We start from the raw sequence: 48,968 nt of genomic DNA on the forward strand, positions 1-48,968 counted from the left end.
CGTCCCTCACCCTGCTCGACGTCCGCGAGGACTGGGAGCGGCGCCTGCGCCGGGTCGAGGCCCCCGCGGCGGTGGCCGATCGGCACGTCCCGCTCGAGGCCGTCCTCGCGGAGCCGGCGGCCCTCGCGCCCGGGCAGGACCGCGTCCTGGTGGTCTACTGCGCCGCCGGAGCCCGGTCGGCCCGGGCGCGGGACGCCGTCGTCGGGGCCGACCCGGGCGCCGGCGGGCGCGTCCTGTCCCTCGCCGGCGGCCTCGCCGCCTGGCCCGCCTGACCCCCACCCCGACGAACCCTGCGAGATGGCCCCCACCGCGGGCCGGAGGGGGCCATCTCGCAGGGTTCGTTCGCACGCGCACGGGCGCGGCGGCCCTTCCGTAGACTTGCGCGGGTGAAGCCCGAAGACCTCTCCGCCCTGCTGTCCGCTGTCCTCACCGACGCCGTCGATGCCGGTGATCTCCCCGCCGCGCTGCGGGAGGAGATCACCCCCGCGCGCGTGAAGGTGGAGCGACCCCGCAGCCGCGAGCACGGCGACTGGGCCACCAACGTCGCCCTCCAGCTGGGCAAGAAGGCCGGGATGGCCCCGCGCGACCTCGCCGGGCTCGTGGCCGAGCGCCTGACCGACAAGCCGGGCATCGCCGCCGTCGACGTCGCCGGCCCCGGCTTCCTCAACGTCACCCTGGACGCGGCCTCGGCCGGTGCCCTGGCCCGCGAGATCGTCGAGGCCGGCCCGGAGTACGGCCGCAACGACGCCCTGGCCGGGCACACCGTGAACATGGAGTTCGTCTCCGCCAACCCCACCGGCCCGCTGCACATCGGCCACACCCGCTGGGCCGCGCTGGGCGACGCGATCGCCCGCCTGCTGCGCGCCTCGGGCGCGGACGTCACCGCCGAGTACTACGTCAACGACGCCGGCAACCAGATGAACGTGTTCGCCGACTCGGTCCTCGCCCGCCTGCACGGCCGTGACGTCCCCGCGGGCGGCTACCCGGGCGCGTACGTGCAGGAGCTGGCCGACGCCGTCGCCCTCGAGCACCCGGACGTGCGCGAGCTGACGGACGAGGCCGCCCGCCCGGTGGTCCGCGAGGCCGCGTACCGGCTCCAGATGCAGGACATCAAGGACACGCTCGCCGCCTTCGACGTGCACTTCGACGTGTTCACCTCGGAGCAGACGCTCCACGACTCCGGCGCGATCGACCAGGCCGTGCAGCGGCTGCGCGAGCAGGGCCACATCGAGGACCGCGAGGGCGCCGTGTGGCTCAAGACCACCGACTTCGGCGACGACAAGGACCGCGTGCTCATCCGCGCCAACGGCGAGCCCACCTACTTCGCCGCCGACGCCGCCTACTACCTCCACAAGCGCGACCGCGGCTTCGAGGAGAAGGTGTACCTGCTCGGCGCCGACCACCACGGCTACGTGAACCGCCTCAAGGCGATCGCCGCCGCCGCCGGCGACGACCCGGCGACGAACATCGAGATTCTCATCGGCCAGCTCATCTCGGTCAACGGCGCGAAGCTCTCCAAGCGCGCCGGCAACATCATCGAGCTCAAGGACCTCGTGGAGTGGCTCGGCCGCGACGCCCTGCGCTACGACCTGGCCCGCTACCCCGCGGACTCGCCCCTGACGATCGACCCCGATCTGCTGCGCTCCGCCACGAACGACAACCCCGTCTACTACGTGCAGTACGCCCACGCCCGCGCCTCGGGCGCGGCGCGCACCGCGCAGGCCCACGGCGTGGACCGCTCCGAGTTCGACGCCGCCCTGCTCACCCACGCCACCGAGTCGGAGCTGCTGGCTCAGCTGGCGGAGTTCCCGGCCGTCGTCGGCGCGGCGGCGCGCCTGCGCGAGCCGCACCGCGTGGCCCGCCACCTCGAGGTGATCGCCGGGGCCTACCACTCGTGGTACGCCGCCTGCCGGATCGTGCCCATGCCCACCGACGACGGGACGCCGCGTCCCGTGGAGACCCTCAACCGCACCCGCCTGTGGCTCAACGACGCCACCGCCCAGGTGCTGGCCAACGGTCTCGGCCTGCTCGGCGTGTCCGCCCCGGAGAAGATGTGAGCGCCCGGATGAGGACGCCGCAGCCCGCCCCCGCCTCCAGGGCCGTGCGCCTGTCTCTTATACACCTCTCCGAGCCCACGAGACGGAGCTACGCCTGGCTCCCCGCGCCGGGGGACCCGGACGCGCTCGTGCCCGGCCTGTGGGCCGCCGGCGTGGACCGCGCCGCCGACGGCGAGCTCACCGTCCAGGGCCTGCGCGCGAGCGCGCTCGCCGCGGAGTTCGGCACGCCGCTGCTCGTGGTGGACGAGGACGACTTCCGCGCCCGCGCCCGCGCGTTCCGCGAGGGCTTCGACGCCGCGTTCGCCGACCTGTGCGGGGGAGCGGACGTCTACTACGCCGGCAAGTCCATGCTCACCCTCTCCACCGCCCGCTGGGCGGCCGAGGAGGGCCTGCGCGTGGACACCGCCTCCGGCGGCGAGCTGGCGATCGCGCTGGCCGCCGGCGTCGACCCGGCCCACATCGGCCTGCACGGCAACAACAAGTCGGACGCCGAGCTGCGCACGGCCCTGGAGGCGGGCGTGGGTCGGATCATCGTGGACTCGCTCGACGAGCTCACCCACCTGGCCGCGCTCGCGGCCGAGGTCGGCCGCCGCGCCCCCGTGATGCTCCGGCTGACCCCGGGCGTGCACGCGCACACCCACGACTTCATCGCCACCGCGCACGAGGACCAGAAGTTCGGGCTCTCCCTGGCCCCGGCCTCCACCGACCGGGACGGCAATGTGGCCGGCCGCTCGCCGGCCGCCGTCGCCGTGGCCGCGGCCCTGGCGGCCGAGTCGATCGAGCTGCTGGGCGTGCACTGCCACATCGGGTCCCAGATCTTCGAGGCCGAGGGCTTCGGGCTGGCGGCCGGACGCGTGCTCGAGTTCCTCGCCGAGGTCAAGGCCGAGCACGGGGTGGAGCTGGCCGAGCTCGACCTCGGGGGCGGCCACGGCATCGCCTACACGGCCGTGGACGAGCCGCGCCCGGCCGCGGAGATCGCCGACGCCCTCGCCGACGACGTCCAGAAGACCGTCGAGCGCCTCGGCCTGAGGTGCCCGCGGGTCTCGCTCGAGCCGGGGCGGGCCATCTCAGGCCCCGCGGGCCTGACCCTCTACACGGTCGGGGTGACCAAGACCGTGGACGTGGACGCCCCCGACGGCGGCACGGCGGCCCGCCGCTACGTCGCCGTGGACGGCGGCATGTCCGACAACCCGCGTCCCGTCCTCTACGACGCCGACTACACCGCCGTCTCCGCGCGCCGCACCTCGGAGGCCGAGCCGGTGCTCTCCCGTGTGGTGGGCAAGCACTGCGAGTCCGGCGACATCCTCGTCCGCGACGTGTACCTGCCGGCCGACCTGGGCCGCGGCGACCTGCTGGCCGTGCCGGCCACGGGCGCGTACACGCACGTGATGTCCTCGAACTACAACGCGCTGGCCCGCCCGGCCGTCGTCGCGGTCTCCGGCGGGCAGGCGCGGGTGATCATCCGTCGCGAGACGCAGGAGGATCTGTTCGCCCGCGAGGCCGATCCGCGCCTCGCCCGCTGAGGACGCGGGCGCGGCGCACCCGGCCGCCGGCCTCGAGCCCGGGTGGGTCCGTCCCGCTCTGCGGACACCGAGTGTCGCGCGGTGGGACGGGCCGGGGCGCCGCGCTAGATTCGAGGCCAGCCGGGCCGCGCGGTCGCGCGGGCCCGACCCACCCTGGATCACGGAGGACCATGCCCCAGCACACCGACGCCCCCACCGCACTCAAGGTCGCCCTGCTGGGCGGCGGGACCGTGGGGTCCCAGACCGCCCGGATCCTCACCGAGGACGCCGACATCCTGCGGGACCGCGTGGGCGCCGACCTCGAGCTCACGGGCATCGCGGTGCGGGACACGGGCGCGACGCGCGACTGGCAGGCGGACCCGGCGCTCTACACGACCGACGCCGAGGCGCTCGTGGACGGCGCGGACGTCGTCATCGAGCTGATGGGCGGCATCGAGCCGGCCCGCACCCTGATCCTGCGCGCCCTGGCCGCCGGCACGTCCGTGGTGACGGGCAACAAGGCGCTGCTGGCCCAGCACGGCGAGGAGCTGTACGCCGCGGCCGCCGCCACCGGCGCGCAGCTCAGCTTCGAGGCCGCCGTCGCCGGCGCCATCCCGATCCTGCGCCCGCTGCGCGACTCCCTGGGCGGCGACCGCGTCACCCGCGTGATGGGCATCGCCAACGGCACCACCAACTTCATCCTCGACCGGATGGACTCCGAGGGGGCGGACTTCGACGACGCCCTCGCCGAGGCCCAGCGGCTCGGCTACGCCGAGGCCGACCCGACCGCCGACGTCGAGGGCCACGACGCCGCCGCGAAGGCCGCGATCCTGGCGACCATCGCGTTCGGGGCGCCGTACACACTGGACCAGGTGGCCGTCGCGGGCATCACCGCGATCACGGCCGAGGACAACGCCGCCGCCGCGGAGGCGGGCTACGTCATCAAGCTGCTGGCGATCGTCGAGCGCGGCCGCGCCGCCGACGGCGCCGAGGGCGCGGTCCTGCGCGTGCACCCCACCCTGCTGCCGCGGGAGCACCCGCTGGCCTCCGTGCGCGGGGCGTTCAACGCCGTCTTCGTGGAGGCCGACAACGCCGGCGAGCTCATGTTCTACGGTCCCGGCGCCGGCGGCGCCCCCACCGCCTCCGCGGTGATGGGCGACGTCGTCTCGATCGCCCAGCGCATCGTGCGCGGCGGCCCGGCGCGCCTGCGCACCCCCGTCACCGCCCTGCCCGCCCTGGACCCGGCCGAGGCCCACACCTCCTTCATGGTCGTGCTGCGCGCGGCGGACCAGCCCGGTGTGCTGCGCCGTGTCGCCGGGGTGTTCGAGGAGCACGGCGTCTCCATCGAGACGCTGCGCCAGGTCCCATCTGAGCGCGAGGACGCCCCCGGCGCGTCCCTGCGGCTGATCACCCACCGTGCGCGGCAGCGCGACCTCGACGCCACCGTCGGGGCGCTCGCCGCCCTGGACGTCGTCCACGAGGTCGCGTCCGTCCTCCGAGTCGAAGGGAACTGACCCATGGCCCACCAGTGGCGCGGCGTCGTCCGCGAGTACGCCGACCGCCTGCCCGTCACCGAGGACACGCGCGTGATCACCCTCGGCGAGGGCGGCACCCCGCTCATCCACGCCCCCCACCTCTCCGAGCTGGTGCAGGGCACCGTGCACGTGAAGTTCGAGGGCATGAACCCGACCGGCTCCTTCAAGGACCGCGGCATGACCATGGCGATCACCGCGGCCGTCGCGGACGGTGCGAAGGCCGTCGTCTGCGCGTCCACCGGCAACACGTCCGCCTCGGCGGCGGCCTACGCCGCGCAGGCCGGGATCACGTGCGCCGTGCTCGTGCCCGAGGGGAAGATCTCGATGGGCAAGATGTCCCAGGCCGTGGCCCACGGCGCGGAGATCCTCCAGGTGCAGGGCAACTTCGACGACTGCCTCGAGGTGGCCCGCAAGCTGGCCGAGAACTACCCCGTGTTCCTCGTGAACTCCGTCAACCCGGCCCGCATCGAGGGGCAGAAGACCGGCGCGTTCGAGGTCGTGGACACCCTCGGCGACGCCCCGGACTACCACCTGCTGCCCGTGGGCAACGCGGGCAACATCACCGCGTACTGGAAGGGCTACCGCGAGTACGCCGCCCCCTACGTGAACCCGCACGAGGGCGCCTCGGACGCCGAGCTGCCCGCGGTGGCCACGAAGACTCCCGTGATGTGGGGCTTCCAGGCCGCGGGCGCCGCCCCGATCGTCCAGGGCCACCCCGTGACCGACCCGGACACGATCGCCACCGCCATCCGGATCGGCAACCCGGCCTCGTGGGAGCAGGCCGAGGCCGCCCGCGACGAGTCCGGCGGGATGATCGACTCCGTCACGGACGAGGAGATCCTCGAGGCCCATCGCTGGCTCTCCGCGAAGGAGGGCGTGTTCGTCGAGCCCGCCTCCGCCGCCGGCGTCGCCGGGCTGCTCAAGCACCACGCCGCCGGGAACGTGCCGGCCGGCAAGAGCTGGGTCATCACCGTCACCGGCCACGGCCTCAAGGACCCGCAGTGGGCCCTGCGCGGCGCCGACGGCGCCGACGTGACCCCGCGCTCGGTGCCGTTCGACGTGGTCACCGTCGCCCAGGCCCTCGGCCTGAGCTGAGCCATGGCCGCACCGCAGCCGCTGGCGCCCGGGACCGCCGCGTCCGTCTCCGTCCCCGCCACCTCCGCCAACCTCGGCCCCGGCTTCGACTCGATGGGCCTGGCCCTGGAGCTGCGCGACGAGGTGACGCTCACGGTCGTGGCGGGCCCCGACGTCGCGGAGGTCGTGGGGGAGGGGGAGGCCACCCTGCCGCGGGACGGCGCGCACCTGATCCTGCGCCTGGCGCACGAGCACCTGCGGGACCGCGGGTTCACCGCGCCGGGGCTGCACCTGCGCGCCGTGAACCGGATCCCGCACGCCCGCGGGCTCGGCTCGTCCGCGGCCGCCGTCGTCGCGGCCTACGCCGCGGCCGAGGCCCTGCTGCCGGCCGCGCTGCGCCGGGCGCCCGCGGACCTGCTCGAGGCGGCCACCCGCTTCGAGGGGCACCCGGACAACGTCGCCCCCGCGCTCGTGGGCGGGGCCACCGTCTCCTGGACCCGTGACGACGTCCCCGGCCCGGCCACGGCGCGGCTGCGGCTGCACGAGCGCGTGGTGCCGGTGGTCGCGATCCCGGACACCGAGCTGTCCACCCACGTCGCCCGGGGCGTGCTGCCCGCCGAGGTGCCCCACGCCGTGGCGGCGGCCCAGGCCGGCCGTGCCGCGCTGCTCGTCCACGCGCTGGCGGAGGACCCCGCGCTGCTGCCGGCCGCCACACGGGACTGGCTGCACCAGGAGCCGCGCGCCGTGACCATGCCGGCCAGCGCCGCACTGGTCGCGGGGCTGCGCGAGCGCGGCCACGCCGCCGTCGTCTCCGGCGCGGGTCCCACGGTGCTCGCGCTGTGCGACGGCGTCCAGGCGGCCGAGCACGCCGCGGAGGCGGCGCGTGCTCTGACGGCGGACGGGGCGGCCGCCTGGCGCGTGCTGGTGCCGTGCGTGGCCGTGGACGGTGTTAGGGTGGAATCACTCCACCACGGCTGACCCCACCGCCTCGCGCGGCCCGGGTCTCCGGTGCCCGGGCCTGCGACGGCCGGACGCACCGTGCGCCGTCGGCCGGAACCCCGCCGCGATCCATCCCGTGCTGCGCACGGCCGAATGCGGGACCCCCTCCGGCTCGGTCGAGTCCGGACGCCTCCGCCCCGTCACGCAGCGACTGCGCACGATCAGGGGAGGCGCCACTGCTGAGTTCACACCATGAAACCCGGTTTTCTGGGGCGCCGCTGCGCGGCCCGACCGGATGCACACCGCAGCCCGACGCGCCACGCGCCGCCGGGCCGCATTCGAGGGAGAAGGAACCTTCGTGACCGAATCCACGGAACAGACCACGCCGACGAACGGCGGTGGCCTGGCCTCGCTCAAGCTCGCCCAGCTCCAGGCCCTGGCCTCCCAGCTCGGCATCGCCGGCGGCTCGCGCATGCGCAAGGCCGACCTGGTGACCGCGATCTCCGACCACCAGCGCGGCGGCTCCGTGGCGGACCGCGACGCCGCCGAGCGCGCGGCCCAGGCCCCCGCGGCCCCCGCCGCCGAGGCCGTCCCGGCGGCCGCGTCCTCTCAGGACGCCGCCCCGGCCGCCGAGCGCCCGGCCCGCCGCCGCTCGCGCCGCGCCGACGCCGACACCTCCGCTCCGGCCGCCGTCGCCCAGGACGGGCAGCCCCAGGCCGAGGCCCGCGAGGCCCAGACCGAGCAGGGCCCCCGGGAGACCGCCTCGGACCAGGATCGGTCCGGGGGGTCCGAGACCCGCGACGAGGGCGAGGACCGCCCGCAGTCCGAGCGCCGTTCCCGCGGCCGCCGCCGCGCCGGCGACGACGACGCCCAGCAGGGTCAGGACCGTCGCTCCGACGGCGCCCAGGGCGAGGACGGCGCCGACGCGGACCGCCGCGGCGACCGGGAGGACCGTGACGACAACGGGCGCGAGAACGGCCGCGGCCGCAACGGCCGCAACGGGCGGGACCGCGACAACGGCCGCGACCGCGAGAACGGCCGCGAGAACAATCGGGACCGTGAGAACGGCCGCGACGGCTCCCGCGAGCAGCGCGGCGACAAGTCCGAGGACGGCGGCCGGGGCGACGGCGGACGCGGGGACCGCAGCCGCCGCGACGACCGCGACGACGAGGGCGGCCGCAACCGTCGCAACCGCCGCAACCGCAACGAGCGCGGCCGCAACCGCCGTGGCCGCGGCGGCCCCGAGGTCGACGAGACCGAGCTGACCGAGGACGACGTCCTGCAGCCCGCGGCCGGCATCCTCGACGTGCTGGACAACTACGCGTTCGTCCGCACCTCCGGCTACCTGCCGGGCCCGAACGACGTCTACGTCTCCCTGGCCATGGTGAAGAAGTACGGTCTGCGCAAGGGCGACGCCGTCGTCGGCGCGATCCGCGCCCCGCGCGACGGTGAGAAGCAGCAGCACCACGGCGGCGGCTCCAACCGTCAGAAGTTCAACGCCCTGGTGAAGATCTCCTCGGTCAACGGTCAGCCCGCCGTCGAGCACCCGCAGCGCGTGGAGTTCGGCAAGCTCGTGCCGCTGTACCCGCAGGAGCGCCTGCGCCTGGAGACCGATCCCAAGCTGATCGGCCCCCGCGTGATCGATCTGGTCAGCCCCATCGGCAAGGGCCAGCGCGGCCTCATCGTCTCCCCGCCCAAGGCCGGCAAGACGATGATCCTGCAGTCGATCGCCAACGCGATCAAGACGAACAACCCCGAGGTCCACCTCATGATGGTGCTCGTCGACGAGCGCCCCGAGGAGGTCACCGACATGCAGCGGTCGGTGGACGGCGAGGTCATCGCCTCCACGTTCGACCGCCCGGCGGACGATCACACCACCCTCGCCGAGCTGGCCATCGAGCGCGCCAAGCGCCTCGTGGAGATGGGCCGCGACGTCGTCGTGCTGCTCGACTCCATGACCCGCCTGGGCCGCGCCTACAACCTGGCCGCCCCGGCCTCGGGCCGCATCCTCTCCGGCGGTGTGGACTCCTCGGCGCTGTACCCGCCGAAGAAGTTCTTCGGCGCCGCCCGCAACATCGAGAACGGCGGCTCGCTGACCATCCTGGCCACAGCGCTGGTCGAGACCGGCTCGCGCATGGACGAGGTGATCTTCGAGGAGTTCAAGGGCACCGGCAACATGGAGCTGCGCCTGTCCCGCCACCTCGCGGAGCGCCGCATCTTCCCGGCGGTGGACGTCAACGCGTCCGGCACCCGCCGCGAGGAGGCCCTGCTCTCGCAGGAGGAGGTCAAGATCATGTGGAAGCTGCGCCGGGTGCTCTCCGGCCTCGAGCAGCAGCAGGCCCTCGACCTGCTCACCAACAAGATCAAGGACACCGCGTCCAACGCCGAGTTCCTCATGCTGGTCTCCAAGACCACGCTGGGGTCCAAGGGCGACGACTGACCGTCCCGTCGCACGGCCCCGTCCCGCCCGGGGGAGCTCGTCTCCGCCGGACGGGGCGGGGCCGTCCGCGTCGGACAGCCCGGCCCCCTGAGGCCGGAGGAGGAGAGGCACGCACGTGTTCGATTCGGAGCAGCGGCGCGAGGCCGTGGATCGGCTCCTGGCGGAGCATCGCGAGCTGACGGCGCGCCTGTCCGACCCGGCGGTGCACCAGGACCCGGCGCTCGCCCGGCGGCTGAACCGGCGGTTCGCCGAGCTCGGCGCCGTGGTGACGGCCCACCGCGCCTGGTCGGCGGCCGCGGAGGAGCTGGCCGACGCGCGGGAGCTGGCCGCGGCCGGCGACGACGACGCGGCGGCCTTCGCGGCCGAGGTGCCCGGTCTGGAGGCGGTCGAGGCGGAGGCCGCCGAACGGCTGCGCCGGCTGCTGATCCCGCGCGACCCCGACGACGCCCGCGACGTGATCCTCGAGATCAAGGGCGGCGAGGGCGGCGAGGAGGCGGCCCTGTTCGCCGGCGACCTGCTGCGCATGTACCTGCGCTACGCCGAGTCCCGGGGCTGGAAGACGGAGATCCTCTCCGCCACGCACTCCGACCTGGGCGGCTACAAGGACGTCCACGTGGCGGTGCGGGGGAGCGCGGCCGACCCGGCCGACGGCGTCTACGCCCGGCTCAAGTTCGAGGGCGGCGTGCACCGCGTGCAGCGCGTGCCCGTCACCGAGTCCCAGGGCCGCATCCACACCTCCGCCGCCGGCGTGCTCGTGCTGCCCGAGGTGGACGCCCCGGACGAGGTCCACCTCGATCCGAACGACCTCAAAGTGGACGTCTTCCGCTCCTCCGGGCCGGGCGGCCAGTCCGTCAACACGACCGACTCCGCGGTGCGTCTGACGCATCTGCCCACGGGGATCGTCGTCTCCATGCAGAACGAGAAGTCCCAGATCCAGAACCGCGAGGCCGCGCTGCGCGTGCTGCGGTCGCGGCTGCTCGAGCGGCAGCGGGCGGAGCAGGACGCCGAGAACTCCGCGGCGCGCGCCGCGCAGGTGCGCACCATGGACCGCTCGGAACGCATCCGCACCTACAACTTCCCGGAGAACCGGATCGCGGACCACCGCACCGGCTACAAGGCGCACAACCTCGACGCGGTCCTCGACGGCGACCTCGAGGCCGTGATCGCCTCCTGCCTCGCCCTCGACGAGGAGCGGCGGCTCGCCGCGCTGGGCGGGGACGCGTGAGCGCACCGGCCTGGTCCGCGCTGCTGCGCGACGCCGCCGCCCGCCTGACCGCGGTGGGCATCGACTCGCCGCGTGTGGACGCCGAGCTGCTGCTGGCCCACGTGCTCGGCCTCGACCGCGGCGCGCTGCTGGCCCGGGTGTTCGCCGGGGCCGTGGCCGAGCCCGCGCAGGCGGCGGCCTTCGAGGCGCTCGTCGGGCGCCGCGCCGCCCGCGAGCCCGTCCAGCACCTGACCGGCGTCGCGCACTTCCACGGGCTCGACCTGGCGGTCGGCCCAGGCGTCTTCATCCCGCGGCCGGAGACCGAGCTGCTCGTGGAGACCGTCGTGGCCGACCTGGCCGCGCGGCCCGCGGCGGGCGCCGTGGTGGACCTGTGCACCGGCTCCGGCGCGATCGCCGCGGCCGTCGCGGCGTGGGGCGAGGCGCGGGGCCGCCCGCTCGCCGTCACCGCCGTCGAGCTCGACCCGGCGGCGGCCGACTGGGCCCGGCGGAACCTCGCCCCGCGCGGGGTCGACCTGCGACAAGCCGATGCCCTTGTCGCGTGCCCCGACCTCGAAGGCCGCGTGGACGTCGTCGTGAGCAACCCGCCCTACGTGCCCGAGGCCGAGGTGCCCGTCCAACCGGAGGCGCGACTGGACCCGGCGCGGGCGCTCTACGGCGGGGACGCGCCCGGGCTGCGGATCCCGCGGGCCATCGCGCACCGGGCGGCGGGCCTGCTCGCCCCGGGCGGCCTGTTCGCCATGGAGCACCACGAGACGCAGGGCCCGGCCCTCCTGGCCGCCCTCGGCGCGGACCGGCGGTTCACGGGCGAACGAGTCCACCAGGACCTCACCGGGCGAGATCGGTTCTTGACGGCGCGCCGGTCCTGCGAAGCCGCGGCGGGCGCGGAGGTGGAAGAATGACCCACGTGAGTGACTTCATCGACGTCTCGGATCCGGCCGCCCTCGAGGATGCCGTGGCCCGCGCCCGCGAGGTCCTCGCGGACCGCGGCTGCGTGGTCCTGCCCACGGACACCGTCTACGGCATCGGGGCGGACGCGTTCTCCCCCCTGGCCGTGGCCGTGCTGCTGGCTGCCAAGGGCCGTGGCCGCACCATGCCGCCGCCCGTGCTCATCGCGGACCGCCGCGTCATGGCGGGCCTCGCGTACGACGTGCCGGAGGAGGCCGAGGCCCTCGCCGAGCGCTTCTGGCCCGGCGCCCTCACGCTCATCCTCAAGTCCCAGCCCACGCTGACCTGGGACCTCGGCGAGACCCGCGGCACCGTCGCCCTGCGCGTGCCCGACGACGCGGTGGCCCGCGAGCTGCTCTACGCCGTCGGCCCCATGGCCGTCTCCAGCGCGAACCGCACCGGCATGGACGCCGCCACCACCGCCGACGCCGCCCGCTCGATGCTGGGGGAGTCCGTGGCCCTCTACCTCGACGCCGGCCCCCGCGAGAGCCGGGATCCCTCGACGATCGTGGACTGCACCGTCACCCCGTTCCGCGTGGCCCGGCAGGGCTCCGTGCCCCTGGAGGAGCTGCGCGCGGTGGTGCCGGACCTGCTCGCCGAGGGCGAGGAGCCGCCGGTCGCCGCCGAGCGGATCGCGGCCGCCGAGGACACCGCTGCGGCGCGCCCCGCCGACCCGGAGGCCTGACCGGCCCCCATGCGCGCGTATCTCGTCCTGGTCATGGTCACGGCCGTCGCCTGCGGGGCCCTGACGCCCCTCATGCGCCGGCTGGGGCTGCGCGCGCGCGTGTTCACCCCGCTGCGCCAGCGGGACGTGCACCGGCACCCCGTGCCGAAGCTGGGCGGCGTGGCCATGGCCGCGGCCGTGCTGGTGGGATTCGCCGTCGGGGGCATCGTGCCGTTCCTCCAGGGGATCTACGCGGACGACGCCGCGATGCGCGGGCTCCTGGTCGCCGTCGCCGTCGTGCTCGTCGTGGGCATCGCCGACGACATGTGGGACCTGCGCTGGTGGGTGAAGATGGCCGGCCAGGTGCTGGCCGGACTCGCGGTGGCCCTGGGCGGGATCCGCATCGAGGCGATGCCGGTGGGCTGGATCCCGGTGGGGAACGAGACCACGCAGGTCATCCTCACGGTGTTCGCCGTGGTGCTGACGATGAACGCGATCAACTTCGTGGACGGCCTGGACGGCCTGGCGGCGGGCGTCGCGCTGATCGGCGGCTCGGCCTTCTTCGTCTACTCGTATCTGCTGACGCGGACCATCAACCAGTTCGACTACGCCAACCTCGCCACCCTGCTCATGGCCCTGCTCGTCGGCGCGTGCGTGGGCTTCCTGCCGTGGAACCTGGCCCCGGCCCGCATCTTCATGGGCGAGGTGGGGGCCATGCTCATCGGCCTGCTGATGGCCGCGGCCGCGGTCGCCGTGACCGCCGACGTCAACGCCCTGGACGGGATGCGCTTCCGCAACGTCCCCGCCTACATGCCGATCCTGCTGCCCGTCGCCGTCCTCGCCCTGCCGCTCGCGGACCTCGCCCTGGCCGTGCTGCGACGGACGGCCAAGGGCACCAGCCCCTTCTCGGCGGACCGCGGGCACCTGCACCACAAGCTCGTGGACGGCGGCTACACCCAGGCGCAGGCCGTCGCGCTGCTCTGGCTCTGGGCGTTCCTCGTGGCATGGGGTGCGGTGTCCCTGAACTTCGTGGACCCCATGATCGTCCTGCCCGTGCTCGCCGTGGCCCTGGCCGGAGCCGGCTACCTCACCCTGCATCCGATCGTGGAGCGCCGTCGCGCGGTCCGGAACGACGCCGCGGCCCACCCGGACGAGCGGGGGGACGCGTGACCGGGGCGGGAGGTCGCCGACGCCGGCGCCGCTGGGAGAACCGCCGTGGCTGGTGGGGGATCCTCGGGTGGTCCCTGGCCGCGGCGGGGGCTGCCCTGGCGATCACGTGCGCCGCGTGGCTGCTCTCCGCCGGCGGGGAGGCGGCCGGGAGCGCCCTGCTGGGCGGCGGCGCGGTGCTTGCGCTCTCGGCGCTCACCGGGGCGACGACGGCACTCGTGTGGGACCGGGCGCGCGAGGCGGCGCTGCCGGTCAGCGTGGGGCTGTTCGTGCTCAAGATCGCGGTGTTCGCGGTGCTGCTGGGGGTCCTGCCCCGCCCCGGCTGGGTCCGGGCGGACGCGGCGGCGATCGCCGCCCTCGTGACGATCCTCGTCTGGCAGGCCGCGGAGGTCCTCGTCTTCGCGCGGACCCGCCGCGGGATCTACGCCGACTGACCCGCCCGAGGGGCGAAGACACCGAGCCGGGGGCCATGTCGTGGGCCCCGTCTGCGGTACGGAGCACGGGTCACCGTTTGGTATCGTTGGCGGCGAACACTTCGACGGCGCCCACCTGCCGCCATCCGTGTCTCGCATCGCACCGGTACCCCCGCAATGTCGCGGCGCCCGCCTGTGGTCCGGGGACGAGGCTGCGGTCCCGTCGACTGCATCACTTCGGAGAGGAACCGCGTGCTGACCCTCGTGCTGGCCAACGCATCATTCGTGCCCCCCACCATCTCTGATGGTCACCTCCCGGAGATCTTCCCCTGGGGTGCGGAGTACGGCACCGGCTTCGGCAAGCAGATGCTGCTCGTCCTGCTCTCCGTGGTGCTCATCACCGCCTTCTTCGCGTGGGCCATGCGCCGTCCCCGGCTCGTGCCCGGCAAGGCCCAGTGGCTCGCCGAGTCCGGCTACTCCTTCGTCCGGAACGACATCGCGAAGGACATCCTGGGCGAGAAGAACTTCAAGCAGTGGGTCCCGCTGCTCTTCTCCATCTTCTTCTTCGTGCTGCTGAACAACCTGTTCGGCGCCATCCCGGTGCTGCAGCTGCCGACCTTCTCCCACGCGGGCGCCGCCTACGGCCTGGCCCTCATCGTCTACGCGATCTGGATCGGCGTCGGCATCAAGCGCCACGGCGTGCGCTACCTGAAGCTGGCCGTCGTGCCCTCGGGTGTGCCCGGCTGGATCCTGCCGCTGCTCGTGCCGCTGGAGATCATCTCCAACTTCATCGTGCGCCCGCTGACCCACTCCCTGCGTCTGATGGCCACCATGCTCTCCGGCCACATGATCGTGATGCTCGCCGGCGCCGGCGCCGCCTACCTGATCACGCAGACCGGCAGCCTGGCCCTGCAGGGCACCGGCATCCTGGTCATCCTCGGCTCGGTGGCCCTGTACTTCCTCGAGCTGCTGATCATGTACCTGCAGGCCTTCGTCTTCACGCTGCTGACCGCGATCTACATCCAGGGCGCGATCGACGCGAACGACCACTGATCTTCCGGGGCCGCCTCGGGCACGACCCAGGCGGCTGCGGTACGGCGGGAGAGCCCGCCACCAGTCTTCCCGGCCCTCCGCAGGAGGACCACCCGGGAGGCCGACCCTCCACAACCCGGCCGGACACCTCGGCCTCGTGAAAGGAACACCATGGAACTGCACGGTTCGCTCAACATGATCGGCTACGGCCTCGCCGCCATCGGCTCCGCCATCGGCGTGGGCCTGATCTTCGCCGCCTACATCAACGGCGTCGCCCGTCAGCCGGAGGCCCAGCGCATCCTGCAGCCGATCGCCCTCCTGGGCTTCGCGCTCGCCGAGGCCCTCGCCATCCTGGGCCTCGTCTTCGCCTTCGTCATCGGCGCCTGACGCGCCGCGTCCACGGAGCGCCCGCACGGTGAGACCGTCGGTGCTCCCTCTCCACAGGACTCTTGACCGAAGGATGGTTGAAACATGATCAGCAACGGACTGATCCTCGCGGCGGCTGAGGGGGCCAACCCCCTGATCCCCAACCCGTGGGAGATCCTCGTCGTCGTGGTGGGCTTCGCCCTGCTCATGTTCATCGTCATCAAGTTCATCGTCCCGACCCTCGAGAAGTCCTACCAGGACCGTGTCGAGGCGATCGAAGGCGGTCTGGCCAAGGCTGAGAAGGCCCAGGCCGAGGCGAACGCGATGATGGCGGACTACGAGTCGCAGCTGGCGGACGCCCGCACCGAGGCGAACCGCATCCGCGAGGATGCCCGCACCGAGGCCGCCGAGATCGTGGCCGAGGCGCGCGAGCGCGCGACCGCCGAGGCGACGCGCATCTCCGAGCAGGCGCAGGCGCAGATCGCCGCCGAGCGTCAGCAGGCCGCCGCGCAGCTCAAGGGCGAGGTCGGCTCGCTGGCCACGACCCTGGCCGGCAAGATCGTGGGCGAGTCCCTCGAGGACGACGCCCGCTCGCAGCGCGTGGTCGACCGCTTCCTGGCTGACCTGGACCGTCACCAGAGCGCAGGTGTCGCCGAATGATGACGGGCGCATCGAGGGACTCCCTGGCCGCCTCCCTGGAGGCCGTCGGTCCGGTGCTGGACGAGGGCGGCGTGGCCCTGGCACGCGAGCTGTTCGGCGCGCTGGACGTGGTGGACGAGCACGGCGCCCTGCGCCGCGCCCTGACCGACCCCGCCTGGACCACCGAGCGCCGTCACGGCCTCGTCGACTCGCTGTTCGGCGCCCGGGTGACCCCCGGTGCACTGCAGGTCCTCAAGGACCTGGCCGGCCGCCGCTGGTCGGCGGAGCGCGATCTCGGGGACGCCCTCGAGACGGTGGCCGCGCACGCGGCCGCCGCGGAGGCCGCACGCGGCGGACACGCGGGCCTGGCCGCCCTCTCGGGCGAGCTGCTGGCCTTCAACCGCACGGTGGAGGACTCGCACGAGGTGCAGCGGGCGCTCACCGATCAGCACGCACCCCTCGAGGCACGGGCCGCTCTGGCCGGTCGTCTCCTGGGCGAGTCGGCCAGCCCGGCCGGCCGACTGCTGGTCGAGCGCGCCGTCTCGGCCCCGCGCGGCCTGAAGCCGTCGGCCGCGGTCCGCAAGGCCGCGGACGTCGTCGCCGAGCGGCAGCGCCAGTGGATCGCCGAGGTGACCGTGGCCCGGCCGCTCGAGGCCGAGCAGCAGGAGCGGCTGGCCCTGGGCCTGCGCCGCGCCTTCGGCCGCGATCTCGTCATGGACGTGACGGTGGACCCCCACGTGGTGGGCGGCATCCGCGTCCAGGTCGGCGACGACGTCGTCGACGGGTCCATGGCCTCGCGCCTCCACGACCTCCAGCGGCGGATGGCCGGCTGACGCCGGCTCCCGCCCGCATCCGGAACACCCACGAACGTAAGCATCATCGTCACGTCGATGATCACCAAGCACAGAGAGCAGGGACTGCAGATGGCCGAATTGACCATCAACGCTGACGATGTCCGCAATGCCTTGAACGATTTCGCGGCATCGTACGAACCGTCGGGCACCGATCGCACCGAGGTCGGCCGTGTCATCTCCGCGGCGGACGGCATCGCTCGTGTGGAGGGTCTGCCCTCCGTCATGGCGAACGAGCTGCTGCGCTTCGAGAACGGCATCCAGGGCCTGGCCCAGAACCTCGACACCCGCGAGATCGGTGTCGTCGTCCTCGGCGAGTTCCAGGAGATCCGCGAGGGCATGGAGGTGCAGCGCACCGGCGAGATCCTCTCCGTCCCGGTGGGCGACGCCTTCCTGGGCCGTGTGGTGGACCCGCTGGGCCAGCCCATCGACGACCTGGGCCCGATCGAGGCCGAGGGCCGCCGTGCCCTCGAGCTGCAGGCGCCGACCGTGACCGAGCGCAAGTCGGTCCACGAGCCGCTGCAGACCGGCATGAAGGCCATCGACGCCATGATCCCGATCGGCCGTGGCCAGCGTCAGCTGATCATCGGTGACCGCCAGACCGGCAAGACCGCGATCGCCGTCGACACGATCCTCAACCAGAAGGCCAACTGGGAGTCGGGCGACGTCGAGAAGCAGGTCCGCTGCGTCTACGTGGCCGTGGGCCAGAAGGCCTCCACCATCGCCGGCGTCCGCGCCACGCTGGAGGAGCACGGCGCTCTGGAGTACACCACCATCGTGGCCTCCCCGGCGTCCGACCCGGCCGGCTTCAAGTACCTCGCCCCCTACGCCGGCTCGGCCATCGGCCAGCACTGGATGTACGGCGGCAAGCACGTGCTGATCATCTTCGACGACCTGTCGAAGCAGGCCGAGGCCTACCGCGCCGTCTCCCTGCTGCTGCGCCGCCCGCCGGGCCGCGAGGCCTACCCGGGTGACGTCTTCTACCTGCACTCCCGGCTCCTCGAGCGCTGCGCCAAGCTCTCGGACGAGATGGGCGCGGGCTCGATGACCGGCCTGCCGATCATCGAGACCAAGGCGAACGACGTGTCGGCCTACATCCCGACCAACGTCATCTCCATCACCGACGGCCAGATCTTACTGCAGTCGGACCTGTTCAACGCCAACCAGCGTCCCGCCGTGGACGTGGGCATCTCGGTGTCCCGCGTGGGCGGCGCCGCCCAGGTCAAGGCCATGAAGAAGGTCTCCGGCACGCTGAAGCTGGACCTGGCGCAGTACCGCGACCAGCAGGCGTTCTCCATGTTCGCCTCCGACCTGGACCCGGCCACCCGCCGCCAGCTCGCCCGCGGTGAGCGCCTCATGGAGCTGCTCAAGCAGCCGCAGTACTCGCCCTACCCGGTCGAGGAGCAGGTCGTGTCCATCTGGGCCGGCTCCAAGGGCCACCTCGACGAGGTGCCGGTGCAGGACGTGCTGCGCTTCGAGCGCGAGTTCATCGACCACCTGCGTCGCCACACCTCCGTCCTGACCGACATCGCCTCCACCGGCAAGCTCGAGGACGGCACCGTGTCCGCGCTCGAGTCGGCCGTCGCCGAGTTCTCCAAGGGCTTCCAGTCCTCCGAGGACGGCGGCGTGCAGGCCGGCCACGAGGAGCACCGCGCGATCGAGCAGGACCAGGTCGCGCAGGAGCAGATCACCAAGCAGAAGCGCTGACCGCCGGTCGGTGAGGGAGCGGTCCGGCGTCGGACCCCACGGGGACGACGCCGGGCCGCCCTCCCGCCAGGGAAAGGACCACCATGGGAGCCCAGATCCGGGTCTACCGTCAGAAGATCGCGTCGACGTCGTCGATGAAGAAGATCTTCAAGGCGATGGAGCTGATCGCCACGTCTCGCATCACCAAGGCACGTGAGCGCGTCAGCGCGTCGCTGCCCTACGCGAACGCGATCACCCGCGCCGTCTCGGCCGTGTCGAGCCAGCACGACATCGATCATGTCCTCACCACGGAGCCCGAGAACCCGACCCGGGCGGCCGTGCTCATCATGTCCTCGGACCGCGGCCTCGCCGGCGCGTACTCCGCGAACGTGCTGCGCAAGGCCGAGCAGCTCCTCACCCGCCTCGGCGAGGAGGGCAAGGACGTGGACGTGTACGTCGTCGGCCGCAAGGCGCAGACGTACTTCGACTTCCGCGGCCGCGGCTACAAGAAGCTGTGGACCGGTCAGACGGACGCCCCCGTCGCCGAGCGCGCCGCCGAGATCGGCGAGGTGCTCGTGGATGCGTTCCTCACGGACACGGCGGACGGCGGCGTGGACGAGATCCACGTCGTGTTCACCGAGTTCGTCTCGCTCGTGAAGCAGAACCCCCACGTGGTGCGCCTGCTGCCCCTCGAGGTCGTCGAGGAGGAGGCCGCCACCGCCGAGCACGTGCTGCCGCTCTACGAGTACGAGCCGGACGCGGAGGAGGTCCTCGACGCGCTGCTGCCCAAGTACATCGAGTCGCGCATCTTCAACGCGATGCTGCAGTCGGCGGCCTCGGAGCTCGCCAACCGTCAGCGCGCCATGAAGTCGGCGGGCGACAACGCCACGAGCCTCATCAAGGACTACACCCTCCTGATGAACAACGCCCGTCAGGCCGAGATCACCCAGGAGCTCACCGAGCTCATCGCGGGCGCGGACGCGCTCAACAACTCCTGAGCCCGTTCGGGACTCACCAGACTCGCCATCCACACACGATAGAAGTGAGAGAGATGACTGCCACCATCACTGACCAGGGCACCGGGACCCCCACCGGCGGTGCCACCGGACGCGTGTCCCGCGTCATCGGCCCCGTGATCGACGCCGAGTTCCCGGCCAACGCGATGCCGGAGATCTACAACGCGCTGACCACCGAGATCGACCTCAACGGCCAGCGCCGCACGGTCACCTTCGAGGTCGCCCAGCACCTCGGCGACAACATGGTCCGCGCCATCTCCCTGCAGTCCACCGACGGCCTGGTGCGCGGCACCGACGTCGTGGACACCGGTGCCCCCATCTCGGTGCCGGTCGGCGACGCCGTGAAGGGCCACATCTTCAACGTGCTCGGCGAGACCCTGGACATGCCCGCCTCGCAGCTGCAGGCCGAGGACCGCTGGCCGATCCACCGCCCGGCCCCGAACTTCGCGTCCCTCGAGGGCTCCACCGAGATGCTGGAGACCGGCATCAAGGTCATCGACCTGCTGACCCCCTACATCAAGGGCGGCAAGATCGGCCTGTTCGGCGGCGCCGGCGTGGGCAAGACCGTGCTCATCCAGGAGATGATCACCCGTGTGGCCCGCAACTTCGGCGGCACCTCCGTGTTCGCCGGCGTCGGCGAGCGCACCCGTGAGGGCAACGACCTCTGGGTCGAGATGGACGAGGCGGACGTCCTGAAGGACACCGCCCTCGTGTTCGGCCAGATGGACGAGCCGCCGGGCACGCGTCTGCGTGTGGCCCTGTCCGCGCTGACCATGGCGGAGTACTTCCGCGATGTGCAGAACCAGGACGTGCTGCTGTTCATCGACAACATCTTCCGCTTCTCGCAGGCCGGTTCCGAGGTCTCCACGCTGCTGGGCCGCATGCCCTCCGCCGTGGGCTACCAGCCGAACCTGGCGGACGAGATGGGTGTGCTCCAGGAGCGCATCACCTCGACCCGCGGCCACTCCATCACCTCGATGCAGGCCGTGTACGTCCCCGCGGACGACTACACCGACCCGGCCCCGGCCAACGTGTTCGCGCACCTGGACGCGACCACCAACCTGACCCGTGACCTCGCGTCCCGTGGCCTGTACCCGGCCGTGGACCCGCTGGCCTCGACCTCGCGCATCCTCGACCCGCAGTACGTGGGCCAGGACCACTACGACGTGGCCATCCGCGTGAAGCAGATCCTGCAGAAGAACAAGGAGCTGCAGGACATCATCGCGATCCTCGGCGTGGACGAGCTCTCCGAGGAGGACAAGATCACCGTGGGCCGCGCCCGCAAGATCGAGCAGTTCCTCTCGCAGAACACCTACACCGCCAAGCAGTTCACCGGCGTCGAGGGCTCCACCGTGCCGGTCAAGGACACCGTCGAGGGCTTCAAGGCCATCGCCGACGGCGACCTGGACCACGTCGCGGAGCAGGCCTTCTACAACGTGGGCGGCCTGGACGACGTCGAGCGCGAGTGGGCCAAGATCCAGGCCGAGGGCTGATCGATCATGGCTGAGCTCAACGTCGAGATCGTCTCCGAGGAGAGGTCCATCTGGTCGGGCGCCGCGTCGGCCGTGTCGGCGCGCACCGTCAACGGTGAGATCGGCATCCTCCCGGGCCACACCCCGATGCTCGCCGTCCTCGGCGACGGCGAGGTCGTGGTGCGGACCACGGACGGCGGCACCGTCACCGCGCAGGCCCGCGGCGGCTTCTTCTCCGTGGACCACGACCGTGTCGTGATCGCCGCGACGTCCGCCCGGCTGGGCGACGCCGCGGCGGCCTGACGCGGCGCGGCAGGACCTGACGGTGGAGGGCCCGGTGCTCATCGCCTCGGCGACCGTGGTGGCAGTCATCGTGCTGTCGGCACTCGCCCTGGTGATGCGGCGCCGGGCCCTCGCCCGTGTCACGGCCGCCTTCCCTGCGGTCCTGGAGCGGGAGGGCCCGGGGCGTGAGCGTGTGATCGGCGTGTACGACGAGTCCCGCCTGCGCCTCACCGGGGGCTGGCGCCTCTCGCGAGAGCGCTGGAGCGCGGACCGGAGCCGCCTGCAGATCGACCGCCTCCCGGCGGACGAGGCCGGCCGGGCCGTCCTGGAGCTGAGCGCCGGCGCACGTCCGGTGCGCGTCGTCGTCGACCCCGACGACGCCGGCGCCCTGCGCGCCTGGAGCGAGGCGGGGCCGTCCGCGGCGTCGTCCTTCTGGCGTCGCTGAGCCCGCCCGGCGCCTCAGAACAGGCGGGACTCGGCGTCGTCCACGCCGCGCATCGCGTCGTAGTCGAGGGTGACGCAGCGGATGCCGCGGTCCTCGGCGAGGGTGCGGGCCTGGGGCTTGATCTGCTGGGCCGCGAACACGCCGCGCACGGGCGCCAGGAGCGGGTCCCGGTTCATCAGCTCGAGGTAGCGGGTGAGCTGCTCGACCCCGTCGATGTCCCCGCGGCGCTTGAGCTCGACCGCCACGGTGCCGCCGTCGGCGTCGCGCGCCAGGATGTCGACGGGGCCGATCGCCGTCATGTACTCGCGGCGCACGAGGGTGTGGCCGTCGCCGAGCAGGCTGATCTGCTCGGCCAGCAGACGCTGCAGATCCGCCTCCACGCCGTCCTTGACGAGGCCGGGGTCCACGCCGAGCTCGTGGGAGTCGTCCGCCACGACCTCCTCGATGAGCACGATGAGCCGGTCGTCGGACTTCTTGGCCTGCACGCGCCAGACCTGCGTCACTCCCTGGTCGGCCTGGTCGGGGGATGGCTCCTCCACGTGCAGGGTCGCGGGCGGCGACATCCAGTTGAGGGGCTTGTAGGAGCCGCCGTCGGAGTGCACCAGCACCGAGCCGTCCGCCTTCACCATGAGCAGGCGGGTGGCGGTGGGCAGATGGGCGTTCAGGCGGCCCTCATAGGTCACGGAGCAGCGGGCAATGACGAGTCGCACCGGTCCATCCTAGGCGGACCGTGCCCACCCGCTCGTGTGTCAGCATGGGGACATGCCCCGTTCGAACCGCCCCCGCCGCTCGTCCGCGCCTCGGCGGAGCGAGCGCGGGGCCTCCGGCGTCTCCCGGCGGTCCCGGCCGTCGCCGGGGCGGTCCGACCCGCTCGAGGAGCTCCTCGGCCTGGACGCGGGCTACTCGCGCCAGTCCGGGTCCGACGGCGGCTGGCACGTCCGGCAGATCCCCGCGTGGCGCGCGGTGAAGGACTACATGTGCCCCGGCTGCGGCCGGGTGATCCGGCAGGGCCAGGCGCACCTCGTGGCCTGGCGCGCCGACTGGATCATGGGGGACGAGGACGCGGGAGCGGACCGGCGGCACTGGCACCCGGTGTGCTGGCGCACCCGCCCGAGCCGCTGACCGCGACGGTCCGGGCCGCGCCGCCGTCGTGGGCCTACCGGGCGTCCTGACGGGGGATGAAGACCTCGCGGACCAGCAGCAGCAGCGCGGCGGCGAGCGGGATCGCCATGAGGGCGCCGAGGACGCCCAGCAGCGCGCCTCCGGCGATCACCGCGATCACGGCCACGGCCGCCGGCACGGACACCGCGCGCGCCATGACGCGCGGCGAGATGACGTAGGCCTCGATCTGCAGGTAGACGAAGTAGATGGCCGCGAACACGGCGGCGGTCTGCCACGAGGTCAGCAGGCTCACGAGGGTCAGCAGCGTGCCGCCGATCGCGGCGCCCACCAGCGGGATGAACGCCATGAAGGCGGCGATCGCGGCGAGCAGGACGGCGAAGGGGGCGCCGGCGATGGCCAGCGCCGTGAACGCCACCGCGCCGTTGAGGGCGGCCACGAAGGACTGGCCCATCACGTAGTGGCCGACCGAGGAGGTGATCTGCTCGGACAGCGCCTCGATCCGGGGCCGGCGCGAGCGCGGTGCGAGCCGGTAGGCCCAGTACTTCATGTGCGGCAGGGAGGAGAGGAAGTACAGCGTCAGCACGACCACCACGAGCACCGAGAAGACGGCGTTCAGCACGGTCTGGCCGAAGCCGAGGAGCCCGCCGAACAGGTCGGTGACGGCGACGCCGTCGGCGGCGAGGCGCTCGGTCTGGGCGCGAACGGCCTCCTGGAGGTGGAACTCCTCGTCGAGCTGCACGAACCACTCGGCGGTCATCACCCCGTCGATGATGGCCGGCAGGTCCTGGACCAGCTGCGTGGACTGCTCGATCACCGTGGGGACCAGGAGGGCGACGAACGCCCCGGCCACGGCGGCCAGGCCGAGCGCGGCCGTGAGCACGCCGACCCAGCGGGGCGCGCCCCAGGACTCGACCCGGCGCACCAGCGGATCCAGGCCCAGGGCGATGAACAGGGCCGCGGCGATCCACACGATGAGCTGTCCGTTCGTGCGCAGCACCGAGACGACGCCGATGGCCAGGGCCACGCCGACTGCGAGCAGGAAGCCGGTCAGCACGGGGGACTCGACAGCCACGGCCGCGACCGCCGGATCCTCGGCGCCGTCGACGGGGACCGACTCGGGGTCCACCCGGTCCTCCTCGAGGAAGGGTCGGCGCCGCCGCAGGACGGAGCCCAGGCGGGGCAGTCGACGACGCCCGGCGGGCGTCGGCCCGTGCGACGGCGGCGCGGCGGCCACCCCGACCGGCTCCACGGGGATGCCGGCCACGGGCGGCTGCTCGGTGCCCTCGGGCTCGGCCGGGGCGCGGACGTCGGCGACGCCGGCGGCGTCCGGGCCGGATGCGGTCTCCTTCTCCTCCACGCGCTCAGCGTACGTCAGGGCCCCGGCCTGACCGCGCCGCGCCGGGGAGGCTACCGTGGGGCGCAGTGACAACGCCCCTCGCGCCGGCGACGGGGCGGACCCGGACCGGAAGGATCGTGACCGACGTGACCGCCCAGCCCCCCTCCGACGCCCCGTCCCACCTGCGCGGCGCCGTCGACCTGTCCTCGCTCGGCACCCCGGCCCCGGCCGGGCGGACCGCGCCGGGGGCCGACGCCGGCGCCGGCGGCGGCTCGTGGGTGATCGCGGACGCCGACCAGGGTCTGCTGCAGCAGCTGGTCCAGCTCTCCGCCCAGGTGCCGGTGCTGCTGCACCTGCACGTGCCCGGGGACGCGGCGAGCGAGGCGCTCTACCGGCAGTTCGCGGACGCGGTCGACGCCCAGGCGGGACGGCTCGTGCTCGCGCGTCTGGACGTGGCGAAGGAGCCCGCCGTGCTGCAGGCGCTGGGCCTGGGGGCCGGCCCCGCGGTCATGGCCGTGGTGGCGGGGCAGCCGGTGCCGCTGGTCAATCAGGAGGTGCCGGAGGAGACGCTGCGCCAGCTCATGGGGGAGATCCTCGAGGTGGCCCGTCAGAACGGCGTCGCCGGCACCGTGCCCCCCGTCGCTCCGGCGCGCCAGGACGCCGACGCCGCGGCTGCGGAGGCCCCGCCCGTGCCGCCGCTGCACCGGGCCGCCCATGAGGCCCTCGCCGCCGACGACCTGCCCGGGGCCGTCTCGGCGTGGGAGGCGGCGCTGGCCGACAGCCCCGCGGACGCCGTGGCCCAGCAGGGCCTGTCCGCGGCCCGCCTCATGCTGCGCACCCGTGACGCCGACGCTGCGGCGGTGCGCGCGGCCGCCGCGGACGGCCCGGACGACGTCGCCGCCCAGCTCGCCGTCGCCGACCTGGACGTGCTCGGTGGCCACGTGGAGGACGCCTTCGCCCGACTCGTGCGGTTCATCGCCCTCCACCCCGGCGACGACCGGGAGACGGCGCGCGCCCACCTCGTGGACCTCTACACCGTGGTGGGCACGGACGATCCCCGTGTGCAGGCCTCGCGGCGTCGGCTGGCCGCAGCGCTGTTCTGAGGGACCCACAGTTCATCCCTGAGGAGGACGCCGTGTCCGCCTGACGGTGGGTAACGTCCCAGGCATGACTCCGCATGCGCCCGAGCCTGCCCCCGCCCACCTGGCGGCCGCCGCCCGTCGGCGTGCGGCCGACGCCCCCGATCCGGACCTCGCCCTCGTCACGCGCGGGCTGACCCAGCGGTTCGGGGACAAGCTGGCGCTGGACGCGCTGGACCTGGACGTCCCGGCCGGATCGTTCTTCGGGGTGGTTGGGCCCAACGGGGCGGGCAAGACCACGGCCCTGTCGATGGCCACCGGACTGCTGCGCCCGGACCGCGGCCGCGCCTGGATCCACGGCGTCGACGTGTGGGAGCAGCCCCTCGAGGCCAAGCGACGGGTCGGCGTGCTCGCCGACGGCGTGCGTACCTTCGACCGCCTCACGGGCGCGCAGCTCGTGACCTACGCCGGGCTGCTGCACGGGCTCGACGCGGACACCGTGGCCGAGCGGACCGCGGACCTGCTGCGGGTGATGGACCTGGAGGACGCCGGCCGCAAGCTCGTGGCCGACTACTCCGCCGGCATGACCAAGAAGGTGTCCCTGGCGGCCGCCATGGTCCACGCCCCGGACCTGCTCGTCCTGGACGAGCCGTTCGAGGCCGTGGACCCGGTCTCCGCCGCGAACATCCGGGACATCCTGCACTCGTACGTGGAGCGGGGCGGCACCGTGATCGTCTCGAGCCACGTGATGGACCTCGTCCAGCGCATGTGCACCCACGTCGCCGTGATCGCGGCCGGGACGCTGCGGGCCGCCGGCACGCTCGAGGAGGTCCGGGACGGGCACGACCTCGAGGACCGCTTCGTGGACCTCGTCGGCGGCCGCCACGGCTCGGAGGGGCTGGCATGGCTCTGACGCTCGTCCGACTGCGCTGGACGCTGACCCTGAACCAGTGGCGGCGGTCCCCGTTCACCCTGGTGATGAGCGTGCTCGGCGCGCTGTACGTGCTCGGCATGGCCGCCGTGGCGGTGACGCTGCTCGTCACGGGCCTGCCCGCCCTGCCGGACGAGGCCCGCGGCGCCACGACCGTGCTGGCCGCCGCCGTCGTGGTGCTCGCCTGGCTCGTCATCCCGCCGTTCGTCACGGGCGTGGACGCCACCCTCGACCCGCACAGCTTCGTGCTCTTCCCCGTCCCGGCCCGCACCCTCATCGCCGGGCTGGTCCTGAGCGCCTTCACGACGCCGGTCGGGCTCGCCACGCTGGCCGTGCTGGTGGGCCTGGGGGCCAGCTGGTGGGACCGGCCGGCCGCGCTGGCGGCAGGCCTGGCCGGGGGCGCGCTGACCGCGGTGACCGCCGTGGCGATCGGCTCCGGCCTCGCCGGCCTCCTGGCCGCCTACGCGAGCCGGCGTCGGGTGCGGGACGTCGTCTCCATCCTGCTGTTCATCCCGCTCATGCTCGGCGGCCTCGCCCTCTCGCGGGCCGTCGCGTCGTTCGAGGACTTCCTGGCGATCGCGCCCCAGATCGCCCGCGGCGCGGCGTGGACCCCGTTCGGGGCGGGCCCCGCCGCGGCGTGGGCGGCCGCCGAGGGCCGCGGCGCCGCCGTCGCGCTCCACCTCGCGGTGGCGGCCGCCTGGTGCCTGGCCGCCCTGGCCCTGTGGCACCTGGCCGTGCGCCGCACCGTGGAGCCGGTGGCCGTGGGCGGCGGTCGGTCCCGCCGCGTCGCCGCGGGAGCGGACCCGACGCCGCTGCGCTGGCTGGGCCGACCGGCCACGGGCCCGCGCACCGCGATCGCGGCCCGCGCCCAGCGCTACTGGCTGGCCGACCCGCGGTACGCGGCCGGGCTCATCATCATCCCGCTCATGGCCGTCCTGCTGTGGTTCACCGGGGGCATGGCCGCGGAGGGGGGTCCCGGACTGGGCCTGCTGCTGATCCTCGGGCCGATCACCGCCTGGTCCCTGGCCTACTCGATCTCCGCGGACATCGCCTACGACCACACGGCGTTCCACCTGCACGTCGTCTCGGGCGTGCGGGGCGTGGACGACCGCTGGGGCCGGGTCCTGGGCCTGGCGGGCTGGGGGGTGCCGATGATCCTGCTCGTGACGACGGCGACGGTGGCGGCGGCGGGGGACTGGTCCCTGTTGGCGCCGATGCTGGGCCTGGCCCTCGGCCTGTTCGGGACGACCGCCGGGCTGTCCGCGTTCGTCTCCGCCCGCTTCGTCTACCCGGTTCCGAAGCCGGGGGACAGCCCGTTCGCGACGCCGCAGGGCGCGGCCATGCGCACGATGCTCGTCCAGGGCGCCGCGATGCTGGTCAGCCTGGCGCTCGCGGTGCCGTTCCTGGTGCCCTTCATCGTCCGGCTCGCCACCGGGGCCGCCGTGTGGGGCTGGGTGACGGTGGCGCTCGGGCTCGCGTGGGGCGCCGTCGCGCTGTGGCTGGGTGTGCGCCTGGGGGCGCGCTGGTACGACCGCGCGCAGGCCGAGACCTACCAGGCCGTGGCCGCCTTCTGAGGGGCGCGGCTAGACTGGCCCGCATGAGTGTGACCGGCGAACCCGACCTGAACGACCCCTTCGCGCCCGCCGGCGGCGGCACGTCCGTCCTCGAGCGTGAGGAGCTGCGCCAGGAGATCGAGCCGGGCGACCACGAGCGCTTCGCCCACTACGTCCGCAAGGAGAAGATCACGGAGTCCGCCGTCACCGGTGCCCCCGTGATCGCCCTGTGCGGCAAGGTGTGGGTGCCGGGCCGGGACCCGAACAAGTTCCCCGTGTGCCCCACGTGCAAGGAGATCTACGAGGGCCTGCGCGAGCCGCAGGACGGCGGCGACGGCGACGGCGGCGGCAAGCGCGGTGGCTGGTTCGGAGGCCGCGGCCGTGGCTGACGGCCGCTCCCTGACGAGCGGCACCCCGGACGGCAGCGTCCAGCACGACCTGTTCCACATCGGCGAGGACCTTCCCCCCGCCATGCCCGAGCGCGCGGCGTGGGGGACGGCCCCCAAGCTGCGCCAGTGGCAGCAGGAGGCGCTGGAGCGCTACCTCCAGACCTCCCCGCAGGACTTCCTGACGGTCGCGACCCCCGGCGCGGGCAAGACGACGTTCGCGCTGCGCGTGGCCAAGATCCTGATGGACTCCGGCGTCGTGCAGCGGCTGACCGTCGTCGCGCCCACGGACCACCTCAAGCGCCAGTGGGCGGACAACGCCGCGCGCGTGGGCATCGCGATCGACCCGAACTTCAAGAACGCCGACGGGCGGCACGGCGCCGAGTACCGCGGGGTGGCGCTGACGTACGCCCAGGTGGCGAACAAGCCCGTCCTGCACCGCAACCGCACCGAGGCCGCCAAGACGCTGGTGATCCTGGACGAGATCCACCACGGCGGCGACGCCCTGAGCTGGGGCGAGGGCATCCGCGAGGCGTTCGAGCCGGCCACGCGGCGTCTGTCCCTGACCGGCACCCCGTTCCGCTCGGACACCGCCTCCATCCCCTTCGTCCGCTACGAACTCGGTGCGGACGGCATCGAGCGGTCGAAGGCGGACTACACGTACGGCTACGGCCCGGCGCTGCGGGACCACGTGGTGCGCCCCGTGATCTTCATGGCCTACTCCGGGCAGATGCGCTGGAAGACCTCCACCGGCGAGGTCATGGAGGCTCAGCTCGGCGAGGCCGCCACGAAGGACATCACCGCCTCCGCCTGGCGCACCGCGCTCGACCCGGCGGGCGAGTGGATCCCGTCCGTGCTGCGCGCGGCCGACCGGCGGCTCAGCGAGGTGCGCCGCAACGTGCCCGACGCCGGCGGCCTGGTGATCGCCTCGGACCACCAGGACGCGCGCGCGTACGCCGCGCAGCTCGAGGCGCTGACCGGCCAGCGGCCGGCCGTGATCCTCTCGGACGACAAGGGCGCCTCGGATCGCATCGAGGAGTTCGCCGCGTCGGACGAGCGGTGGATGGTGGCGGTGCGCATGGTGTCCGAGGGCGTGGACGTGCCCCGCCTGTGCGTGGGCGTGTACGCCACGTCCACGTCCACGCCCCTGTTCTTCGCCCAGGCCGTGGGCCGCTTCGTGCGCTCCCGGCGGCGTGGGGAGACCGCCTCGGTGTTCCTGCCGTCCGTGCCCGCGCTCATGCTGCTGGCCAACGAGATGGAGCTCGAGCGGGACCACGCGCTGGACCGCAAGGAGGGCGCCGTCGACGTCGAGGACCTCGAGGACGCCCCCGAGGAGGACCTGATCGCGGAGGCCAACCGGGCCGAGAGCGGCTCGGACGCGCTGACGCGGGAGAAGTTCGAGGCCCTCGAGTCCCGGGCCAGCTTCGACAAGGTGCTCTTCGACGGCGGCGAGTTCGGCCTCGGCGGCGCGGTCGGCTCGGAGGAGGAGCAGGACTTCCTCGGCATCCCGGGCCTGCTGGACGCCGAGCAGGTCTCCGCCCTGCTGCGGCAGCGGCAGGCCGAGCAGATCCAGCGCCGGCCGCGCGCGCAGGCGGCCGAGCCCGCCGACGTCGTGGACCACCGGCGCATGAAGGAGCTGCGCTCCGAGCTGTCCAAGACGGTGTCCGCCTGGGCCGCCCGTTCCGGCCAGCCGCACGGGGTGATCCACAACCGCCTGCGGGAGATCTCCGGCGGCCCCGCCGTGGCCCAGGCCTCCCGCGAGCAGCTGGAGAAGCGGCTGAGCACCCTGCGCGGGTGGTTCGTCGGCCGGGCCTGAGGTCCGTCGGGCGCGGCGGGCGCCGGCGGGCCGTGCCGACCCGAGCGCCGGGTTCAGCCGTCCCGGGACTGGACGCGCACGAAGGCGCGCAGCTCGTCGCCCTCCACGTCACGGGACTCGCGGAAGCCATGGGTCTCGTAGAAGGCGCGCTGGCGCTCCTCGGTGTCCGTGAGCAGCACGTGCTGACGGACATGGCCGTACCGGCGAAGACGTGGCGCAGCAGCTCGGAGGCGATGCCGCGGCGCTGGTGCACCGGATGCACGAGGATGTCCTGCAGGTAGGCGATGGTGTGTCCGTCGGAGACCACGCGGGCCAGGCCGACCAGACGGCCGCCGTCGAAGGCGGTCACCACGGTGGCCGAACCCTGCAGCCCGCCCATGAGCGTGTCCATGTCCGCCGTGGAGGCGGACCAGCCCACGGCGTCGTAGAGGGCGCGGACGTCGTCGGCGGCCGGGATCGCTCCGGAGAGGTAGCGGATGCCGTCCCGGTCTGCGGCGATGGGGGAGTCGGTCATGGCTGCTCTCCTCGTCTGCGTCGGGCACCGGCTCCGGCACGCCCGCCGGGGCCGCACCCGCTCACGAGGTCGCCAGGACGGCCCCGGCGGCCTCCATCTCGTGGAGCGCGGCCTGGGCGGCCGCCTCGTCGACGCCGGCCACCAGGTCGGTCAGCACGGTGACCTCGTAGCCGGCGTCGAGGGCGTCGAGCACGGTGGCGCGCACGCAGTGGTCCGTGGCGATGCCCACCACGGTGATCGCGTCCACGCCCTGCTCGCGGAGCCACTCGTCGAGGCCGGGGGCGCCGGACTCGACGGCGGCCGCGGCCACGGCGGTGGCCCCGTACGGGCCGACGGTCCCGGAGGGGCGCTCGCCCGCGGCCCCGGTCGGGACGGCGTCGGGCTCGCCGAGGGCGCCGTCGAAGCCGGAGTAGGCGTCCGTGTGCAGGCCCTTGAGGAACTCGGCGTCGAGGTGCTCGGCGTCCAGGTCGGGATGCAGCTCGGCGCCGGCGGTGCCGGCCACACAGTGCACCGGCCAGGTGGTGCGGAAATCCGGCTCGGCGCCGGTGGCCGCGGCGAAGTGCGTGCCCGGGTCGACGTGCCAGTCGCGCGTGGCGGCCACGGCCGCGTAGGCGTCCGCGTGCTCGGCCAGGTGCTCGCTGACCCCGGCCGCGACGGCGGCGCCGCCGGTCACGCCGAGGGCGCCGCCCTCGCAGAAGTCGTTCTGCACGTCCACGATCACCAGGGCGCGGTTCAGGTTCTCCATGGGTCAGTCCTCCAGGAAGATGGTCGGGATGGCGGGGTCGCCCGGCTGCAGGCGGCCCACCGAGGCGGGCAGCTCGCGCAGGGAGGCGGCGTGCCGCTCGGCGGCGCGGGTGACGGCCTCGGGGCCGGTCCAGCCCTCGGCCAGCTCGCCGGTGTGCACGAAACGGTGCAGCAGGGGACGGTCGTCGGCGTCGGGCGCGGCGCTGCGGTTGACGCCGATCACCTCGGCGGTGGCCCGGCCCCGCGGGTCGCGGCGGCGCGCGGCCTCCTTGCGGCCGCCCCGGCTGGCCTTGCCGGAACTGGCCTTGGCCACGTCCACCCACGTGCCGTCGTCGTCCTGGCGGGCCACGAGCTTGTAGACCATGGAGGCGGTGGGCGCGCCGGACCCGGTGACCAGGCGCGTGCCCACGCCGTACGAGCTGACGGGGGCGGAGCGCAGGGCGGCGATCGCGTACTCGTCCAGGTCCGAGGTGACCATGATCCCGGTCTCGGTGTTGCCCAGCTCGTCGAGCAGCTCGCGCACGCGGTGGGCCTGGATCACAAGGTCGCCGGAGTCGACCCGGACGTTCCGCAGGGCCGGGCCGGCCACCTCGACCGCGGTGCGCACGCCCTGCTCCACGTCATACGTGTCCACGAGGAGGGTGGTGTCCGCTCCGAGCGCGGCGACCTGGGCCTCGAAGGCGGCGCGCTCCGAGTCGTGCAGCAGGGTGAAGGAGTGGGCGGCGGTGCCGACGGTCGGGATGCCGTACCGGCGGCCCGCCTCGAGGTTCGAGGTCGCGGTGAAGCCCGCGATGGCCGCGGCGCGGGCGGCGGCCACGGCGGACTCCTCGTGCGTGCGGCGCGAGCCCATCTCGGCGCACGGGCGGCCGTCCGCGACGGCCGTCATGCGGGAGGCGGCGGAGGCCACGGCGGAGTCGTAGTTGTAGATGGAGAGCAGGTAGGTCTCCAGGATGCACGCCTCGGCGAACGTCGACTCCACCTGCAGGAGGGGGGAGTGCGGGAAGTAGGCCTCGCCCTCGGCGTAGCCCACGATGTCGCCCGTGAACTCGTAGTCGGCGAGCCAGGCCAGCGTGGCGTCGTCGAGGGCGGTGGTGTCCGCGAGGAAGTCGAGCTCGGGCGTGTCGAACCGGAAGCGGGACAGGCCCTCCAGCGCGCGGCCCACGCCGGCCACCACGCCGTAGCGGCGGCCGCTGGGCAGGCGTCGGGTGAACAGCTCGAAGCGGGAGCGGCGGTGCGCGGTGCCGGCCTTCAGCGCGGCCTGGAGCATGGTCAGCTCGTAGTGGTCGGTCATCAGCGCCGTGGGGATCTGCCAGTCGTCGGCGGTCCGCGGGGCGCTGGGCACGGGGTTCTGGCTCACGCGCCCACCCTAGTGGACCGGCGCGGGGCCGGTCCTGGCCCGCCCGCCTCGTACACTGGGGCGCATGTCCGTGCTGACCCGCCACGATCCGTCCGCGCCGCGCGCCGTGCGTCCGGCGCCGGCTGAGTCCGTCCCCGCCGGCGCCACCGACACCGCCCTGCTGGAGCGGCCTCACGAGGACACAGCCCGGGACCGGCCGTGGAACGTGGTGGTGTGGAACGACCCGGTGAACCTGATGAGCTACGTCGCCTACGTGTTCCGCACGCACTTCGGCTACTCCGCGGCCAAGGCGCAGCGGCTCATGCTCGAGGTCCACGAGCGGGGCCGGTCCGTGGTGGCGACGGGCACCAAGGAGAAGGCCGAGCTGCACGTGGGCGCGATGCACGGCTACGGGCTGTGGGCCACGCTGGAGCAGGCGGAGGACTGAGGAGGGGCATGGCAGAACGGTTCCGCTGGACGCGGCGGGGGTACACGGCGCAGCTGGAGCTGCCGGAGGTGCGCCTGCTGCGCGGGCTGGTCAGGGACGTCGTCGCCCTGCTCGAGGGCCGACGCGCGGACGTGCGCCCCGCCGAGGCGGACCCCGCCGGGGCCCCGGCCGCCGAGGACGGCGTCGCCACGCCCGAAGATCCCCCGGCGGCGCCGCCGTCCGTGTCCGCCGCGGAGGACGCGGGCCCCGTGGCCGGGCTGGACGCGTCCGACGCCGCGTTCTGGGGGCTGGTCTCCGGGCTGCACCTGGGCCAGGACCCGGAGCCGCAGCGCTCGGCCCCCGCCGACCCGGCCGTCGCACGCCTCCTGCCGGATGCGATGCCCCAGGCCGGCGCCGCCGAACAGGGCGCCCACCGGGCCCTGACCGAGGACGCCCTGTCGGAGGGGAAGCTCGCGGACGCGCGCCTGGCACTCGAGCTGCTGCGCTCGACGCGCGTGGAGGTCCCGCACGACCAGGCGCCGGCCTTCGGCCGCGCGCTCAACGACGTGCGCCTCGTCCTGGCCGCCCGCCTGGGCGTCGAGACCGAGGAGGACGCCGCCCGCGTGCACGCCGTGGACGACTGGCGCAGCGCGGAGGACGTCGAGTCCACCATGGCCCTGCTCTACAACTTCACCTCGTGGCTGCTGGAGACGCTCATGACGGAGATGCTCAGCGAGCTGCCCGAGGGCTCGGACGAGTCCGCGCCGGGCGCCGGGGACGCGGAGGACGAGCAGTGACCGGCCAGCGCGCCGCCGTGGACGCCGCGGCGCCGATCGGCGTGTTCGACTCGGGCGTGGGCGGGCTGACCGTGGCCCGGGCGATCATGGACCAGTTGCCCCACGAGTCCATCCTCTACGTGGGCGACACGGAGCACTCGCCGTACGGCCCGCGGCCCATCGCCGAGGTGCGGGCCCTCGCCCTGGCGATCATGGACGAGCTCGTCGCGCGCGGCGTCAAGGCGCTCGTGATCGCGTGCAACTCCGCGTCGGCCGCCGTGCTGCGCGACGCCCGCGAGCGCTACACGGGAGGCCACGGCATCCCCGTGATCGAGGTGATCCAGCCCGCCGTGCGCCGCGCCGTGGCCGCCACCCGCACGGGCCGGATCGGCGTGATCGGCACCGAGGCGACCGTCGGGTCCCGCGCCTACGAGGACTCGTTCTCGGCCGCCCCGCACCTCGAGATCACCTCGGTCGCGTGCCCGCGGTTCGTGGAGTTCGTGGAGGCCGGCATCACCACCGGCCCCGAACTGCTGGAGACCGCCCGGGAGTACACGGCCCCGCTGCGTGCGGCGGGCGTGGACACCCTCGTGCTGGGATGCACCCACTACCCGCTGCTGACCGGCGCCCTCTCGCTCGTGATGGGGGAGGACGTCACGCTCGTCTCCTCCGCGGAGGAGACCGCCAAGGACCTCTACCGGGAACTGGTCCGCCTCGGCCTCGAGCACCCCCACTCGGCCGCGGGCTCCGGCCAGGCCACCCGCCACCGCTTCGCCGCCACCGGCGACCCCGACCACTTCCAGGCCCTCGCGCGCCGCTTCCTCGGACCCGAGGTCGAGTCCGTGCGACGCCTGGAGACGATCGGCGCGCCCCGCCCCGCGGCCGCGCCGGTCCCGACGCGCTCGGCGGCCTTCGTGCGGCTGGGCGCCGAGCAGGAGGGTGTGACGTGAAGCTGACCATCATCGGGGCGTCCGGGTCCTTCCCCGGCCCGGGCTCGCCCGCCTCGTGCTACCTCCTCACCGCGGAGGGTGTGGCCGCGGACGGCGTCACCCCGCGCACGTGGCGGATCCTGCTCGACCTCGGCAACGGCGCCCTCGGCGTGCTGCAGCGCTACGTCGAGCTCGAGGACCTGGACGGCATCCTGCTCTCCCACCTGCACCCGGACCACTTCATGGACCTGTGCGGGATGCACGTGGCCATCCGCTGGAACCCGGCCGGCTGGGACCGCGGCCGGCTGCCCGTCTACGGACCCGCCGGCACCGCCGACCGCATCGCCGAGGCGTACGGGATGGACCCCGAGCCGGGGATGCACCAGGACTTCGAGTTCCGGTGCTGGGCCGCCGGCCGCACCGAGCGGCTCGGTCCGTTCCGGTTCACCCCGGTCCCCGTGCGCCATCCCATCGACGAGGCCTACGCGATCCGGGTCGAGGTGGACCGCGTCGACGACGACGGCGACGTCACCACCCGCGTGCTCACCTACTCCGGGGACACCGACGCATGTGAGGGGCTCGTCGAGGCCGCGCGGGACGCGGACGTGTTCCTGTGCGAGGCCGCCTTCCACGAGGGCCGGGACGACGGCATCGACGGCGTCCACCTGACCGGCCGACGGGCCGGCGAGACGGCGGCGCAGGCCGGGGCCCGGAAGCTGCTGCTCACACACCTGCCGGTGTGGAACGATCCGCAGCGCGCCGTCCAGGAGGCCCGCGCGGTGTACGACGGCCCGCTGGCCGTCGCCGTCTCGGGGCTGAGCTACGGCGTCTGAGGGCGTGCCTAGACTGGAGGCCATGAGCTCTCCCGCCACCACCGCCCCCCGCCCGGACGGCCGCGCCGTCGACGAGCTGCGCCCCATCACCATCACCCGGGGCTGGTCCCGGCAGGCGGAGGGCTCGGCCCTGATCGAGTTCGGGAACACCCGCGTGCTGTGCACCGCCTCCTTCACCGAGGGCGTGCCGCGCTGGCTCAAGGGCGAGGGGACCGGCTGGGTCACCGCCGAGTACGCGATGCTCCCGCGGGCCACCAACGAGCGCAGCCAGCGCGAGTCCGTCAAGGGCCGGATCGGCGGGCGCACCCACGAGATCTCCCGCCTGATCGGCCGGTCCCTGCGCGCCGTCATCGACCTGTCCGCCCTGGGGGAGAACACCATCGTCCTGGACTGCGACGTCCTCGACGCCGACGGCGGCACCCGCACCGCCGCCATCACGGGCGCCTACGTCGCCCTCGCCGAGGCGGTGGCCTGGGCGCGGCGCGAGGGGATCCTCGCCAAGGGCGCCGCCGTCCTCAAGGACTCCGTCGCCGCGGTGTCCGTGGGCATCGTGGACGGGGTGCCCGTCCTCGACCTGCCGTACGTGGAGGACGTGAAGGCGGAGACGGACATGAACGTGGTCGTCACCGGGGCCGGGGAGTTCGTGGAGGTGCAGGGCACCGCCGAGGGCGCGCCGTTCACCCGCGCCGAGCTGGACACCCTGCTGGACCTGGCCCTGATCGGCACGGGTGAGCTGGCCCGCGTCCAGGCCGAGACCCTGGCCGCCGCCACGGAGGACCGGGCGTGAGCGCGCCCGCCTCCTCGTCGGCGGGCCTGCCGGAGGGCGCCCGCATCGTGCTCGCCACGCACAACGCGGGCAAGGTGCGCGAGCTGCGGCAGCTGCTCGCCGGCGCCGTGCCCGGCCTCGACGTGGAGGCCGCGGTGGTGGACGCGGGCGCCGTGGGCGCCCCGGACGTCGTCGAGGACGGCGTCACGTTCGCCCAGAACGCGCTGAAGAAGGCCCGCGCCGTGGCCGCGCACACGGGGCTGATCGCCGTCGCGGACGACTCGGGTCTGGCCGTGGACGTGCTGCACGGCGCCCCCGGGATCTTCTCGGCCCGCTGGGCCGGGCGCCACGGGGACGACCGTGCCAACCTCGAGCTGCTGCTGGCCCAGCTGGCCGACGTGCCGGACGAGCATCGGGGTGCCCAGTTCGTGTGCGCCGCCGCGCTCGCGGTCCCCAGCGGCCCGGACGCCGCGGGCGCCCGGGCCATCCACGTCGAGCACGTCGAGCACGGCCGCCTGCCCGGCACGCTGCTGCGCGAGCCCGTGGGGGACGGCGGCTTCGGCTACGACCCGATCCTGCGCCCCGAGGGCCGGGACGTGTCCACCGCGCAGCTGAGCCCCGAGGACAAGAACGCGATCAGCCACCGGGGGCACGCCTTCCGCGCCCTGCTGCCCTACCTGGTGGACGCGCTCGACGCGCGCCCGTGAGCGGCGGGCGCGCCCCCGTGCCGGGGCTGGACTTCACCGCGATCGACTTCGAGACCGCCAACGGCTTCCGCGGCTCCCCGTGCGCCGTGGGCGCCGTCCGGGTGCGGGACGGGGTCATGGTGGACCGTGCCGAGTGGCTGATCCGTCCGCCCGTCGGCTTCGACCGGTTCGATCCCCGCAACGTGCGCATCCACGGCATCACCGAGGACCGCGTCCTGGACGCCCCGCGGTTCGCGCACGTGTACGACGAGCTCGCGGACTTCGTGGGGACGGACGTGCTCGCGGCGCACAACGCGGGCTTCGACGTCGGCGTCATCGAGTCCGGCCTCGAGGTCTCCGGCCGGGACGTGCCGGGCCTGGAGTTCGTGTGCACCCTGGTGCTGGCGCGCCGCGTCTACGACCTGCCCTCGTACGCCCTGCCCTCCGCGGCGCGCGAGGCCGGGTTCACCCCGGGGCGCCACCACGACGCACTGGCCGACGCCGAGGCCTGCGCGGCCATCTTCGTGGACATCGGCCGGCGCGTGCTGGGAGCGCCGCCGGCCGACGCGGAGATTCTGCCCGGGCTGACCGACGCGCCGGCCGGCCGCGGCGTCGACCGCCTGATGCGGGCCCAGGGGCTGGGCGTCAGCGTCCTCGCCCCGCGGGCGGCGGGTGCGGGCGCCGAGTCGAAGGCCACCCGCCAGGCCCGGCGCACCGAGGGCGTCTTCGACGCGCGGGTCCCGCTGCGGGACGAACGCGCCATGCCCGACTTCATGCGCTGGCCGGACGAGGGCGTCAATCCGCTCCCGAACCCGGCCGCCGACCCGGGCCACCCCCTGTTCGGCCAGACCGTGGTGTTCACGGGCGGCATCGGCATGTCGCGTCAGCGTGCCAAGACGCGCGCGGCCGCGCACGGTGCGCAGACCGCGAACCGGGTGGGCGCGGCCACCACGATGCTCGTCGTGGGGGACGGCTTCGAGGCCGCGGACCTGCACCGCCCGCGCGCCGAGGACGGGGCACCGCAGGCCGTGACCACGGCGCTGGCGCACCGCAAGACGCGGGACGCCCTGCGCCGGCGGGACCGTGGGCAGGCCATCGCCCTGGTCTCCGAGGGGGAGTTCCTGCAGATGCTCGACGGGAACTGGCCGGACGCCGCGCGCTGAACCACTCAGGTGGTCGCGGCGCTCCAGCGCCGGGCGGCCTCCAGGACGACCTCGCGCTCGGCGATCCACCCCGGGACGGAGGCCTCGGCCGCGGCGCGGTCCGCGGGGTTGTGCGCACCGAACACGGCGGTGCCGTGCGCCGCGCCGAGCACCTGCCCGGCCAGCGAGGCCGTGGAGTCGGAGTCGCCGTCGTGGTTCACGCCGATCCGCAGCGCCAGGGCGAGCGCCGCCGCCGGATCGGCCGGGTGTGCCGCCTGCGCGGTGAGCGCGGCATAGAGCGCGATCGCCAGGGCCTCCTCCGCGACCCAGCCCTCGCCGAGCGCGGTGGGGAGGGCGCCGGGGGCGCCGGGGTCGGCGTCGACGGTGCCGGCCAGGTCGACCGCCGCGGTCACGGCGGCGCGGGTCTCCGCGGCCTCCTCGCCCAGTCCGTCGAGCCACGCGCGGGCGTGCGCGACCGCGGCGGCCAGGTCCAGGCCGCGCAGCAGGGCCGCGATGACGAGGGCGTACGCGGCCGCCGCGACCCACGCGGTGGGGTGGCCGTGCGTGAGGACGGCCCCCTGGCGGGCGAGGGACACGACGTGCGGGTCCTCGAGCCCCGGCACCATCCCGTACGGGGCCGAGCGCATGACCGTCCCGCAGCCCTTCGAACCCGGGTTGTGCGGGTCGCCCGGCAGGCCCATCCCCGGTTCGGCGAGCCCGGTCAGGCACGCGGTGCCCGGCGCGCGGCGCACCTTCAGCTCCGCGTGCGCGTCGATCCAGCGGGGCGGGGCCGGGGGAGCGCTCTCGGGCAGCGCGCCGTCCTGCGTGGCGAACCAGCGCAGGCACGCGAGCCACACGCACGCGGCGGGATCGGCCGGGACGCCGTCGTTCTGCCACTCGATCCACTCGAGCAGGCCGTCGAGCACGTACAGCGTCAGCTGCGTGTCGTCCGTGATCGGCAGGGCGTGGGCGCCCTCCTGGGCGAGCAGGTCCGCGGCGTCGGTGACGCCGGCGGGGCCGTGCACCGCCGCGATCCCCGACGCGGGGGTGAACTCGACGACGCCGCCCAGCGCGTCCCCGGCGGCACCGGCCGCGAGGAGGGCCAGGACCCGGTCGGCGTGCTCGGGGCCGGGCAGGGGCGTGGACGAGGAAGCGGTGGGCTCGGGCGCGGTGGCGGACATGCCGCCATCGTACGAGCTGCACCGCGTCGTGCTTATCCCGTCCGCACCCTCCCTAGAGTGGGCCGCATGATCCTGCTGCACACCTCGGACTGGCATCTGGGCCGGTCGTTCCACGGCACCGGGCTGCTCGAGGCCCAGGAGGAGGTCCTGGACGCCCTCGTCGCGACCGTGACGGAGCGCGGCGTGGACGCCGTCCTGCTGGCCGGGGACGTGTACGACCGCGCGCTGCCGCCGGCGGACGCCGTCCGGCTGCTGGACCGGACGCTCACCCGGCTGCACGCGGCCGGCGCCCAGGTGGTGCTCACGAGCGGCAACCACGACTCGGCGGTGCGCCTCGGCTTCGGCGGCGGACTCCTGGCGGCCGCGGGCGTGCACGTGCGCGCGGACGCGGCGGAGCTGGACCGCCCCGTGCTGCTCACCGAGCCCGGGGTCGACGGCGGCGCGGGCCAGACCGTGGCCGTCTACGGCATCCCCTACCTCGAACCGCGCCACCAGGGACCGGCCTGGGGCGTGGAGCCCCACCACACGGCCGTGCTGACGGAGGCGGTCCGCCGCGTCCACGCCGATCTGGCCGCCCGCCGCGCCGAGACGCCGGAGCCGGTGGCCGCCGTCGTGCTGGCCCACCTGTTCGCGGCCGGGGGCCACGGCTCCGAGTCCGAACGGGACATCGGCGAGGGCGAGCACGTCGAGCCGGACGCCCCGCCCGAGATGCTGGTGGGCACGCTGGGGCAGGTGCCGGTCTCCGTGTTCGACGGGCTCGACTACGCGGCCCTGGGCCACCTGCACGGCCGGCAGCGGCTGGCCGAGCACGTGCGGTACTCCGGCTCTCCGCTGCCGTACTCCTTCTCCGAGGCGGGCCACCGCAAGGGCGGCTGGCTCGTCCACGTCACGGGCGGGGCCGTCACCGACGTCGAGGCCGTGGACTGGGACGCCGGGCGGCGCCTGGCGGTGCTGTCCGGGCCGATCGAGGACCTGCTGGAGTCCCCGGAGTTCGCGTGGGCGGAGCAGTGCTGGGTGCAGGTCACCGTCACCGACGACGAACGCCCCGAGCGGGCCCTGGAGCGCCTGAAGACCCGGTTCCCCTCCGTGCTCGTCTTCCGCCACGAACCGGCCGGCGGGAGGCGGGCCCGGGAGCGGACCTACGCCCAGGTCCTGCGGCAGGCACCCTCGGACCACGCGCTCGCGGTCGGTTTCGTGGACCACGTCCGGCAGCGGCCGGCCAGCGGGGCCGAGCAGGACCTGCTGCGGGACGCCCTCGAGGCCGCTCGCGCGGGGGAGGTGCGCGCATGAGGATCCATCGGATGCGCCTGGAGGGGCTCGGGCCCTACGCCCAGGCGCAGGACGTCGACTTCGACCGGCTCAACGCGGCCGGCCTGTTCCTGCTGGACGGGCCCACCGGCGCGGGCAAGTCCACGGTGCTGGCCGCGCTGTGCTTCGCCCTCTACGGGACCGTGCCGGGCGGACGGTCGGCCGAGTCGCTCGTGACCACGCTGCGCGAGCCCGGCGCGGTGATCCCCGAGGTGCAGGTCGAGTTCACCGTGCAGGGCCGGCGCTTCGAGGTGGTCCGCTCGCCCAAGCACGAGCGGCCCCGCCGGAGACGCAGCGCGGCGGGCGGCGCCACCGTCACCACGCAGGCCACGGTCTCCCTGCGGGAACGCGTGGACGGGGAATGGACGGCGCCGCTCACCCGGGCGGACGAGGTCGGCCAGCAGATCGCGGCCGTCCTGCACCTGGACGCCGAGCAGTTCATGCAGGTGGTCCTGCTGCCCCAGGGGCAGTTCGCCCAGTTCCTCACCGCGAAGTCGGATGAGCGCCGCGTCCTGCTGCGGCGGCTCTTCGGCACGCAGCGCTTCGACGGCGTCGAGGAGCACCTGCGCGGCGAGACGGCCCGGCTGGACACCGCGGTGGCCGTGGACGCGGACGTGGCCCGGACTGCGCGGGCGCAGCTGGCCGAGGCGCTCCACGAGGCGCTCGGCCCGGACTGGCATGCGCCGGAGCCGTCACCGGACACGGACGAGCGGCTGCTCGCCCTCGCCGCTGAGCGCGCGGGTCGCGCGCACGAGGACGCACGGGCCGGCCTCGCCACGGCCCGCGCCGCCGAGCAGCAGGCTCGGGTGACGGCGCGTGAGCTGGAGACCCGCGGGCGGGACCTGGCCGCGGCCGAGGCGTGGGCGAGCCGTCGACGCGACCACGACGCCGAGGCCGAGACCGCCGCGGCGCGGCGCCGCGCCGTCGACGCCCATGAGCGCGCCGGGCGGGTGCTCGCGGCCGCCCAGCGGGCCACCGCGGCGGCGGACGCCGCCGGCACCGCGTCGGAGACGGTGACGGAGGCCCTGGCGCACGTCGAGGACGAGCCGACCGCGGCGGCGTGGCTCGCCGCCGCCCGGGCGGACGGGGCCGCCGACGCGCCCGCCTCCCGCCAGGCGCTGGGGGAGGCCGAGCGCGCCGCGGAGGCGGTGGCACGCGCCGTCCAGGACCGTGCCCGGATGGGCGAGCTGGAGCAGGAGGCGGCCGCCGCGGCGGAGCGTCGGGCCGAGATCGGCCGCGACCGCGCCGCCCTGGTCGAGTCCCGCCCCGAGCGTGAGGCGGCCGTCGCGGCACACCGCGCGGCCGTCGAACGCGGCACCGAGCGTCTCGGCGCCCGGGAGGCCGTGGACCGCGCCGTGTCCGAGGCCGCCGCTCGCCGCACGGCCGCCGAGGCCGCGGCCGCCCGCGCCGTCGAGGCAGAGACCGCGGCCCGGGCCCACCGGGAGGCACAGGAGCGGCGACGCGAGGCCGCCGAACGGCACGTCGGTCTGCTGCGTGCCCGGTACGAGCAGGCCGCCTCCGAACTGGCGGAGCGGCTCGTGCCCGGCGAGCCGTGCGCCGTGTGCGGCTCGCCCGAGCACCCGGCCCCGGCCGCCACCGCGGACACCACGGTGACCGAGGCGGACGTGCGGGACGCCGAGCAGGCCCGGACCGCGGCCGACCGGGCCGCGACCGACGCCGAGACCGCCCTGCGCGCCGCCGAGCAGACCCTCCGCACGGCGCGCGAGGCCGCCGCCGGGCTCGCACCCGAGGCCGCGCGAGAGGCGCTCGAGCGCGCCGAGGCCGAACGGGCCGCGCTGGACCAGGCGGCGAAGGACCTCGCCGCGGACCGCCGGCGGCTGACCGCCGCCGAGAAGACGCTCGCCGGGGCCGACGAGACCGCCGCCGCGCTCGCGGCCGAGGACGGTCGGCTCGCCGAGGCCGCCGCCCACCGTGCCGCCCGGCTGACCGAGCTGCGGGACGCCGTCGAGGCCGCCCGCGGTGACGCCGAGACCCTCGACGCCCGCCGCGACCAGGTCACCGCCGCACGCCGGGTCCTGGCCGCCCTCGCTGCGGCGCAGGACGAGGACGCGCGCGCCCGGGCGGTCGCCGACGAGACCGACCAGGCGCTCACCGCCGCGCTGGCCGAACAGCACTTCGACGACGTCGACGCGGCGCGCGCGGCCCGCCTCGAGGAGACGGAGGCCGCCGCGCGCACGGCCGCCGTGCAGGAGTGGCACGCCGAACGGGCCCGCCTCGCCGAGCTCGAGGCGAGCGAGCCCGTCCGCCGGGGCCGCGCCCTCGCCGAGGCGGGCGTCGAGCCGCCGACCGAGGAGCAGACCCGCGCCGCCGCCGAGGCGCTCGCCGCGGCCGAGGCCGCGAGCTCGTCCCGGGCGACGGCGGTCGGGCGACTCGATTCACTCGTCGCCACGGTGCGCCGCCAGTCAGCCGCCCTGACCGAGGTCCTGGAGCGGTCCGCCGGGCTCATCGCCGAGCACACGCGGGTGCGGGGGCTGCTCGACCTCGTCCGCGGCGGCGGGGAGAACCTGCTCAAGATGCCCCTGACGAGCTACGTCCTCGCCGGGCGGCTCGAGGAGGTCGCCGCCGCGGCCACCGAGCGTCTGCTCGCCATGACGGACCAGCGGTATTCGATCGAGTACTCCGACGCCGTGGGCGGGCGCGGGAACAAGGGCCTCGAACTCGTCATCCGGGACCACTACGTGGACGAGACGCGCCACCCGGCCACGCTCTCGGGCGGCGAGACCTTCATGGCCTCCCTCGCCCTCGCCCTGGGGCTCGCGGACACCGTGCAGGCCGAAGCCGGCGGCATCGAACTGGACACGCTCTTCGTGGACGAGGGCTTCGGCTCGCTCGACGCGGACACCCTCGACGACGTCCTGGACGTCGTGGACACCCTGCGGACCGGTGGCCGGACCGTGGGCCTCGTCTCCCACGTCGAACGGATGAGGCAGGAGATCGGCGTGCGCCTCGAGGTGCGCAAGGACCGGCGCGGCTCGAGCCTCGCGGTGCACGACGGCGCCTGAGCGACGGGGGTGCGCCCCGCCGCCCCGGCCCGCGCCACGCGTGAGGTCAGGCCCGGCGCCACCGCCGGCGGAGGCGCTGCCGGAGTCGGCCGAGGCGTCCGGCGTCGAGCTCGGACGGGGCCGCCCAACGCTCCTCAGCCCGGCGCGCCTGCTCGGCCGCGCGCTCGGCCGCGACGCGCTGCGCCTCCCGCTCGGCCGCGACACGGCGCTCCTCCTGCAGGCGGCGCTCCCCGCGGACCTCGGTGAGCCGGTACAGCACGGGCACGAGCACGAGCGTGAGCAGGGTGGAGGACACCAGGCCGCCCACCACGGCCACCGCGAGGGGCTGGGAGATGAACCCCGCGTGCCCCGTGATGCCCAGGGCCATCGGGGTCATGGCCAGGATGGTGGCCAGGGCCGTCATCACCACCGGGCGCACGCGGTTGAGCGCGCCCACCTCGATCGCCTCGTCCAGGGTCATGCCGCGGTCGCGGCGGTACTGGTTGATCAGGTCGATCAGCACGATCGCGTTCGTCACCACGATGCCCACCAGCATGAGCAGCCCGATCATCGTGGACAGTCCCAGCGGCGTGCCGGTGGCCAGCAGCGCCAGGAACACGCCCGTGGCGGCGAAGGGGATCGACACGAGCAGCACGAGCGGCTGGCGCAGCGAGTTGAACGTCGCCACCATCACGACGTACACGGTCGCCACGGCGGCCAGCAGCGCCAGTCCGAGGTCCCGGAACGTCTGCGCCTGCTGCTCCGCCGCGCCGCCCACGGCCGCGGTGACGCCCTCGGGCAGGTCCAGCTCCGCCACGGCCTGCGTGACCCGGCGCGAGACGGCCCCGAGGTCCTCGTCGTCCGGGGTCACCGTGACGACGGCGGTCCGCTCGCCGTTCGAGGACGTCACCCGGGCGGGCACCGGCACTCGCGAGACCTCGGCGAGGTCCCCCAGCGGCACGGGCCCCTCGGCCGTCTCCACGGGCACCTGGCGCAGGGCGTCGAGGGACTCGACCGGCTCCGGGTCACCCAGCTGCACCGCGAAGCTCTCGAACCCGAAGCGGACGTCGCCCACGGGCACGGCCTGCAGGGCGGCGGCGGCCTGGCCGGCCACCGCCTCCTCGGTCAGGCCGAGCCGGGCGGCGGCGACGGTGTCCACGTCCACCTGGAACGTCGGGCGCAGGTCCGAAGCCGGCGTCGTCACCTCGCGGGCACCCTCGACGGGCCGCAGCGCCTCGGCGACCTGATCGGCGGCCGCGGTGAGGGCCTGCGGGTCGGGGGCGGAGACGGCCACCTCGATGTCCTGGCCGCCGCTCGGCCCCTGCTGTGTGGAGACGGACACGTCGCCCACGCCGTCGAGACCCGTGAGCTCGGCGCGCACCCCGTCCTGGAGGGCCACCTGGTCCGCATCCGGGTCGGTCACCACCGTGAACCGCGCCCGGTCCGCCGAGGAGCCGCCGAAGGCCCCCATCGGACCGGCGGCGGTGCCGGCCGTCCACTGGACCGTCTCGACGCCGTCGGTGTCCAGCAGCACCCGCTCGATGCGCTCGGCGGCGGCGGCCGTGGTCTCCAGCGACGTCCCCGGCTCCTGCTCCGCCGTGACGACGAACGAGTTCTGTCCCGAGTCGCCCAGGAGGTTCGTGGGGATCAGCGGGACCAGCGCGGCCGTGCCGGCCAGCAGCGCCAGGGCGGCGGCGAGGGTGACCACGGTGTGCCGCTGTGTCCAGCGCAGCACCGGGCGGTAGGCCCGGGTGAGCCATCCGCCGGCCGCCACGGGCCGGTCGCCGGGGACGGCGGGCGCGGCCGTGGTCTCGGCCCCGCGCCGCGGGGAGCGCAGGAACCACCAGCACAGCACCGGCACGATCGTCAGGGCGACGACGAGGGAGGCCAGCAGGGCGACCGTGGCGGTCACGGCGAAGGGCCGGAACAGCTCGCCGGCCAGGCCGCCCACGAAGGCGATGGGCAGGAACACGGCCACGGAGACGAGGGTGGAGGCGGTGATCGCGGTGGCGACCTCGCGCGTGCCGTCCAGGATCGCGGTGCGCCGGTCGGCACCCAGGCCGAGGTGCCGGCGGATGTTCTCCACCACCACGATCGCGTCGTCCACGACTCGGCCGATCGAGATCGTCAGCGCCCCGAGCGTCAGCGTGTTGAGGGAGTAGCCGAAGGCCGCCACCCCGATGAGGGCGGCCAGCAGGGACAGCGGAATGGACACGGCGGTGACGAGGGTGGAGCGCACCGAGAGCAGGAACACGGCGATCACCAGCACGGCGAACGCCAGGCCCAGCAGGCCCTCCTGGAACAGCGTGTCGATGGACTGCTGGATGAACGGGGCCTGGTCGAACACCACGGTCAGGTCCGCGCCGCCGCCGACCAGGGACGCCAGCTCCGGCAGGGCGTCGCGCACGGCCTGAGAGACCGCCACGAGGTCGGCGTCCGGGGTCGCGGTCACGGAGACGGACAGCGTCGGCACCCCGTCGGTGCGGGTCAGCGAGGTGGGGGCCGCGGCCACGAGGGTGACGTCGGCGACCTCGTCCAGGGTGCGCGGTTCGCCGTCACCGGAGGGAGCGACGACGATCCCGCGCAGGCCCTCGAGGTCCTCGACGGCGGCGCCCGCCTGGACGGGATAGGTGGTCGCGCCCTCGGTGACCTGGCCGACGGGGAAGAGGCCGGCGTTCTCCTCGAGTGCGTCGGTGATGTCGGAGGTGGTCAGCCCGGCGGCGGCGAGCGCGGCCGGGTCCGGGACCACGGAGACGTTCTCGTCCGTGCCGCCGAGGACGTCGGCGCCACGGACGCCGTCGATCTTCTGCAGCCGCGGGGCCAGGACGTCCTCGGCGCGGCGGCGCAGGGTGTTGAGGTCCTCGTCCCCGGACAGGGCGAGGAAGACCACCGGGAAGTCGGAGACGGAGCCCGCGAAGGACGAGGTCTCCGCCTCCTCCGGCAGCTGCGGCCCCAGGTTGGCGACCACGCGGTCCACCTGGGACCGGGCCCGGTTCAGGTCTGTGCCGTAGGCGAACTCCAGCTGGACCGCGTTGAAGCCGGACTGCGACGTGGACCGCGAGGATTCGAGCCCCTCCACGGCCTGCAGGGCCGTCTCGAGGGGCTCGCCCACCTGCGCGTCCACGACCTCGGGGGACGCCCCCGGGTAGAGCGTCGACACGGAGATGACGGGCAGCTCGAGCGGGGGGATCAGCTCCCGCTTGAGCTGGCCGGCGGAGAGGACGCCGAACACCGCGATGAACACGGTGACGAGCGCCACGAGCGCCCGCCGGCCGAGCGAGAACCGTGCGAGCGCTCCCATCGCGGCGTCAGGCCAGCTTCAGTGCGGCGTCCGTGGCGGTGCGGACCTCGTCCAGCAGCGCCGGGTCGTCGTTGAGCGTGTGGCCCAGGGACGGGATGAGCTCCTTGAGCGTGCCGTCCCAGCCGGCCATCTTCGCGGGGAAGCAGCGCTCGAGCAGCTTCACCATGATGGGGGCCGCGGTGGAGGCGCCCGGCGAGGCGCCGAGCAGGCCGCCGAGCGAGCCGTCCGCGTGGGTGACGACCTCGGTGCCGAACTGCAGGACGCCGCCGAAGCGGCCCTTGCGCTTCATCACCTGCACGCGCTGGCCCGCGGTGATCAGCTCCCACTCGCCGCCGTCGGCCTCCGGGTAGAACTCGTGCAGCGCGTCGATCTTCTTGTCCCGGGACTTCAGCACCTCGGTCACGAGATACTTGGTCAGGTCCATGTTGTCCTTGGCCACGTCCAGCATCGTGCTGAGGTTGTGCGGGCGCACGGACAGCGGCAGGTCCAGGTAGGAGCCGGTCTTGAGGAAGTTCGTGGAGAACCCGGCGTAGGGGCCGAACAGCAGGGAGCGCTTGCCGTTGACGAAGCGGGTGTCCAGGTGGGGCACGGACATCGGCGGGGCGCCGACGGCGGCCTGGCCGTACACCTTGGCCATGTGCTGGTTGACCACGGACTCGTCCGTGCAGCGCAGGAACTGGCCGGAGACCGGGAAGCCGCCGAAGCCCTTGGCCTCGGGGATGCCGGACTTCTGCAGCAGGGGCAGGGCGCCGCCGCCGGCACCGACGAAGACGAAGCGGGCGCGGTCCACGAGCTCGGAGCCGGCGGCCTTGTTCTTGACCTTGACCTCCCAGCGGCCGTCCGTGCCGCGGGTGAGGCCGGTGACCTTGTGACCGAAGCGCACCTCGGCGCCGGCGCCGGCCATGGCCGTGATGAGCTGGCGGGTGAGGGAGCCGAAGTCGACGTCGGTGCCGCCGGTGTTGCGGGACGCCGCCAGGCGCTGGCCCGGCTCACGGCCCTCGATCAGCAGCGGGGCCCAGGCACGGATCTGCTCCGGGTCCTCGCTGTGCTCCATGCCGGCGAACAGCGGCTGGGCGGACATGGCCTCATAGCGGGTGCGGAGGTAGTCCGCGTGGTCGTCACCCCACACGAAGGACATGTGCGGCAGCGGGTTGATGAAGGACTTGGGGTCCTTGAGCGTGCCGTCCGCCACCAGGGAGGACCAGAACTGGCGGGTGGTCCAGAACTGCTCGTTGATGCCCAGCGCCTTGGTGACGTCCACCCGTCCGTTCTTGTCCATGGGCGAGTAGTTCAGCTCGCACAGGGCGGCGTGGCCGGTGCCCGCGTTGTTCCACGGGTCGGAGGACTCCAGGCCGGCCTGATCGAGGCTCTCGTACAGGGCGATGGACCAGGTGGGCTCGAGCTTCTGCAGCAGCACGCCCAGGGTGGCGCTCATGATGCCGCCGCCGATCAGGACGACGTCGTGGGTGGCGGTGGACGAGGTGGTGGGCACGGTCAACTCCTGAAGCAGAACGACGGCGGGTGGGCGCAGTGCGACCAGGCCGAGCAGTGGCGGTCGGGCCGGGCGCCGTGATCTCCCACTGTACTACCGGTGCGTTCAGCCTTCGGTCAGCCTGACGCGCGAGAAGGGCTCGTCCAGCTGCGGCGACGTCGGGTAGGAGGCCACGCGCGGGCCGGTGGCCAGGGCCGAGATCGGATAGACCAGCGGCAGCGCCGGCAGGTCGAGGGCCATGGCCCGGACGACGCGGCGGAACAGGGCGCGGCGTGTGTCGTCGTCGGTCTCGGCCGCGGCCGCGTCCACGTCCTCGACGACGCGCGGGTTGCGGTAGCCGGTCTCGGCGCGGCCCGAGCGCGCGAAGGGCTCGAGGAACGCGTGCGGGTCGCGGTAGTCGCCGGTGCGGCCCATCAGGTGCAGGGCTCGGGTGGGTCGGGAGACGACGGCGTGCAGGTAGTCCTGGTCCTCCGGCACGGGCACGGGCACGATGTGCATCCCCACCGCGCCGAGGTCGCGGGCGACCATCGCGTAGACCCGCTCCGGCTCGGGCAGGGA

General features: G+C 74.4%; 43 protein-coding genes and 2 pseudogenes. 36 read left to right on the forward strand and 9 right to left on the reverse strand.

The window, feature by feature from the left end; genetic code table 11:
• The 21 genes from J1M41_RS00890 to J1M41_RS00990 all read left to right on the forward strand — a co-directional run.
• A partial coding sequence (locus J1M41_RS00890) for a rhodanese-like domain-containing protein (protein WP_206450954.1) occupies positions 1–272 on the forward strand: 272 nt, incomplete at its 5' end.
• A gap of 114 nt (positions 273–386) precedes the next feature.
• The gene (gene argS / locus J1M41_RS00895) at positions 387–2,057 is read left to right on the forward strand and encodes an arginine--tRNA ligase (protein WP_206450955.1); all 1,671 of its coding nucleotides are present in this window, start codon (positions 387–389) and stop codon (positions 2,055–2,057) included.
• Between the two features lie 8 nt (positions 2,058–2,065).
• A complete protein-coding gene (gene lysA, locus J1M41_RS00900) occupies positions 2,066–3,580 on the forward strand; it encodes a diaminopimelate decarboxylase (protein WP_241247534.1) in 1,515 nt (504 codons plus the stop codon).
• Between the two features lie 170 nt (positions 3,581–3,750).
• Positions 3,751–5,073, forward strand: coding sequence for a homoserine dehydrogenase (locus J1M41_RS00905; RefSeq protein WP_206450956.1), 1,323 nt, complete (start codon positions 3,751–3,753; stop codon positions 5,071–5,073).
• A 3-nt stretch (positions 5,074–5,076) separates the two neighbouring features.
• A complete protein-coding gene (thrC, locus tag J1M41_RS00910) occupies positions 5,077–6,189 on the forward strand; it encodes a threonine synthase (RefSeq protein ID WP_036313078.1) in 1,113 nt (370 codons plus the stop codon).
• A gap of 3 nt (positions 6,190–6,192) precedes the next feature.
• A complete protein-coding gene (gene thrB, locus J1M41_RS00915; RefSeq protein ID WP_069942035.1) occupies positions 6,193–7,146 on the forward strand; it encodes a homoserine kinase in 954 nt (317 codons plus the stop codon).
• 319 nt (positions 7,147–7,465) lie between these two features.
• Positions 7,466–9,547: a transcription termination factor Rho gene (gene rho / locus J1M41_RS00920; protein WP_206450957.1), complete on the forward strand. Its 2,082-nt coding sequence runs from the start codon at positions 7,466–7,468 to the stop codon at positions 9,545–9,547.
• Positions 9,548–9,662: 115 nt separating this feature from the next.
• A complete protein-coding gene (gene prfA / locus J1M41_RS00925; protein WP_206450958.1) occupies positions 9,663–10,772 on the forward strand; it encodes a peptide chain release factor 1 in 1,110 nt (369 codons plus the stop codon).
• A complete protein-coding gene (gene prmC / locus J1M41_RS00930; protein WP_206450959.1) occupies positions 10,769–11,671 on the forward strand; it encodes a peptide chain release factor N(5)-glutamine methyltransferase in 903 nt (300 codons plus the stop codon). Before prfA ends, prmC begins: the two co-directional genes overlap by 4 nt.
• Positions 11,668–12,402, forward strand: a complete 735-nt coding sequence (locus J1M41_RS00935; protein ID WP_206450960.1) for an L-threonylcarbamoyladenylate synthase — start codon at positions 11,668–11,670, stop codon at positions 12,400–12,402. Before prmC ends, J1M41_RS00935 begins: the two co-directional genes overlap by 4 nt.
• A 9-nt stretch (positions 12,403–12,411) precedes the next feature.
• Positions 12,412–13,551: an MraY family glycosyltransferase gene (locus J1M41_RS00940; protein ID WP_069941872.1), complete on the forward strand. Its 1,140-nt coding sequence runs from the start codon at positions 12,412–12,414 to the stop codon at positions 13,549–13,551.
• Positions 13,548–13,982 carry a hypothetical protein gene (locus J1M41_RS00945; RefSeq protein WP_036341344.1) on the forward strand — a complete coding sequence of 145 codons (435 nt, stop codon included), beginning with the start codon at positions 13,548–13,550 and terminating at the stop codon, positions 13,980–13,982. Before J1M41_RS00940 ends, J1M41_RS00945 begins: the two co-directional genes overlap by 4 nt.
• Before the next feature lie 231 nt (positions 13,983–14,213).
• A complete protein-coding gene (gene atpB / locus J1M41_RS00950) occupies positions 14,214–15,014 on the forward strand; it encodes a F0F1 ATP synthase subunit A (protein ID WP_036382182.1) in 801 nt (266 codons plus the stop codon).
• Positions 15,015–15,164: 150 nt separating this feature from the next.
• On the forward strand, positions 15,165–15,380 hold the full coding sequence (locus J1M41_RS00955) for an ATP synthase subunit C (protein ID WP_002857264.1): 216 nt from the start codon (positions 15,165–15,167) through the stop codon (positions 15,378–15,380).
• An 84-nt stretch (positions 15,381–15,464) separates the two neighbouring features.
• The gene (locus J1M41_RS00960) at positions 15,465–16,019 is read left to right on the forward strand and encodes a F0F1 ATP synthase subunit B (protein ID WP_002857262.1); all 555 of its coding nucleotides are present in this window, start codon (positions 15,465–15,467) and stop codon (positions 16,017–16,019) included.
• The gene (locus tag J1M41_RS00965; RefSeq protein WP_044659210.1) at positions 16,019–16,831 is read left to right on the forward strand and encodes a F0F1 ATP synthase subunit delta; all 813 of its coding nucleotides are present in this window, start codon (positions 16,019–16,021) and stop codon (positions 16,829–16,831) included. Before J1M41_RS00960 ends, J1M41_RS00965 begins: the two co-directional genes overlap by 1 nt.
• Before the next feature lie 90 nt (positions 16,832–16,921).
• Positions 16,922–18,556, forward strand: coding sequence for a F0F1 ATP synthase subunit alpha (atpA, locus tag J1M41_RS00970; RefSeq protein WP_206451021.1), 1,635 nt, complete (start codon positions 16,922–16,924; stop codon positions 18,554–18,556).
• Positions 18,557–18,639: 83 nt separating this feature from the next.
• Positions 18,640–19,533, forward strand: coding sequence for a F0F1 ATP synthase subunit gamma (locus tag J1M41_RS00975; RefSeq protein ID WP_206450961.1), 894 nt, complete (start codon positions 18,640–18,642; stop codon positions 19,531–19,533).
• Between the two features lie 53 nt (positions 19,534–19,586).
• On the forward strand, positions 19,587–21,044 hold the full coding sequence (gene atpD, locus J1M41_RS00980; protein ID WP_044659202.1) for a F0F1 ATP synthase subunit beta: 1,458 nt from the start codon (positions 19,587–19,589) through the stop codon (positions 21,042–21,044).
• 6 nt (positions 21,045–21,050) lie between these two features.
• A complete protein-coding gene (locus J1M41_RS00985; protein WP_036313044.1) occupies positions 21,051–21,326 on the forward strand; it encodes a F0F1 ATP synthase subunit epsilon in 276 nt (91 codons plus the stop codon).
• 34 nt (positions 21,327–21,360) lie between these two features.
• Positions 21,361–21,750: a DUF2550 family protein gene (locus J1M41_RS00990; RefSeq protein ID WP_223247525.1), complete on the forward strand. Its 390-nt coding sequence runs from the start codon at positions 21,361–21,363 to the stop codon at positions 21,748–21,750.
• A gap of 14 nt (positions 21,751–21,764) precedes the next feature.
• On the opposite strand, the gene nucS is transcribed toward J1M41_RS00990, so the two are convergent.
• Positions 21,765–22,460, reverse strand: coding sequence for an endonuclease NucS (nucS, locus tag J1M41_RS00995; RefSeq protein ID WP_036341329.1), 696 nt, complete (start codon positions 22,458–22,460; stop codon positions 21,765–21,767).
• Between the two features lie 52 nt (positions 22,461–22,512).
• Here nucS and J1M41_RS01000 point away from each other — a divergent pair, with 52 nt between their 5' ends.
• Positions 22,513–22,872, forward strand: a complete 360-nt coding sequence (locus J1M41_RS01000) for a hypothetical protein (RefSeq protein WP_206450962.1) — start codon at positions 22,513–22,515, stop codon at positions 22,870–22,872.
• 34 nt (positions 22,873–22,906) lie between these two features.
• Here the strand turns inward: J1M41_RS01000 and J1M41_RS01005 are convergent, their stop codons facing one another.
• On the reverse strand, positions 22,907–24,229 hold the full coding sequence (locus tag J1M41_RS01005) for an AI-2E family transporter (RefSeq protein ID WP_192593136.1): 1,323 nt from the start codon (positions 24,227–24,229) through the stop codon (positions 22,907–22,909).
• 125 nt (positions 24,230–24,354) lie between these two features.
• Here J1M41_RS01005 and J1M41_RS01010 point away from each other — a divergent pair, with 125 nt between their 5' ends.
• The 5 genes from J1M41_RS01010 (at position 24,355) to J1M41_RS01030 (ending at position 29,973) form a co-directional block, all read left to right on the forward strand.
• Complete coding sequence (locus J1M41_RS01010; protein ID WP_225348405.1) at positions 24,355–25,311, forward strand: co-chaperone YbbN; 957 nt, start codon at positions 24,355–24,357, stop codon at positions 25,309–25,311.
• Between the two features lie 64 nt (positions 25,312–25,375).
• Positions 25,376–26,200 (forward strand): ABC transporter ATP-binding protein, encoded by an 825-nt coding sequence (locus J1M41_RS01015; protein ID WP_192593138.1) that lies wholly within the window; start codon positions 25,376–25,378, stop codon positions 26,198–26,200.
• Positions 26,191–27,792 carry a Tat (twin-arginine translocation) pathway signal sequence gene (locus J1M41_RS01020; RefSeq protein WP_206450963.1) on the forward strand — a complete coding sequence of 534 codons (1,602 nt, stop codon included), beginning with the start codon at positions 26,191–26,193 and terminating at the stop codon, positions 27,790–27,792. The genes J1M41_RS01015 and J1M41_RS01020 overlap by 10 nt, the downstream gene beginning before the upstream one ends.
• A gap of 23 nt (positions 27,793–27,815) precedes the next feature.
• Complete coding sequence (locus J1M41_RS01025) at positions 27,816–28,160, forward strand: DUF3039 domain-containing protein (protein ID WP_010079007.1); 345 nt, start codon at positions 27,816–27,818, stop codon at positions 28,158–28,160.
• A complete protein-coding gene (locus J1M41_RS01030) occupies positions 28,153–29,973 on the forward strand; it encodes a DEAD/DEAH box helicase (protein WP_206450964.1) in 1,821 nt (606 codons plus the stop codon). The genes J1M41_RS01025 and J1M41_RS01030 overlap by 8 nt, the downstream gene beginning before the upstream one ends.
• A gap of 53 nt (positions 29,974–30,026) precedes the next feature.
• On the opposite strand, the pseudogene J1M41_RS01035 reads toward J1M41_RS01030, so the two are convergent.
• From J1M41_RS01035 to J1M41_RS01045, 3 genes and pseudogenes are all read right to left on the reverse strand, one after another.
• Positions 30,027–30,487, reverse strand: a pseudogene (locus tag J1M41_RS01035) (GNAT family N-acetyltransferase).
• 61 nt (positions 30,488–30,548) lie between these two features.
• The gene (locus tag J1M41_RS01040; RefSeq protein ID WP_010079002.1) at positions 30,549–31,232 is read right to left on the reverse strand and encodes an isochorismatase family protein; all 684 of its coding nucleotides are present in this window, start codon (positions 31,230–31,232) and stop codon (positions 30,549–30,551) included.
• 3 nt (positions 31,233–31,235) lie between these two features.
• Positions 31,236–32,588, reverse strand: a complete 1,353-nt coding sequence (locus tag J1M41_RS01045; RefSeq protein ID WP_036341309.1) for a nicotinate phosphoribosyltransferase — start codon at positions 32,586–32,588, stop codon at positions 31,236–31,238.
• A gap of 64 nt (positions 32,589–32,652) precedes the next feature.
• On the opposite strand from J1M41_RS01045, the gene clpS reads away from it, so the two are divergent.
• Genes clpS through J1M41_RS01080 form a run of 7 tightly spaced genes read left to right on the forward strand, consistent with a single transcriptional unit; the run spans position 32,653 to position 38,147 of the window.
• A complete protein-coding gene (clpS, locus tag J1M41_RS01050; protein ID WP_095347689.1) occupies positions 32,653–33,015 on the forward strand; it encodes an ATP-dependent Clp protease adapter ClpS in 363 nt (120 codons plus the stop codon).
• An 8-nt stretch (positions 33,016–33,023) separates the two neighbouring features.
• Positions 33,024–33,791, forward strand: coding sequence for a DUF2017 family protein (locus tag J1M41_RS01055; protein WP_206450965.1), 768 nt, complete (start codon positions 33,024–33,026; stop codon positions 33,789–33,791).
• Positions 33,788–34,720, forward strand: a complete 933-nt coding sequence (gene murI, locus J1M41_RS01060; protein ID WP_036382151.1) for a glutamate racemase — start codon at positions 33,788–33,790, stop codon at positions 34,718–34,720. The genes J1M41_RS01055 and murI overlap by 4 nt, the downstream gene beginning before the upstream one ends.
• Entirely contained in the window at positions 34,717–35,532 is an 816-nt protein-coding gene (locus J1M41_RS01065) for an MBL fold metallo-hydrolase (RefSeq protein ID WP_206450966.1), read from the forward strand. Before murI ends, J1M41_RS01065 begins: the two co-directional genes overlap by 4 nt.
• A gap of 22 nt (positions 35,533–35,554) precedes the next feature.
• Positions 35,555–36,319: a ribonuclease PH gene (rph, locus tag J1M41_RS01070; RefSeq protein ID WP_206450967.1), complete on the forward strand. Its 765-nt coding sequence runs from the start codon at positions 35,555–35,557 to the stop codon at positions 36,317–36,319.
• Positions 36,316–37,005: a non-canonical purine NTP pyrophosphatase gene (locus tag J1M41_RS01075; RefSeq protein ID WP_044659188.1), complete on the forward strand. Its 690-nt coding sequence runs from the start codon at positions 36,316–36,318 to the stop codon at positions 37,003–37,005. The genes rph and J1M41_RS01075 overlap by 4 nt, the downstream gene beginning before the upstream one ends.
• Positions 37,002–38,147 carry an exonuclease domain-containing protein gene (locus J1M41_RS01080; RefSeq protein WP_206450968.1) on the forward strand — a complete coding sequence of 382 codons (1,146 nt, stop codon included), beginning with the start codon at positions 37,002–37,004 and terminating at the stop codon, positions 38,145–38,147. Before J1M41_RS01075 ends, J1M41_RS01080 begins: the two co-directional genes overlap by 4 nt.
• A gap of 5 nt (positions 38,148–38,152) precedes the next feature.
• Here J1M41_RS01080 and J1M41_RS01085 read toward each other — a convergent pair whose 3' ends face one another.
• Positions 38,153–39,307, reverse strand: coding sequence for an ADP-ribosylglycohydrolase family protein (locus tag J1M41_RS01085; protein ID WP_206450969.1), 1,155 nt, complete (start codon positions 39,305–39,307; stop codon positions 38,153–38,155).
• A 66-nt stretch (positions 39,308–39,373) separates the two neighbouring features.
• Between J1M41_RS01085 and J1M41_RS01090 the strand changes: the two genes are divergently transcribed.
• Positions 39,374–40,597 carry an exonuclease SbcCD subunit D gene (locus J1M41_RS01090; protein ID WP_069941941.1) on the forward strand — a complete coding sequence of 408 codons (1,224 nt, stop codon included), beginning with the start codon at positions 39,374–39,376 and terminating at the stop codon, positions 40,595–40,597.
• Positions 40,594–43,638, forward strand: a complete 3,045-nt coding sequence (locus tag J1M41_RS01095) for an AAA family ATPase (protein ID WP_206450970.1) — start codon at positions 40,594–40,596, stop codon at positions 43,636–43,638. The genes J1M41_RS01090 and J1M41_RS01095 overlap by 4 nt, the downstream gene beginning before the upstream one ends.
• A gap of 46 nt (positions 43,639–43,684) precedes the next feature.
• Here J1M41_RS01095 and J1M41_RS01100 read toward each other — a convergent pair whose 3' ends face one another.
• The 3 genes and pseudogenes from J1M41_RS01100 to J1M41_RS11960 form a co-directional block, all read right to left on the reverse strand.
• On the reverse strand, positions 43,685–46,918 hold the full coding sequence (locus J1M41_RS01100) for an efflux RND transporter permease subunit (RefSeq protein WP_036312982.1): 3,234 nt from the start codon (positions 46,916–46,918) through the stop codon (positions 43,685–43,687).
• A 7-nt stretch (positions 46,919–46,925) separates the two neighbouring features.
• Entirely contained in the window at positions 46,926–48,416 is a 1,491-nt protein-coding gene (locus J1M41_RS01105; RefSeq protein ID WP_220478808.1) for a malate:quinone oxidoreductase, read from the reverse strand.
• 99 nt (positions 48,417–48,515) lie between these two features.
• Positions 48,516–48,968: pseudogene (locus tag J1M41_RS11960) on the reverse strand (ABC transporter substrate-binding protein); the annotation flags it as partial.

The organism is Micrococcus sp. KRD096 (assembly GCF_017168495.1).
In the GTDB taxonomy this organism is placed as follows: domain Bacteria; phylum Actinomycetota; class Actinomycetes; order Actinomycetales; family Micrococcaceae; genus Micrococcus; species Micrococcus luteus.

Bases quoted from the DNA above. Each gene is read 5' to 3' on its own strand.
- lysA (WP_241247534.1), top strand. From the start codon at position 2,066: ATGAGGACGCCGCAGCCCGCCCCCGCCTCCAGGGCCGTGCGCCTGTCT.
- J1M41_RS00905 (WP_206450956.1), top strand. From the start codon at position 3,751: ATGCCCCAGCACACCGACGCCCCCACCGCACTCAAGGTCGCCCTGCTG.
- thrC (WP_036313078.1), top strand. From the start codon at position 5,077: ATGGCCCACCAGTGGCGCGGCGTCGTCCGCGAGTACGCCGACCGCCTG.
- thrB (WP_069942035.1), top strand. From the start codon at position 6,193: ATGGCCGCACCGCAGCCGCTGGCGCCCGGGACCGCCGCGTCCGTCTCC.
- J1M41_RS00935 (WP_206450960.1), top strand. From the start codon at position 11,668: ATGACCCACGTGAGTGACTTCATCGACGTCTCGGATCCGGCCGCCCTC.
- J1M41_RS00940 (WP_069941872.1), top strand. From the start codon at position 12,412: ATGCGCGCGTATCTCGTCCTGGTCATGGTCACGGCCGTCGCCTGCGGG.
- J1M41_RS00955 (WP_002857264.1), top strand. From the start codon at position 15,165: ATGGAACTGCACGGTTCGCTCAACATGATCGGCTACGGCCTCGCCGCC.
- J1M41_RS00960 (WP_002857262.1), top strand. From the start codon at position 15,465: ATGATCAGCAACGGACTGATCCTCGCGGCGGCTGAGGGGGCCAACCCC.
- J1M41_RS00965 (WP_044659210.1), top strand. From the start codon at position 16,019: ATGACGGGCGCATCGAGGGACTCCCTGGCCGCCTCCCTGGAGGCCGTC.
- atpA (WP_206451021.1), top strand. From the start codon at position 16,922: ATGGCCGAATTGACCATCAACGCTGACGATGTCCGCAATGCCTTGAAC.
- J1M41_RS00975 (WP_206450961.1), top strand. From the start codon at position 18,640: ATGGGAGCCCAGATCCGGGTCTACCGTCAGAAGATCGCGTCGACGTCG.
- atpD (WP_044659202.1), top strand. From the start codon at position 19,587: ATGACTGCCACCATCACTGACCAGGGCACCGGGACCCCCACCGGCGGT.
- J1M41_RS00985 (WP_036313044.1), top strand. From the start codon at position 21,051: ATGGCTGAGCTCAACGTCGAGATCGTCTCCGAGGAGAGGTCCATCTGG.
- J1M41_RS01000 (WP_206450962.1), top strand. From the start codon at position 22,513: ATGCCCCGTTCGAACCGCCCCCGCCGCTCGTCCGCGCCTCGGCGGAGC.
- J1M41_RS01015 (WP_192593138.1), top strand. From the start codon at position 25,376: ATGACTCCGCATGCGCCCGAGCCTGCCCCCGCCCACCTGGCGGCCGCC.
- J1M41_RS01020 (WP_206450963.1), top strand. From the start codon at position 26,191: ATGGCTCTGACGCTCGTCCGACTGCGCTGGACGCTGACCCTGAACCAG.
- J1M41_RS01025 (WP_010079007.1), top strand. From the start codon at position 27,816: ATGAGTGTGACCGGCGAACCCGACCTGAACGACCCCTTCGCGCCCGCC.
- J1M41_RS01040 (WP_010079002.1), bottom strand. From the start codon at position 31,232: ATGGAGAACCTGAACCGCGCCCTGGTGATCGTGGACGTGCAGAACGAC.
- clpS (WP_095347689.1), top strand. From the start codon at position 32,653: ATGTCCGTGCTGACCCGCCACGATCCGTCCGCGCCGCGCGCCGTGCGT.
- J1M41_RS01055 (WP_206450965.1), top strand. From the start codon at position 33,024: ATGGCAGAACGGTTCCGCTGGACGCGGCGGGGGTACACGGCGCAGCTG.
- rph (WP_206450967.1), top strand. From the start codon at position 35,555: ATGAGCTCTCCCGCCACCACCGCCCCCCGCCCGGACGGCCGCGCCGTC.
- J1M41_RS01085 (WP_206450969.1), bottom strand. From the start codon at position 39,307: ATGTCCGCCACCGCGCCCGAGCCCACCGCTTCCTCGTCCACGCCCCTG.
- J1M41_RS01090 (WP_069941941.1), top strand. From the start codon at position 39,374: ATGATCCTGCTGCACACCTCGGACTGGCATCTGGGCCGGTCGTTCCAC.
- J1M41_RS01095 (WP_206450970.1), top strand. From the start codon at position 40,594: ATGAGGATCCATCGGATGCGCCTGGAGGGGCTCGGGCCCTACGCCCAG.
- J1M41_RS01100 (WP_036312982.1), bottom strand. From the start codon at position 46,918: ATGGGAGCGCTCGCACGGTTCTCGCTCGGCCGGCGGGCGCTCGTGGCG.